This is a genomic window from Methanobacteriaceae archaeon (assembly GCA_013403005.1).
Taxonomy (GTDB): domain Archaea; phylum Methanobacteriota; class Methanobacteria; order Methanobacteriales; family Methanobacteriaceae; genus Methanobacterium.
In genome coordinates this window covers 115343-173013 of record JACBOA010000007.1, presented here as the reverse complement: position 1 = coordinate 173013, position 57671 = coordinate 115343, and the positions used below count along the sequence as shown (strand labels likewise).

The 57671-nt window shown below is 36.7% G+C and carries 56 protein-coding genes (2 of these 56 running past the window's edge); 28 read left to right on the top strand and 28 right to left on the bottom strand.

What is annotated here, in order from left to right; all coding sequences use genetic code 11:
• Positions 1-528: the 5' portion of a hypothetical protein gene (locus HVN35_06765; GenBank protein ID NYB52241.1), read on the bottom strand. Its footprint begins 459 nt before the window's first position; only the first 528 of its 987 coding nucleotides appear in the window; it begins with the start codon at positions 526-528; its stop codon lies off the left edge, out of view.
• A gap of 14 nt (positions 529-542) precedes the next feature.
• Complete coding sequence (locus HVN35_06760) at positions 543-2018, bottom strand: radical SAM protein (GenBank protein ID NYB52240.1); 1476 nt, start codon at positions 2016-2018, stop codon at positions 543-545.
• A gap of 195 nt (positions 2019-2213) precedes the next feature.
• On the opposite strand from HVN35_06760, the gene HVN35_06755 reads away from it, so the two are divergent.
• A complete protein-coding gene (locus HVN35_06755; GenBank protein ID NYB52239.1) occupies positions 2214-2804 on the top strand; it encodes a CDP-2,3-bis-(O-geranylgeranyl)-sn-glycerol synthase in 591 nt (196 codons plus the stop codon).
• A 342-nt stretch (positions 2805-3146) separates the two neighbouring features.
• On the opposite strand, the gene HVN35_06750 is transcribed toward HVN35_06755, so the two are convergent.
• The 7 genes from HVN35_06750 to truA all read right to left on the bottom strand — a co-directional run bounded on the left by HVN35_06750 (position 3147) and on the right by truA (position 11692).
• Positions 3147-3833 carry a hypothetical protein gene (locus HVN35_06750; GenBank protein ID NYB52238.1) on the bottom strand — a complete coding sequence of 229 codons (687 nt, stop codon included), beginning with the start codon at positions 3831-3833 and terminating at the stop codon, positions 3147-3149.
• A 177-nt stretch (positions 3834-4010) separates the two neighbouring features.
• A complete protein-coding gene (locus HVN35_06745; GenBank protein NYB52237.1) occupies positions 4011-5039 on the bottom strand; it encodes a H4MPT-linked C1 transfer pathway protein in 1029 nt (342 codons plus the stop codon).
• The gene (locus tag HVN35_06740; GenBank protein ID NYB52236.1) at positions 5040-6044 is read right to left on the bottom strand and encodes an ATP-grasp domain-containing protein; all 1005 of its coding nucleotides are present in this window, start codon (positions 6042-6044) and stop codon (positions 5040-5042) included.
• The gene (locus tag HVN35_06735; GenBank protein ID NYB52235.1) at positions 6041-7342 is read right to left on the bottom strand and encodes a nucleotide sugar dehydrogenase; all 1302 of its coding nucleotides are present in this window, start codon (positions 7340-7342) and stop codon (positions 6041-6043) included. Before HVN35_06735 ends, HVN35_06740 begins: the two co-directional genes overlap by 4 nt.
• A 286-nt stretch (positions 7343-7628) precedes the next feature.
• The gene (gene wecB, locus HVN35_06730; protein NYB52234.1) at positions 7629-8936 is read right to left on the bottom strand and encodes a UDP-N-acetylglucosamine 2-epimerase (non-hydrolyzing); all 1308 of its coding nucleotides are present in this window, start codon (positions 8934-8936) and stop codon (positions 7629-7631) included.
• 364 nt (positions 8937-9300) lie between these two features.
• A complete protein-coding gene (locus HVN35_06725) occupies positions 9301-10722 on the bottom strand; it encodes a DUF460 domain-containing protein (GenBank protein NYB52233.1) in 1422 nt (473 codons plus the stop codon).
• A 154-nt stretch (positions 10723-10876) separates the two neighbouring features.
• The gene (gene truA / locus HVN35_06720; GenBank protein NYB52232.1) at positions 10877-11692 is read right to left on the bottom strand and encodes a tRNA pseudouridine(38-40) synthase TruA; all 816 of its coding nucleotides are present in this window, start codon (positions 11690-11692) and stop codon (positions 10877-10879) included.
• 541 nt (positions 11693-12233) lie between these two features.
• Between truA and HVN35_06715 the strand changes: the two genes are divergently transcribed.
• Complete coding sequence (locus tag HVN35_06715) at positions 12234-12950, top strand: 1-(5-phosphoribosyl)-5-[(5-phosphoribosylamino)methylideneamino]imidazole-4-carboxamide isomerase (protein ID NYB52231.1); 717 nt, start codon at positions 12234-12236, stop codon at positions 12948-12950.
• Between the two features lie 88 nt (positions 12951-13038).
• Here the strand turns inward: HVN35_06715 and HVN35_06710 are convergent, their stop codons facing one another.
• Complete coding sequence (locus HVN35_06710; GenBank protein NYB52230.1) at positions 13039-14277, bottom strand: phosphoenolpyruvate synthase; 1239 nt, start codon at positions 14275-14277, stop codon at positions 13039-13041.
• Between the two features lie 192 nt (positions 14278-14469).
• Positions 14470-16041, bottom strand: a complete 1572-nt coding sequence (locus HVN35_06705) for a flippase (protein ID NYB52229.1) — start codon at positions 16039-16041, stop codon at positions 14470-14472.
• Between the two features lie 411 nt (positions 16042-16452).
• On the opposite strand from HVN35_06705, the gene HVN35_06700 reads away from it, so the two are divergent.
• Both HVN35_06700 and HVN35_06695 read left to right on the top strand, forming a co-directional pair.
• Positions 16453-16896, top strand: a complete 444-nt coding sequence (locus tag HVN35_06700; GenBank protein ID NYB52228.1) for an FAD synthase — start codon at positions 16453-16455, stop codon at positions 16894-16896.
• Positions 16897-17088: 192 nt separating this feature from the next.
• Complete coding sequence (locus HVN35_06695; protein NYB52227.1) at positions 17089-18042, top strand: transposase; 954 nt, start codon at positions 17089-17091, stop codon at positions 18040-18042.
• A 340-nt stretch (positions 18043-18382) separates the two neighbouring features.
• Here the strand turns inward: HVN35_06695 and HVN35_06690 are convergent, their stop codons facing one another.
• Positions 18383-20707, bottom strand: a complete 2325-nt coding sequence (locus HVN35_06690) for a hypothetical protein (protein NYB52226.1) — start codon at positions 20705-20707, stop codon at positions 18383-18385.
• Positions 20708-21374: 667 nt separating this feature from the next.
• Between HVN35_06690 and HVN35_06685 the strand changes: the two genes are divergently transcribed.
• Positions 21375-21947: a thiamine-phosphate synthase gene (locus tag HVN35_06685; GenBank protein NYB52225.1), complete on the top strand. Its 573-nt coding sequence runs from the start codon at positions 21375-21377 to the stop codon at positions 21945-21947.
• A gap of 129 nt (positions 21948-22076) precedes the next feature.
• Positions 22077-23081, top strand: a complete 1005-nt coding sequence (locus HVN35_06680; protein NYB52224.1) for an SIS domain-containing protein — start codon at positions 22077-22079, stop codon at positions 23079-23081.
• A 278-nt stretch (positions 23082-23359) separates the two neighbouring features.
• Here HVN35_06680 and HVN35_06675 read toward each other — a convergent pair whose 3' ends face one another.
• From HVN35_06675 to HVN35_06660, 4 genes are all read right to left on the bottom strand, one after another.
• Complete coding sequence (locus HVN35_06675) at positions 23360-23971, bottom strand: Hsp20 family protein (protein NYB52223.1); 612 nt, start codon at positions 23969-23971, stop codon at positions 23360-23362.
• A gap of 140 nt (positions 23972-24111) precedes the next feature.
• Positions 24112-25125, bottom strand: coding sequence for an NOG1 family protein (locus HVN35_06670; protein ID NYB52222.1), 1014 nt, complete (start codon positions 25123-25125; stop codon positions 24112-24114).
• Between the two features lie 306 nt (positions 25126-25431).
• Entirely contained in the window at positions 25432-25992 is a 561-nt protein-coding gene (locus tag HVN35_06665; GenBank protein ID NYB52221.1) for a TIGR00296 family protein, read from the bottom strand.
• Positions 25989-27365, bottom strand: coding sequence for a TldD/PmbA family protein (locus HVN35_06660; protein NYB52220.1), 1377 nt, complete (start codon positions 27363-27365; stop codon positions 25989-25991). Before HVN35_06660 ends, HVN35_06665 begins: the two co-directional genes overlap by 4 nt.
• Positions 27366-28076: 711 nt before the next feature.
• Here HVN35_06660 and HVN35_06655 point away from each other — a divergent pair.
• The 3 genes from HVN35_06655 (at position 28077) to HVN35_06645 (ending at position 30609) form a co-directional block, all read left to right on the top strand.
• Positions 28077-29627: a homocysteine biosynthesis protein gene (locus HVN35_06655; GenBank protein NYB52219.1), complete on the top strand. Its 1551-nt coding sequence runs from the start codon at positions 28077-28079 to the stop codon at positions 29625-29627.
• Positions 29624-30010 carry a 4Fe-4S binding protein gene (locus tag HVN35_06650; protein NYB52218.1) on the top strand — a complete coding sequence of 129 codons (387 nt, stop codon included), beginning with the start codon at positions 29624-29626 and terminating at the stop codon, positions 30008-30010. The genes HVN35_06655 and HVN35_06650 overlap by 4 nt, the downstream gene beginning before the upstream one ends.
• Before the next feature lie 92 nt (positions 30011-30102).
• Entirely contained in the window at positions 30103-30609 is a 507-nt protein-coding gene (locus tag HVN35_06645; protein ID NYB52217.1) for a hypothetical protein, read from the top strand.
• A gap of 135 nt (positions 30610-30744) precedes the next feature.
• Here the strand turns inward: HVN35_06645 and HVN35_06640 are convergent, their stop codons facing one another.
• From HVN35_06640 to HVN35_06615, 6 genes are all read right to left on the bottom strand, one after another.
• Positions 30745-31596, bottom strand: a complete 852-nt coding sequence (locus tag HVN35_06640; protein ID NYB52216.1) for an ATP-binding cassette domain-containing protein — start codon at positions 31594-31596, stop codon at positions 30745-30747.
• Between the two features lie 150 nt (positions 31597-31746).
• Entirely contained in the window at positions 31747-32535 is a 789-nt protein-coding gene (gene cbiQ, locus HVN35_06635) for a cobalt ECF transporter T component CbiQ (GenBank protein ID NYB52215.1), read from the bottom strand.
• Between the two features lie 89 nt (positions 32536-32624).
• The gene (locus tag HVN35_06630) at positions 32625-32975 is read right to left on the bottom strand and encodes an energy-coupling factor ABC transporter substrate-binding protein (protein NYB52214.1); all 351 of its coding nucleotides are present in this window, start codon (positions 32973-32975) and stop codon (positions 32625-32627) included.
• Positions 32976-33662, bottom strand: a complete 687-nt coding sequence (locus HVN35_06625; GenBank protein NYB52213.1) for an energy-coupling factor ABC transporter permease — start codon at positions 33660-33662, stop codon at positions 32976-32978.
• Positions 33663-34772: 1110 nt separating this feature from the next.
• Positions 34773-35000: a TRAM domain-containing protein gene (locus HVN35_06620; GenBank protein NYB52212.1), complete on the bottom strand. Its 228-nt coding sequence runs from the start codon at positions 34998-35000 to the stop codon at positions 34773-34775.
• 118 nt (positions 35001-35118) lie between these two features.
• The gene (locus HVN35_06615) at positions 35119-35343 is read right to left on the bottom strand and encodes a TRAM domain-containing protein (GenBank protein NYB52211.1); all 225 of its coding nucleotides are present in this window, start codon (positions 35341-35343) and stop codon (positions 35119-35121) included.
• Positions 35344-35770: 427 nt separating this feature from the next.
• Between HVN35_06615 and pyrF the strand changes: the two genes are divergently transcribed.
• Positions 35771-36421 (top strand): orotidine-5'-phosphate decarboxylase, encoded by a 651-nt coding sequence (pyrF, locus tag HVN35_06610; GenBank protein NYB52210.1) that lies wholly within the window; start codon positions 35771-35773, stop codon positions 36419-36421.
• Here the strand turns inward: pyrF and HVN35_06605 are convergent.
• From HVN35_06605 to HVN35_06595, 3 genes are all read right to left on the bottom strand, one after another.
• On the bottom strand, positions 36365-36958 hold the full coding sequence (locus HVN35_06605) for a hypothetical protein (GenBank protein ID NYB52209.1): 594 nt from the start codon (positions 36956-36958) through the stop codon (positions 36365-36367). The two genes, pyrF and HVN35_06605, sit on opposite strands and share 57 nt — an antisense overlap.
• Before the next feature lie 143 nt (positions 36959-37101).
• Positions 37102-38007, bottom strand: a complete 906-nt coding sequence (locus tag HVN35_06600; GenBank protein NYB52208.1) for a deoxyhypusine synthase — start codon at positions 38005-38007, stop codon at positions 37102-37104.
• A gap of 240 nt (positions 38008-38247) precedes the next feature.
• The gene (locus HVN35_06595; protein ID NYB52207.1) at positions 38248-39129 is read right to left on the bottom strand and encodes a CBS domain-containing protein; all 882 of its coding nucleotides are present in this window, start codon (positions 39127-39129) and stop codon (positions 38248-38250) included.
• A gap of 356 nt (positions 39130-39485) precedes the next feature.
• Here HVN35_06595 and HVN35_06590 point away from each other — a divergent pair, with 356 nt between their 5' ends.
• The 3 genes from HVN35_06590 (at position 39486) to nikR (ending at position 42087) form a co-directional block, all read left to right on the top strand.
• A complete protein-coding gene (locus HVN35_06590) occupies positions 39486-39989 on the top strand; it encodes a hypothetical protein (GenBank protein NYB52206.1) in 504 nt (167 codons plus the stop codon).
• Between the two features lie 700 nt (positions 39990-40689).
• Complete coding sequence (locus tag HVN35_06585; protein NYB52205.1) at positions 40690-41472, top strand: CPBP family intramembrane metalloprotease; 783 nt, start codon at positions 40690-40692, stop codon at positions 41470-41472.
• 210 nt (positions 41473-41682) lie between these two features.
• Positions 41683-42087 carry a nickel-responsive transcriptional regulator NikR gene (gene nikR / locus HVN35_06580; protein NYB52204.1) on the top strand — a complete coding sequence of 135 codons (405 nt, stop codon included), beginning with the start codon at positions 41683-41685 and terminating at the stop codon, positions 42085-42087.
• A gap of 254 nt (positions 42088-42341) precedes the next feature.
• Here the strand turns inward: nikR and HVN35_06575 are convergent, their stop codons facing one another.
• The gene (locus HVN35_06575; protein NYB52203.1) at positions 42342-44246 is read right to left on the bottom strand and encodes a YhgE/Pip domain-containing protein; all 1905 of its coding nucleotides are present in this window, start codon (positions 44244-44246) and stop codon (positions 42342-42344) included.
• Between the two features lie 263 nt (positions 44247-44509).
• Between HVN35_06575 and HVN35_06570 the strand changes: the two genes are divergently transcribed.
• The 10 genes from HVN35_06570 to HVN35_06525 all read left to right on the top strand — a co-directional run bounded on the left by HVN35_06570 (position 44510) and on the right by HVN35_06525 (position 50546).
• Positions 44510-44689 (top strand): hypothetical protein, encoded by a 180-nt coding sequence (locus tag HVN35_06570; GenBank protein ID NYB52202.1) that lies wholly within the window; start codon positions 44510-44512, stop codon positions 44687-44689.
• 21 nt (positions 44690-44710) lie between these two features.
• On the top strand, positions 44711-44890 hold the full coding sequence (locus HVN35_06565; protein NYB52201.1) for a hypothetical protein: 180 nt from the start codon (positions 44711-44713) through the stop codon (positions 44888-44890).
• Between the two features lie 112 nt (positions 44891-45002).
• A complete protein-coding gene (locus HVN35_06560; GenBank protein ID NYB52200.1) occupies positions 45003-45554 on the top strand; it encodes a sensor histidine kinase in 552 nt (183 codons plus the stop codon).
• Between the two features lie 147 nt (positions 45555-45701).
• Complete coding sequence (locus HVN35_06555; GenBank protein NYB52199.1) at positions 45702-46853, top strand: TIGR04083 family peptide-modifying radical SAM enzyme; 1152 nt, start codon at positions 45702-45704, stop codon at positions 46851-46853.
• Positions 46854-47027: 174 nt separating this feature from the next.
• On the top strand, positions 47028-47306 hold the full coding sequence (locus HVN35_06550; protein ID NYB52198.1) for a hypothetical protein: 279 nt from the start codon (positions 47028-47030) through the stop codon (positions 47304-47306).
• Between the two features lie 81 nt (positions 47307-47387).
• Positions 47388-47570, top strand: a complete 183-nt coding sequence (locus HVN35_06545) for a TIGR04165 family Cys-rich peptide (protein ID NYB52197.1) — start codon at positions 47388-47390, stop codon at positions 47568-47570.
• 542 nt (positions 47571-48112) lie between these two features.
• Positions 48113-48427 carry a DUF2769 domain-containing protein gene (locus HVN35_06540; GenBank protein NYB52196.1) on the top strand — a complete coding sequence of 105 codons (315 nt, stop codon included), beginning with the start codon at positions 48113-48115 and terminating at the stop codon, positions 48425-48427.
• A gap of 157 nt (positions 48428-48584) precedes the next feature.
• Positions 48585-48908 (top strand): hypothetical protein, encoded by a 324-nt coding sequence (locus HVN35_06535; protein ID NYB52195.1) that lies wholly within the window; start codon positions 48585-48587, stop codon positions 48906-48908.
• Between the two features lie 285 nt (positions 48909-49193).
• The gene (locus tag HVN35_06530; protein NYB52194.1) at positions 49194-49364 is read left to right on the top strand and encodes a 4Fe-4S binding protein; all 171 of its coding nucleotides are present in this window, start codon (positions 49194-49196) and stop codon (positions 49362-49364) included.
• Positions 49365-50546, top strand: coding sequence for an NAD(P)/FAD-dependent oxidoreductase (locus HVN35_06525; GenBank protein NYB52193.1), 1182 nt, complete (start codon positions 49365-49367; stop codon positions 50544-50546).
• Positions 50547-50748: 202 nt separating this feature from the next.
• Here HVN35_06525 and HVN35_06520 read toward each other — a convergent pair whose 3' ends face one another.
• Together HVN35_06520 and HVN35_06515 are read right to left on the bottom strand one after the other, a co-directional pair.
• Complete coding sequence (locus HVN35_06520; protein ID NYB52192.1) at positions 50749-51546, bottom strand: prenyltransferase; 798 nt, start codon at positions 51544-51546, stop codon at positions 50749-50751.
• 59 nt (positions 51547-51605) lie between these two features.
• A complete protein-coding gene (locus HVN35_06515) occupies positions 51606-52367 on the bottom strand; it encodes a hypothetical protein (protein ID NYB52191.1) in 762 nt (253 codons plus the stop codon).
• A gap of 216 nt (positions 52368-52583) precedes the next feature.
• Here HVN35_06515 and HVN35_06510 point away from each other — a divergent pair, with 216 nt between their 5' ends.
• From HVN35_06510 to HVN35_06490, 5 genes are all read left to right on the top strand, one after another.
• Complete coding sequence (locus tag HVN35_06510) at positions 52584-54077, top strand: DUF2769 domain-containing protein (GenBank protein NYB52190.1); 1494 nt, start codon at positions 52584-52586, stop codon at positions 54075-54077.
• 199 nt (positions 54078-54276) lie between these two features.
• Complete coding sequence (locus HVN35_06505; GenBank protein NYB52189.1) at positions 54277-55188, top strand: DUF5591 domain-containing protein; 912 nt, start codon at positions 54277-54279, stop codon at positions 55186-55188.
• A gap of 161 nt (positions 55189-55349) precedes the next feature.
• A complete protein-coding gene (locus tag HVN35_06500) occupies positions 55350-55640 on the top strand; it encodes a metal-sulfur cluster assembly factor (protein ID NYB52188.1) in 291 nt (96 codons plus the stop codon).
• Positions 55641-55729: 89 nt separating this feature from the next.
• Positions 55730-56278, top strand: coding sequence for an AAA family ATPase (locus HVN35_06495; GenBank protein NYB52187.1), 549 nt, complete (start codon positions 55730-55732; stop codon positions 56276-56278).
• A gap of 286 nt (positions 56279-56564) precedes the next feature.
• A protein-coding gene (locus HVN35_06490; GenBank protein NYB52186.1) for a hypothetical protein crosses the window boundary here: on the top strand, positions 56565-57671 show its 5' portion. 15 nt of this gene lie beyond the right edge of the window; only the first 1107 of its 1122 coding nucleotides appear in the window; the start codon lies at positions 56565-56567; its stop codon lies beyond the right edge, outside the window.

Sequence of the window (57671 nt, the reverse complement as noted above, 5' to 3'; positions counted from 1 at the left end):
CACGGGTGGAGGTGATGCTTTTGCAGCTGATGATGGTAAGAATTCTCCTTTTTCATCCTGATGATGGCCACCATCAATAATGAAACCACCATTTTCAAAGGATGCTACTCCTATCCCTGAAGTACCTCCACGCCCTACTATACTGGCTATTTGCTGAGAATCCATTTTATGATCATTGAAATCAGCCAGAAGTTTGCCCACTGCAAGTGATAGTTGAGTGCCAGAACCCAACCCAGAATGAGCTGGGAAAGTTTTATGAACTGTGAAAGTATATCCCTCACCCAGTTGCAAGTTCATCATCATCCTACGGGCGGAGTTTCTGATTTTTTCCTCATAATCATTCATAGTTTTAAGGGATATGTTTTCTGGATTTTTAAAATTAACCTGGATTTGTTTACCTTTTTGTTCCATTTCCAGAACCAGTTTAGGTTCTTTCAATGTAAGTCCAACTCCACCGTCTATTCTACCTAAAGATCCATTAAGATCTATTAAGGTCAGATGAAGTCTTGAAGGTGTTTCAATTATCAATTAGAAAACCGGTTTTATTTTTTAAGTGGTTTAGCGAATTTTCGCTCAACTTCCAAACGGTAAATTGCATTCATGGAACAGAAGGGTATTATACGACCGTCAGGAGTAGCATAATGAATAACACACCGTTTTACCCTGTCCTGGTCAAAGTTCCAGGGATCCATGAAATGCATGCAGGAAATGAGTAAGGTTTTATGATGGAAATCTCCCAGTGCACTGTATGATCTCTCTTTGAAGACCTTGGTGAGTATACCAGTTATGTCCAGTGAATCCGGTTTCTTATCCCGGTCAATAGTTCTGGGAAGTTCCATAGTGGCCCTTCTAATAACTTTGGCCTTACCCATTATACCTCCATTTTTTATATCCTCACTGCTACGAGAGAGAAGGTTGAAAAATCTATCCACATCCACAAACTTTGTTATAGGTATAATTTCATGGTTATCAACGAATACATAGGTAGCAGCACCGCAATGAGGATGGCAGGTGAATGAGACCTGATCTTCGCCTTCTATAGCCTCCACAAAATCAGTGATAGGTATGACAGAAGATGCAGGATAAAAGTCATCACGACCTATATTGCCATCAGTCTGTTCATCCACCAGTTTCTGGAATTCAGGGATGGTTATTCTCTGCTTTTCCACCTCATCGGCTGGTGTTCGACCTGCAAATGAAACTGGTTGGAAGTTCACCCCACGTATGATGTCCAGATTTTCTATGGCAAATTTTATGATTTTACCAACCTGATCATCATTGATTCCTTTAACCAGGGTAGGCACCAGAACTATTCCCAAATCTGCCTTACGACAGTTTTCAATAGCTTCTAATTTTAAGGGTAGTAAGTTACGGCCTCTTGATTTGATGTAGGGTTCTTCAGTGACCCCATCAAATTGAAGATAAATAGTGTTTAATGTGGCATCTTTAAGTTTCTGAGCTAGTTCTGGATCTGTAGCCAGTTTAATCCCATTCGTGGCAATTTGTGTGTGACTGAATCCTTCTTCCCTTGCTAATTTAACCAGCTCCACTATGTCTTTTCTAATGGTGGGTTCACCACCAGCGTACTGAATGGCAGGAGTGGGTACTGGCTCATTTGAACGGAGATTTCTAAGCATCTCCCGGATTTCCTCATATGTTGGCTCATATAAATATTTAGATACTGCCGCATTAGCAAAACAAATAGGACAACGAAGATTACAGCGATTGGTAACATCAATAAGACCAAGTATAGTTTGGCTCTGGTGTTCAGGGCAAAGCCCACAATTTTCAGGACATTCCCCTTCTATGGAAGTTTGGGGGTTATCTATACCATCACCTTTATAATCATAATCAGCAGCGTAATGATAAGCTTCAGAACTTTGCCAGTAAGTATTGTCGAATTCACCGTGCTCGGGACACGTTTTTTTAATCTTTATTTTTTCCTGGTCTTCAAAGACTTCTGCATCCACCACACGAAGACATTCAGGACACAGGCTTTTTGTTTTCTTTATGACCATTATCTCACCTATTAATTCTATCATTACTACTCAGCCATAATATATAGGGATATATACAAAGCAACACTATTATTAGTTGATTCTATAAACATAAAAACTATATTTTGATTGGAACATGTTATTGGATCATGTTTGATCAACTAGTATTTATGGTTGAGTACATAACTATTATCCTGTTTTAATCGGAGGTAAACTATGGACCCTAGTGTTTTCAGTGTTTTGATTTTATCAGCTTATGCTATATACTTTATGTTACCCGCTTACCTAGCAAATGCCAGTGCCCTTACCTTTGGAGGGGGAACACCTCTGGATATGGGCCGATCCCTAAAAGACGGCCGCAGATTACTGGGAGATGGTGTGACATGGAAGGGTACAGTTATAGGAATTTTCATCGGGACTGTGATCGGCCTGGTTCAAGGAATTTTAACTGGTGATATGGTCCAGAATCTTCTAATGTTAGGAGATCCCGCGACCGGAGTCTTATTGCAAGGAACCATTAGCAGTAACGCATTGGCTGGTGCATTACTAGGGCTGGCTTTGGGTAGTGGAGCTATAATTGGTGATGCATGCGGTAGTTTCCTAAAAAGAAGATTCAAAGTGGAAAGAGGACGACCAGTACCCCTAATGGATCAGTTGGACTTTGTGGTAGGTGCTCTGGTATTCGCATCTCTGATAATAACCATTCCCTTTAACCTGATTATCTTTATAATTATCATAAGTCTGTTCTTGCATCTGGGAGCTAATATTATTGCATATTTATTGGGTATGAAGAATGTTTGGTACTGAATAAGACATCAATTCGATTAGGTTTGAATCAGTATATTTGATAAATCATGGCTTTTTGATAAATTATGGCTTAAAATTGTTAAAATCATGGAAAAAGTCTGTTTATTAATCATGGTTACAGTAATTGTGTAAGGTTTATGCAAAATATGCTCATAAGCATGTAAAAATGAATAATCCATTTAATAATGCTAGTCAAACTCGAATCAGATCAAACCCATATCTCTAACCTTTTCATATCCAACCTAAACTTCACTTTATTCACTTTATTTTTTTTATAGGATTTTTTTTAGTTATTGTAGGTTGAATATTTATTTGGGAAAAAATCTCCTTAAAAAAATTTTTTCATAAATTGGAGGCCCTTAAAACTTTAAAACTGCCACTGAATAATTGGTAAGTCATTTGAATGGCTTCTAGTTGGTTTTTCCATTCAGGGATCTCATAAACAAATACAGGATATCCTGCATTGGTAATTGGGCGGTCCACTTGGGATATGGAACTGCTTTTTTCACGAGTATTTGATGATCCAGGATAGTAATTGAACTCAGGGAGTAGCTGGTGAACTGCTTCACCCAGTCTCATTGATTTGGAGTCATGGGTAGGTGTTGCAATGTAATATCCTTCTCCATAGCCCTGTTCATGGTCATGGGCAATTATTACCAGTTGATAATCTGATTTTTTAATATCAGGAATCACATACTGGGCAACCAGGGCCTGACCATTTTCTCGTCCAGCATCGAAGACTTGTGGCTGGTCAGTTACTGTTACATGGTAGTCAACCATCTCCACATTGTTCAGTAATGCAAAGATTTTCACCACCTGAGGTACGGTGTAAGTGGCCAGATCTTCCCGAGGATGCATTCCAGTCACCACTGCCATCTTTACCTGCGGATGACCATAGTGTGAATAAACATCTTTAGTAACATAACCTAACTGGTTAGAACCCAAAATTGAATGCTGACTGTGATTAGCAAACAGGTAAACTGCTGCAACTGTGATTAGTAAAATCAACAACCATGTGCTTGTTTTCATGTTAAATATCCCTTAATTTTTCCCAGGATAGATAAATTATCCTATATTGATTTTCCTGAGTAGATAAACTATATCCTAATATTAGTTAACATTAGAAGTTAACCAGACCGAATAACAGTTAATTTAATATTCGAGGCTAAAAAACCTTAATTTGTTAATTTAGGCATTATATAAAATTTATTGGCACTGATCTAGAAAACTTTCCATTAGGAGTGCTGTGCCCACTGCAGGTGCCACCACGCAGTCTTCAGTGGTGATAATTTCATCCATAGTTTTTACCGGCAAACCGAGGAGTCGGGCGGCTTCAGATCCTATAATATTCATTCCCAAACCTGTGGCAACTACCAATTCTAGATTTTCCCTGTCTGTAACCTCTTTAAGGGCTTCGGCTACTTGGGCCACTTGTCTTTTGTAGATATACTGGGCTATTTCTAAAACTTCTTCAACATTTAATAGCTGAAGATCGCCACATACCACCCTAGAAAGTCTTAAGAGGCAATCTTCAACCTGGGTTCCACAGCCATCAGGGGTTTCTGAGGTGTAATCTTTCATGGTGATGTTTCCCAGGGCCATGTGAACATCAGCAGTTACTGCAAACAATTCAGATGCCACTCTCACCCATTGATCTTTCAGGGGAACTTTGTCCACAATGGTGGCCACGTTGGTGCGCAGAGTCCCAGTGTATACTAGTTCACCAGTGGCCAGTCTCTCCAGGTCCGATCTTCCCCGTGCACATTCCCTTCCATTTTTGATGGGAATAATATCAGTAGTAGTGCTTCCTGTATCGATTAAAACACAATCAGGAGCCATGTAGGCTGCCAGTGGGGCGGTGGCGATCCAGTTAGCTGCAGCCAGGTCCAGAGGGTTTTTTTGAACTTCGTCATAACTCAGCATGCCGTTTAAGCCTACAAAACCAACAGGGCAATGGAATGTTTCCATGACCCTGCCTGCAATATCCAGAACTCCTTGGCTTTTATTCTGGTAGCTGTCTGCAAGTTCTGCTGTCATGGATACTCCAACTGCATCTATTTCCTTAAGGTCTTGGCCCAATAATTCGATTAATGTGGTTGGCAGTTCATCTTTTTTTATCCACATGGGCAGGTAAGAAAAATCAGTCCTTATGTCAAGGATCTCCCTCTTTTCATTGAATTCAACCACAGCTAGGTCTGTGTTTGCCCCGCCAATATCAAAACCAGCAATTTTCATTTACATCACCTTTAAATCGAGATGATTATTTTCCTTTCTAAATTTAATCTCTCCTTCAAGTTCTACTTTTCCTGGAAGTTCACCTTGAACTGATTTGAGGATAGCTTCACCTAAATTGAACTTTAGCATGTTCCTCAGGGCAACGTAGGGTGTGGTGAGTCTGGAGTTAATTTCCACCAGATAAACCTCTTCACCCAGGATCAGGTCCACCCCCACATAACCTTTCAAGCCACTGATGGACTCAACTGCTTTTTTGGCTATTTTTTTAGCCTCATACTCTTTAGAATGATAAAATGGAACTTTACCCCCATTGTAGTCGAAATGACCATTTTTTTCAGTGATATTCTGGTGGTTCAAACTCAGAGGAATGGCTTTTTCTCCATTACTAAGCAGACTCACACTAGCACTATCTCCTTCCACAAATTTCTGGAGTAAACAGTAGGGTAGGTTGCTACTTTTTTTAACTTTCCAGGTTGCGTTTTTTAGTGATTCTGTAGAATTTACTATCTGTACATCTGAACAGGAAACTCCGTCAGCAGGTTTGATCACCTTTTTCCCGGGAATTGCCTCAGCATGTTCATCAACCTCTTCCCAGTATAATTTCTGGGTGGGAATTACAGGAATTTTATTTTTCAGTGCCTGGTAGGTTAAATATTTATCTGAACATATGCAAACAGCATCAGAAGAGGATCCAACAACTTCAACACCTTTTTCTTCAATCAATCGGGTTAATTTGTATAAAATAAAGTCTTCTTCCGGAGCAACGGGTAAACAAAAGTCGTAATTATGAATATTGTCGTTAATCCAATCATCCAAATCCTCTGCAATTTCCAATCGGTTGCATTTACCCCCAAAAACTGGATCAGAATTTCTTGAGGTTAAAAAACTGGCATCATATCCTTCTAGATCCCTGATGAGGCCTTCTAGCATGGCCTGGCCCTCTGCAGTTAATGAGGGATCTTTAACTCCCATTGCAGTGGCATATTCAAAAATAAGTAAATTCAAGACCTTCCAACTCCCTTAAAAGTCACACCACCCTTTTCGAATGTTTCCTTGTCCAGTACAGGGCGTGTGCAGACTATCAGGCCATTTTTTATCATAGATGGTTTGATTTTTCCATAAAGATCATGATCTGTTACCAGAACCACACAATCAGCAGATAGTGCCCTTTCCAAGCCCACCATCAGAGCACCCCATGGTTTTACGATCTCAGGAGGCACATAAGGGTCGTTAACCACAACATTTGCTCCTTTATGGTTTAAAATTTTTATTAAAGGTTCGGCTGGCGTTTCCCTGGCATCAGCCACATTTCCTTTGTAAGCCACTCCCAATATCCCTATTTCAGATCCTTCAATGGTTTTACCAAGCTCTTTTAAAGATTTTTCCACTATTTTAGCAACCTGGCCCGGCATTCCCTCGTTAACTTCCCTTGAAGTTCTTATAAGGGGTGTTTCCACCCCATTTTTTCGGGCTGTTTCCACAATAAAGTAGGGATCAATAGAGAGACAGTGCCCTCCCACTCCAGGTCCAGGTGTATGGATATTAACTCTGGGATGGTGATTAGCTGCATTGATAGCCTCTATGGCATCCACCCCTAAAGAATCACACACTAAAGCCATTTCATTGGCCAGGGCGATGTTGGTGTCGCGGTAGGTGTTTTCCATTAGTTTAACCATTTCTGCAGTAACCAGGTTCTGCACCATTATTATTTCGCCCTCTGTAATCCGCTGGTATAATGAAGCGGCTATTTTAGTACTTTGAGGGTCTATTCCACCTATTACTCGGGCGTTATGGGTCATTTCATATAGAGTATTATTGGGAAGGGCCCTTTCCGGTGTGTAAGCAACCTTGAAGTCTTCACCTGCCACTAAATTACTTTCTTCCAGTAAAGGAATTACCAAATTTTCACATGTGCCTGGAGGAACTGTACTTTCAACAATAACCAGATCATCCTTCTTTAACCCGGTAGCGATGGATTTAGCAGCAGATATAACTGCAGAAAGGTCTGATTTTTTGTTTTCATCTACAGGGGTGGGTACTATAATCATGATTATCTGGGATTTTTCCACTGCTAGTTTAGGATTACTGGTTGCAGAAAGTAGCCCATCATTTACCGTTTTTTTAACCAGTTCATCCAGACCAGGCTCCATTATGGGAGATTGGCCCGAGTTAACCATTTTAACAGTTTGCTTGTTAATATCAACCCCCAGCACCTTCAGGCCACTTTTGGCCAGTAAGGCTGCAGTTGGCAGCCCCATATGACCCAAACCGAATATTGCTATAGATGAATTTTCATTGATCATTGATGTTTATCTCCTAAACTGGTAGTTTCGATTTTTACAGTGATAAGTGATTTAAATAGATTTAAACAGTATTTATTAGGATTATTTGAAAAAAATTCAATGGATATTAATTATGAAATAAAAATTTTTATCTATCTTTAATTTCTTTAACATGGGAGCTTAATTATTTTTTTGTTTTTTATTGTATTTATCAAACAGCGAATTTTAAACAAGTGGAGGTTTTCAAACTGGTGAAGGAAAAAAATTGTTGACTTTAAGATTTTTATCTTAAAGATTCATTGCATTATCAATTAGTAACAACTAATATGGTTTTATCTTCCAGTGAGAGGTCAGGATAGGGGTAGCGAGGCTTATCATCCTCAAAAACAAGATTCACTGTACTTTTTGGATTTTTAGTTTCAAATTCTGCCACTGTGACCTGTTCATTTATTGATAATAATTTTTTGGTGTGTTCCCCTTCTATCTCTTCAGGTGGTTTTATTTCTAGCTTACCCTTATGATATGAATCTAAAATAGCATCGAGTATTTTTTGAGAGGCATTGCCATCACCATAGGGGTTGGGTGCTTCTTTCATTCTAGAGTAGATTTCTTCATCTTCAAGTATCTCTCTTACAGTTTTGGTTATTTTACCAGTATCTGCCCCCACCAGTATGTTCCCCCCTGCATGAACCGTTTCTGGCCTTTCTGTATTGTATCTCAGGGTTAAACACGGGATATTAAGGGTTATTGCTTCTTCCTGAACTCCTCCAGAATCCGTCATCATAAGCTTAGAATGTGATTGGAGAATGAGGAAATCCAGATAACCAACTGGTTTTGTCATCTTAATATGGGGTGCTTGATCAAGCTCTGTATAGAACCCAAATTTCTTAAGGGTTTTTACAGTACGGGGATGTACTGGGAAAACTATATTGATGTTTTCAATCTTTAATAAAGCCTGGATGATGCTCTCCAGTCTCTCACGGTCATCAACATTCTCAGCACGGTGTAGAGTTAAGGACATAATATCCCCTGTCAAGTTCAGCTGGGACATTATGTTCGAACTTTTTCTGGCGATTTTCAGGTTTCTGTAACAAGCATCCACCACTGTATTGCCAGTTATGAATATATCTTTGGGGGATATTCCCTCAAATAGAAGATTTACTGCAGTTTCTTCTGTGGGTACGAAAAAGAGGTTGGTGCATACATCAGCCACCATACGGTTAATCTCTTCAGGCATGGTCTTGTCATAGGAGCGAAGACCAGCTTCCACATGTCCCACAGCTATATGTAGTTTGGCTGCAACTAGGGCTCCGGCTAAAACTGCATTGGTATCTCCCTGAACCAAGACAATGTCTGGCTTTTCATTAACTAAAACATCTTCAATACCTTCCATCATTGTGGCAGTCTGTTTAGCATGGGAATCAGACCCCACACCTATATTATAATCGGGTTCCTTAAGTTCAAGGTCCATGAAAAACTGCTGGGACATTTCAAAGTCATAATGTTGACCTGTGTGTATTAATATGTATTCTATTCCCCTTTTATCAACTTCATCTATTAAAGGGGACATTTTTATAATCTCAGGCCTGGTACCTATTATAAATGCTATTTTCATCTATTACACCTAAATTTAGTCTGATGACCATTAGTTTATTTAGTTTATAATGATCTGGGAGTTTAATGCTTCACAACAATACAAATCAGATTATTTATTAAATAAAGATTATTAATCTATCTTTTAATATTTACTCTTTAAAAACAAATTGCATAAATCCAATACTTGTTCAACAGACATACTTACCCAATAAGTCCAATTAATACTCTATATATTTAATATGTGTTCAATAAACCCTAATACATCTTAAACTACATTAATAAATGTCCATTAGATAAAAAGTAGTTGAATAACAATGATAATGAAATTTTAAACCACTGAATAAATGATGTGAATACTGGAATCTGTACCTGGCAAGCAATGATCAATGAAAATTATTATTTGATCTTTTCCTTTGGGCCTTATAGTCATCCATTATCTTAAGAAGCCTGTTTCTTTCTTCTTTTTTCAATTTTTCTTTCTGATGGTTATTCCATTTTTCAATTTCCCTTTCAAGATCCCGGGATAAAATAATAGCAAATTCATCTGCCATCTTTAAATCAACTTCTCCTTCTTCCAGTAAGGGGATCATGTGTTTTTCAAATTCCTCTTTTGCCTGATGAGACATTTTGTCAGTGGTTATAACTGCCTTAACACCTAATTTAACAATTAATGATGCAGTGTGGGAACCACCACCTTCTGAACTTTTCAAAAGAACTACATCCCCCCTTTTTATGTTTCTGGAACTGGCAGCCTCTCTTATCCCATCTTTTGAAAACGTGTCAATGATTTTAACAGGTACTGCTTCTCTGGAAAGCTCCATGGCTCTCATTCGTTTTATGGATTCCAGCTGCTCTTCAAGAGTTTTTCTTAATTCCTTTTCATGGTAATATTTCTCCTGAATCCCTTTGATGATTGAATTTTTAGTGGCAATTTCCTTCTGCTGTAAGATGTTCTGAGAGTACTGGTACTGTAATTTTTGGATTTTATTTTCCAAAAGGGATATTTCATCTTGGTATTCATTAACCTTATATTCCAGAATGCTGTTTTTACTTTTCAAATTTTTAATCTGCTTTTCCTGAGATTTTACTTTACTCTGTAATCTATGAATTATTTCATGAGAATCTTCAGACATTAAATCAGGGACCATGTCATCATTTGAACTTTTTTCATTATTAGAATGACCCTGGTGAATGAACTTATTTATAGTGGAATTGATTGCCTTGGTAATTGGAATTTCATTAATCACTGAAACTTTTATTTCATCCACCATTTGAGGTGTTAATTCAGTTTCTTGGGTTTTTCTTTCTATTTGTTCCAGTTTTTTCTGATATTTCTTATAACCCTGTATTGCAGCTGCCAGTGCATCTCTTTCATGGGCATTTTGAGGAATTGATTCACTAGCGTCTTTTGATCTGGTTGTTTGCGGGTTATGATCATGGGAATAAATGTAGTCATCCACTAATTCGTTTTTAGCACTGACAGCCATATCCCTGTAGGGAAAATAAATTTTGGAATTAAGAGAAGCAGCCATTTTTTTAACCATTTTAGGAGGATTATGGACATCAGTAGCCACTAAAACTGTTTTACCATAGCTGATAATGTGACGAGTTATATCTGCCCGTGAAGCTTCCTTAAAACTTTTAACATTAAGTATTTCCCCTGAAAGATTAAGAATGGCCACTCCAACTGTCATGCCAGGGTCAAGACCTACAATAATACCTCTCTGGTTTTTAGATGACGATTTCTGGTCTTTAAAATTTAAAAAAAGTTTTTCTTTAAAATTTTGATGGTAGCGGTGAACCAGACTATTTCCTCCTTTTGGATACTAGTTCTAATTCTTAGTTTTACTTTTAATTCTTTGTTTGTGTTGTTATTTATTGTTTTGTTAACCAGCACTTAATTAATTAGTTCCAAAAAATTGAAAAACTATAAAAAAGGATCACATTCAGGAGATCTTTTCAATCCCCAGTTAAAGAATTGATCATTTCTTCTGTTGCAGCAACTATTCTCCAGTGGTTATGGCAAACTTCACGTAAGGCCCTAGAAAATCGATGCCTTGCATATTCATCTGCTTTAAAATGGACACCTTCATAGCAAACATCCATCAGTATCAGGCTCTCAGGGGGCAGGGGAGTTATTGCTGCAGTATTCTGAGGGTTCATCATTTTTCGAACATCATCAATTGAAAGATCACCCTTGCCCACACTTAAAAGTACTCCTACCATCTTTCTAACCATGTTCCACAAAAAACTCTCACCAATTACATCCACTGTACATAAATGTTTTTGGGGCGTTATAATTATACTTTCCACGTTACGAATGGGGTTCCTCCTACTTCTCTTGGAAAAATTAATAAAATTATGAGTCCCCTCCATTAAATGTGCTGCTTGCTGCATTTTGTGAGTTTCCCACTCCTCCCCCCTTCGGTTTTTACATAAAACGTAGCGATAATGTCTCCTATGGGCATATCTGGTTTTGAATCCCATTGGAACCCTGGCAGAACCTAAGATCCTTACATCCTTGGGTAGAAGATCATTGATCTGATTTATAATGGGCATTTTTTTCGTGCGGAAGGATACCACATTTCCCAGGGCATGAACACCACGATCAGTGCGTCCGGCAATGGAATAATTGGATTGTGCAAGGTCAGTTATTATTCCTGCTTCTTTAAGTGCCTTTAACAGTTCTCCTTCAACTGTACGCAGGTGCGGCTGTCTTTGGAATCCGTAAAAATCAGTTCCAATGTATGCCAGCTTCAAAGCCACTCTAATCATATTAACATCCTTTAATTTGAATATAGAATACTTATTTTATGATCGATATTAGGTGATATATTAGGTGATAATATAAACCAAACTCTTTCAAATCACAGAGTTTGGATAATGAATTGGAATAAATCCTGATTTAAATGGAAATTCTCATTAGATTTCTTATTTTCATTAATAATTGGTTTAAATCTATACTTCAACTATTGATTAATTAATATAGGATGATTAATATTCATCTTTTACTATAACTCCTATTGTAATATTCATTAGAATTGGAGTTATAAATTTAAAATGAAACTTATTCATTTAAAAAAAAAAAGATTCTTTAAATTTGTTAGATTTCAATTTGTTAGAGTTTTGTCATCAAATTGTAGATAATAAAATGGCTAATAAAGATTTAAAAATTGAAATAAAAAAATTTGATTTATCAATACATGATGTAGAAAAAACTCATCCAATTATAATATTCATCTAACCATAAAATAATTCATTTAAAATCATAAAATACATAAAATAACTTGTGTTACAATATCAGAGAGGCAATTAAATGTTTATAATTCCTGCAGTTGATATTAAAAATGGTAAATGTGTTCAGTTAGTACAGGGAAGGCCTGGAACAGAACAGATTGTGCTTGATAACCCTGCAAAAGTTGCCCTTGCATGGGAAGAACAGGGAGCCAGTATTTTACATGTGATTGATCTGGGAGGTGCCTTAGAAGAGGGAGGGAACCTGCAGGTGGTCAGGGAAATCCTTAAACATGTTTCCATACCAGTTCAAATGGGTGGAGGTATCCGAACTATTAAGGATGCAGCTAATTTACTGGACAGTGGTATTGATAGGATAATACTTGGCACTCTAGCCATAAAGAACCCTGATGCAGTAGAGACTCTTTCCAGTGAATTTGGAAGTGAGAGGATAATAGTAGCACTGGATAGTAGGGATTCCAAAGTGGTTGTCAGGGGATGGACTGAAAAAACTAACCAGAATGCACCAGAACTGGGAAAAATTATGGAAGAAAGAGGAGCTGGAGGGATTTTGTTCACTAATGTTGATCACGAAGGGCTTTTGGGTGGTTTTAAGGTTGAACCCCTCCTTGAACTTCTTGAAAATGTGAATATACCAGTTATTTATTCTGGAGGTGTGAGTACTCTGGAAGACATATCTCTACTTAGTAAAACAGATGTCTACGGAGTTGTGATAGGATCGGCACTTTATAAAGGCACTATAAACTTTGAAGATGCCCTCAAATACCAGAAAGAGTGATCATTCCTTAAATCTCATTTTTTTATAAATTATTATTTTTAATTCCAATTTAATTTTTTTATTCCAATTTATCTCCTCTATCTAAAAATTAATTTGTAAATCCCTTCTGGATAATGGTTTTTTCAGTTATATTAACCACTTTACGTATATTAAGAATCTGATCAGGATTGGTGGATACGGAACTTATGCCTTTCTCTACCAGCCAGCGCACAATAGCCGGATCAGATCCTGCATGACCACATATACAGCTTTCAATACCCTTATCTTTGCATTTTTCTATTACCATTTCCATTATCTTCAAGACCGATGGATGGGTTAGATCAAAGTGTTTAGAAACCTTAACTCCTCTTCTATCCACTGCCAAGGAGCTCATGGCCATGTCACTCATACCCAGAGTCACAAAGTCCATTCCTTCCTTTACTAATTCATCCATGGTTAAAGCTGCTGATGGTGTTTCTATGGAGGCCCCCAGAGGCAAGTCCTGATGGGGTTTGATTCCCACCTCGCCCATAACTGCCTTGGCTCGCCTGTACTCAGAAACATCCCTCACTAATGGTATTTTAACCCCCAAATTATCGTACCCATCATCCATAAGTTGGGATACGGCCTCAAACTCTGCTTTCAGAATTTCAGGATTTTTAAGATCCTTATGAATACCTCTAAGGCCCAGTAACGGGTTATCTTCATCGGGCTCAACACTTCCACCCTGTAAACGTTTCAGTTCATCAGTGGGAATGTCAAAGGTGCGAAACCATACTGGTTTAGGATAAAATGAATCTGCAATAATCCTTACAGAATCCACAATAACCCTGGTGAGTTTTCCTTCTTCCAAAAGTACATAGGGATGTTTTCCCGTGCGAATTATGCTGTTTTCAATGCGGATGGAACCCACACCATCAGCACAGGATGCTACTTTTCCTGCAATTTCAGGGACATTGAGGTTGACCTTTATGAAAGTTGAAGGATAATGGAGTTCAAAAGAATCATGTTTACCATCTCTTTCAATGAAACCTTGATAGATATTACCTGTTCTCCCATCCACGGTTACAATGGTTCCTTCTTCAAGTTTTTTAGTACCCTGGGCAGTTCCCACCACACAGGGGATCTTCATCTCCCGAAGTACGATGGCCACATGACTGGTGATACCCCCATAATCAGTAACAACTCCCCCAGCCCTGTGAAGATGGGATAACATGTCCCTTGAAGCTTTAGATAGAACTACTATCTCCCCTCCTTCCAGTTTCAGGAGGTCTTCATCATCCTCTATTTTCTTCACGCGGCCTACTCCCACATAAGAACCCGTTCCTATTCCCCTGATTACTATCATGTACTTACTTATTATGTAAATTATTGTGGAAATAATTTAGTAAAAATTTTAATTATGGCTTTTTAGGTATTCTAAAAAAAGTTTGAATTGAAAGATTTCAAACAGTTCGAATCTTTGGCACCCTAACAATCTAACAATCTAAAAAAAAAGAAAACTTAAAGAGCTTTTTATATTCTTTGTGAATAAAAATATTTAGTGAGCAAATCTTTCTAAAAATGAAGCTATTTTATTCAATGTGGTTTTGAAAGGACCTGATTTATTACCTAACTTACTGATAGCATTAACATCGCTCTTTTTAAGACCACCAACAAGTATTAAAGCCCCCACATATACAATAAGCGCCAAAATCATAACTCCTGCAAATACAGTGTAATTCCAGGGAATGGGTAAAAATAGGATGTTCTCTGGAATAAGAAGAAGTAAAACTCCCATTATCCCTGTTGCAATACTTATTCTAACTAAATTTAAAATTTCCAATTTTACCTCAGCTATCTGAAGAGTTTTCCAGACAATAGATGTCATTATAAGAAAAGCGGTGATAGTAAGGGCCATTGCAGCACCTGTAATTCCATAAAGAGGTACTAAAAAAATACTCATAGCCACATCACAGATCACTCCCAAAACTAAAATAGTCATTGGAAGGTAAGGTTTTCCCAATCCCTGAGCAATACTGGAAGAAACTGTGTAAATAGTGAAAAATAACATGCCGAGCGCCATGATCTGGAGTGCTGTTGCTCCGTTCATGTAGACTGGGTTTATGTAAAGTAATTTCATGATGGGAGCAGCCAGAAGCATAGTTCCCACAGACATGGGGAACACAACCAGGGCCACATAGCGGTAGGATTGATTCACATAGTTTTGAAGTACATTTCTATTATCCAAACCCACTGCTTCGGCTGTGGCTGGTAAAACTGCCGTTGCAACTGCCATGGAAATTATGAGGGGTAAACGGGCTACAGGAGTGGCTGCACCAAAAAATCCTAGTTGCTCGCTGGTCATAAAAGCTCCGACAACATAATTTCCAATCATGTCAAATAATAAAATCTCAGCAAGCCCAGTTATGAGAACTGGGAATGCAAAAATAAGAAGTACCTTGGCTAAGGCTAATTCTTCCTTGGTAGAGAAGGATAATTTCACATTCTTAAGCCGTTTCCCCAATCCTCTGCGATATAAATAGTATCCTGACAGTGCTGAAAACACAAAACCTATTGCAGTTCCAATTACTGCCCCTGCCACATAAAAGCCCAGTAAAATCAGAATTATAGCACTGCTGATCATGAAAACCTGTTCAAAAGCTTTGGTTATCACAATGTTCCCCATCTGGAAAACACCCTGAAAAGCACCTCTAAAAACACCAACTAAAACACTGAAAGGAGTTATTAATGCCACAAGCTTTAAGGGCAGTATTGCTTCTGGTTTATGAAATAGTCCTAAAGCTAATGGTTCTGCCAGGAGATATATGACTATGCTCATTAACAATCCCAGAACAATGACGATTTTTATTGAAGTATGAACTACTTGTTTGACCATCTCTTCTTCATTTTTTGCCGTGTATTCTGAAACGTGCTTGGCAATAGCAGGTGGCATGCCCCCAGATGCTATTTGAATCAATATACTCTGTGTAGGAAGGGCCAGATTAAGTATACCGAAACCTGCTGGACCTAATAGATATGCAGTGGCAAAACGGTAAAGATAACCACCTATACGAAAAATGAAATACCCAATCAGCATGATCAGGCTTCCTCTGGCTATTTTGGAACTCATGATAATTACCCATTAATTCAAGTCTAAATAAAAATTATTAACAAAATTCTGGTAAACTCTATTTTAATATTCTTAATATTCTAGAGATTCAATTCAATAATTCCTTATTTATAAAACTACTGTTAATAAACCCTACCATGAACTTATAACTATTTTAAGATTTTTCATTATGAATTTTTCATAAAAAAATTTACTAACCGAGATAAAATCAATATAAAAAAAGAATAAAGACACTTTAACAAATAGTTTTTATCAACAAACTAATAGTTTATAACAGACATAAATGAAGTAACTTCCCGAAGTAACAATTTCCCTTAAATTAATAATTCAATAAAATATTGCATTTAGAAAGGTTTCTAGAATAGGTTTCTAGAATAGTTTTTTAAAAGAGGTGTGATTATTAAAATTGTAATGGCAACTGGTACCTTTGATTTAATACACCCGGGTCATGGATATTACCTTGAAGAATCAAAAAAGCTCGGGGGGAAGGATGCCCGTCTGGTTGTGGTGGTGGCCAGGGAGTCCACAGTCAGGGCCAGGAAAAGAGTACCTATCGTCCCAGAAAAACAACGCCTAAAGGTAGTTAAGATGCTTAAACCCGTGGATAAAGCAGTTTTAGGAAGTGAAACTGACATGTTCAGCACAGTCCGTAAGATTAAGCCTGATATTATTACTATTGGTCCTGATCAGAACTTCGATCTTGAGTTGTTACGAGAAGAACTGAATAAAAGAGGTATTGATGCAGAAGTGGTTAAAATAAATGGTTATCATCACTCTTCACTGGACAGTTCCTGTAAAATCATCAAAAAGATTAAAGAATCTGATTTTCCCCCAGACAGTTTTAAACATTGCTAAAAATGAATTTTATAGGGTGTTAGATTTAATGTGAAAATCTGGGCAATTTTAACTGATTTTTTTGCTTAAATTTATGTGTATTATAGTTGGTTTATAAAAGTACATTTCCAAATCTTTTTATATTAATTTTAAAGGGTTTTTATATCGAAAAACTTAAATAATGGCTTTTACATAGTACTTTTGGTGAATAAAATGAAAATGCCATTAGTTCACGATATAAAAAACCCTAAATGTAACTTGTTGGACGTAATATTTATAGATATCGACTCTAGAGAAACTCGGCAGGAATTAAGTCGAAATGGTATGAAACCAGTTAATAAGGTGTTAAGTGCCATAAAAATTAGATTAATTGCCATGTTTTATGGAATTGATATTAAATATGTTGTAGATGAGTTAAATAACAGTGAAGAGTTGAGAAAAGCATTCAGGTTCAAATCGACTTTAGATTATTTAGAACTTTCAGAGGTTTTCTCACGCTTTGACGACTGCCAAGTACTTGAATTTGTTTTGAAACGTTTAAATAAAGAATTTAAAAAGGATGTGAGGGGAAATAGGAAGATAATCATTGATTCAACGGATATCCGTTTTAGAATAAATCTTGAAAAAAGGTATTATGATGATCGAACTTTAGAAGAAAATGGCTATGAATTTGGCTTTTCTAGCTCCAAAAAGAAATTTATTGGAGGAAAATTAACAATAGCCATGGATTACGACACTTGCCAACCATTAGCCATGCTATTCCACCCCGGTGCAGTTCACGACAGCCAAATTTATCTAGAAATCCTAGAAGACCTGAAAAGAAGAAGAATACTAAAAAAAGGAGACTTAGTGCTAGCTGATAAAGGCTATTTCAGCTTCAAAAACTATGGGTCTGGATTAATGGACTATAAAATCGTTCCTTTAATCCGACCAAAGAAAAATACACGAAAAGACAGAGTTTTCAGCCAATTTAACTACCCATTAGATTTATGCTGTGTGGAAACCCCATTAAAAACATTATACAGGCGCCTAGTGACTAAATTAAGTAAATTATACGACAAATGGGACTATTTAAAGTCCATACGAAGCAAAATCGAAGATTTTATCAAATTCTTCAAGAACGGAGTCGGTTATGAACAAGTACCATCTTATCATACAAATCAGTAGCAAAAACCACCTATTTAAGTGTACTTTTAGCAGCCTTAATAGTATCCAAACTAAAACCCGATAACAAGCAACTACAACGCCTCGCTGAAATGTAAAAATCTAACACCCTATGAATTTTAAATCAAATTTATTTTACAAGGCTTGTTTTTTAACCTCTTTTACAAGGTTAAGGTATTATTAAGGTATTATTAAGGTTAATTAATAAGGTTTAATTTAAGTTTAAGCAACTTTTTTATTATATTTTGAATTAATTAGCATTTAATGTTCTTATTTCAACTTATTTTGCAAATTAAACATACTAAAGCTATGAGACTTAAAAAAAAAGAAAAAAAGAAAGGATTTAAAAGGGCAGCTCTGCGTAGGTGCCTTTGTAAGTCCATGAGTTGGTGTTCCAGTTGCGAATTACACCCAATTCATTTCTGTAACTGGTTGCATCCGCATTGTACCATTGGCCATTGGCGTATATCTGCGCCCATACATGTCCATAAGTTCCACTACTGAAAGTACATACTCCATGCACATATCTGGCTGGTAATCCAACTGCTCTTGAAAGGGCCACGATTAGATGTGAATGGTCACAGCAATTGGCACTCCTGGATAAAAGAGCATTAACAGCTCCTTTCTGGGAGTCGTAGTAGTATGAATATTCTAAGTTGTCTCGCACCCAGTTAAAGATGCGAGTGGCCTTATCGTAGCTGGAAGTTGCGCCAGAGGTTATGCTCTGAGCCAGTGCAATTATACGGGGGTCGTTTACCTGACAGTTGGAAGTTGCTTGAAGATAGACCTGCAAGCTGCTGGGTATGGTTGGATCTACAGTGTTAGTTGTACTGCTGGAACCTGTTATAGAGCTCCAGGGTTTCATAACCGCATAGTTTGGTAGGTAGTGCTCAGTTCCGTAAAATGCCATAACCCTGCTATAGAGATAGATAAGTGATTCGTAACGAATTTTCCCTAGAGCAGTTGACCCGTAATTCGGTGCCACCCCATTTGTGTCCATGAAGGACTTTATACGGTTGGCCAGGTCAATATACCCGTTTTTGTCTAAGTTACCACTTGTCATCTCCTCAGAAGGATTTGAGGCTGCCGAAGCACTTTTTAACACTACGGGTGTGCTTATACCACTATACACTTGCAAGGTGCTAGTTGTGAGTAATCTCAAGAACTGAGGCATGGTGACCTGTAGGGACCCTATTGTCACGTAATTAGGTAGAGCTTTGTTGTTTTCTATAAACGCTTTAACTCTCCCTGCTGCGTCGATGATTTGTGCTATAGTAAACGTTGTCTGTGAATTGGTGTTGGTACTGGATGAGTTGGTGGTAGAGGTGCTAGTGCTGTTGTTAGTAGAAGGAATTGTTGATGCCTGGTTGAAGAAGGCTTTATCTACCAATCCATATCTAAACAGGACGTATCCAGATGATCCATTGGATATGGCAGATTTTATGTCTTGAATGACTTCGGTGGCTGATAATTTCTTTACGTTGCTGTCGCTTGCATAAACCTGTAAACCGGCAACCACGGGTTTTGTGGAATGGGTAGAGATCCATTTGGTGGTGGTTCCAATCCAGGATGTGTCTTGATTGTAGTTTCCCTTGTAAATCATAGGGACGAGGAAATCAAGGTAGGGTGACAGCGCAGCGTAGTCCTGCCCGTAATAATAACCATTTACACTGCACTCAGGCATGAGTGCTGCTGAAAGGGCTATTTTCGGGTTGATGGAATATAGCGTTTCATCCACTTTTTTTACAAAATTGGTGATAGCTTCTGTTCCACCAGGGTGCAGGTAGGCAGTTCCTGGATAACGCACATAATCCAGTTGAACTCCGTCAATTCGGTAGTTTTTAGCGATATCTGCAATATAACTTACCAGTGCATCATTGAAACTTGTGTCAGTTGTTGTTCGGGTCTCTTCTCTATAGGAAGTTTTAGTTACATAGTTGTAGGTTGTATAATACTTCCAAGTGTAGGTCCAGTAGTAGGTCCAGTAGGACTTCCAAGTGTATCTCCAGCTTCCTTTAGATTTGTACCAGCTTTTGTACCAAGCCTTATACCAAACTTTATACCAGTCTTTATACCAGTTTTGAGTGGCTACTTTCACTGTTTCGGTGTAGGGTACCTTTACGGTGTAGGTATAAATTTTCCCCAGAGGGTCCACCCAGTTTCCATTTTCATCAATGAAACAGGTGACCCATGCATGTACTCTTATTCCAGTTCCCTGGAACTTACTTATAATGCTTGTCAGGACGCTTTGGTAATTTGGAGAAGAAAAACGATTAGCCTTGACGAAGATGTCCGTTATTCCGGCTGTTAATATCTCTTCAAGGTTTACGTTTGATGCTTCATCCGCACTGATCCATAGTCCATGGACGTTTTGGTATCCGTCTGATGCTGCCGCTGTGTAATTCTGAATGTTATCTGTTCCGTTGCTGTAATCGGATGAACTATTTTGAGTGTTTTTGATAGTTTCCGCAGTCTGGTTTTCTTTTTGATTGGTTTCTGTATCGTTAACCACCTTAGTGGTTGTATTCTGAATGATTGTTGAATTTGTGGTGTTTTTTACTATTTCACTGCAATTTGTTGTGTTCGTGAAATTATCTGATGCATTCTGATTTGGGGTGGCATAGTTAATACTCGGGGCCAGTAATGCAACTCCAAGTAAGAGTAGCACAACTAGCAACCATTGTTGCTTCAGTATTATGCCCCCTCATTTTCTGCATGTCAGTTGAACAAGATAGATGTTCCTGACACAATAAGATCGTCCTTTTGAGCATATAAATCTTTTCATAGATTCTTTAGACAAAAAAGAATTTATTAACCTTTTTTAAGTCAAAAACCGTCAAAATTGAGACTTTTAAAGATGATTCAGAGTGTTGGTATTCCATTGATAATATCTATACCACCCCACCCATATTATGCTCTGGCCAGTATAGTTCAAGGCTGAGATGTGAATACAGTCACATTATAAAACTCCCTACTGATTTAATTGGAAGTTTTATTCCCATTTTTAAAAAAATAATGTCATTAATATTAGACGCTGAAAAAAAAAGTAAAATCATATTAAATTGATGTAAAAGACCCCATAATCCAAAATTGAACATTGTAGTTATGATAGTTAGTATCAATCACTTTTTTACTCTTTTTGTATTATCCATACAACAATAAATTGGTATGATGGTATGTATAAAATATTGCTAAAAAGTATGTAATTTCAAAAAAATTCATTGAACATCTCAAATCTTGGTAAACTTATTAATTGATTTTTATAGGCATTAATATTCTTATAGTCATTTCTTGGACCCAAAACTTATATTGCATTGCTTTTAAAATTTTCCTATATGATTATAGAAAAGCTTAAAATGGCAGTGCAGATACTGGAAGCATCCCCTGAATTTGCACAGATAATCCCTGAAGTAAGAAGCAACATTGTAATGGCACGGAAGAATGCAGGGACCATAGAAGATGTTGCTGGAATACCCGGACGCATAACAACTGTTAATAACCTCCCTAAAGCAGTTAGTCCACCCGATTACAATGCTTCATCCCATATGGCCAGGCTCATTTTAAGTGTTATGAAACATGACCCTGAAAAGCGCAGCGCCCTAAACGTCAAATATCACCCTAAACTGGTGGATTTATGTCAGAAATTGGGATTAAAGGTCTCGAGCTATAACCGCAACCAGGAACCAGAAGAGGTTATGAAAAAGGAAGGTGAAACCATATCCTGGGGGGTTGAAGTTGCCATAAAGAATTTAGGTTCTGTTCCCGATGTTATTTATCACACTGGTGCCTGGGGAAAAGAGCCCATGATTGTACTAATAGGAACCAGTCCTATAGAATTGGCTGAAATGGCAGTATGTCTGGCTAAACTTTACCTATCTCTGGAAGTTGCCCAAAAAATAAACAATTAAATTAATTTATATTAATGGTTACAATCAAATAATTATTAAAATTAATATTATGAAAATTAATAATGTCATTTGTAGATTTATAGACTCCTAAAAACTTATTTCACATTACACTAATTAGAGGTAACAGTTATGCATTACAAAATGTATGAAGAGATGATGGAGCAGCCACGCTCTTTAATGGACACCCTGGATGCTGAAATGTCTCACATGAAAGAGATCAGTGAGAAATTTGCAGAATTTGATAAAATATACTTGGTAGGCTGTGGAAGCTCCCTATCAACCTGTTATTCATCCATAGATGCCATGAAAATGGTTTCTAACAGGAACCTGGAAGTTTTCACGGGGTACGAATTTTTTTACCACAAAAAGATATCCGAGGAAAATGCAGGAGTTATCTTAACCTCTCAATCCGGAGAAACAGCAGATACCCTGGCTGCCATGAGAAAAGCACAGAAACATGGGATGTTCACCCTTTCCATTGTCAACGAAGGCGAAAGCACCATGATGAAGGAGTCAGATGATGCAGTTTTAACCCGCTGTGGCAGGGAAACAGCCATATTGGGCACCAAAACCTATATGACCCAACTAATGAGCCTTTACCAGATCCTTTTCTCCATGGAAGACTCCTCCCATGCACAGGATGTGCTGAAAGACTTAGTAAAAATCCCTTCTATAACTGAAGATCTTTTAAGGAAAACTGAGGAAGATAATAAAGTCCTGGCCCAGGAATACGCAGATTATGATATATTTTATGCTATGGGAAGCGGACCTAACTTTGGGCTGGCCTACAAACTGGCCATGACCATGTTCATGGAAGGTGCATTAAAACACGCCTGCCCCTTATATTCTGGAGAATTCCGTCATGGACTTATTGAAAGAGTGGATAAGAATATTCCAGTTGTCTTCCTGGATGCAGATTATCCTGGGGATGAATTAACCCGTAAATCAGTGGAATTCTCAGAAAAAATTGGTGCCAAAAATCTGGTATACAAGATGCAGGATTACGCTGATATAAACCCACTACTAGCACCATTCGTACTGGTTGTACCCCTGGAATGGTTTATTTATTACCTGGCCCACTACAATAATGAAGACCCAGGCAGCACCAGACACATTGGAAAAGTAAGGTATTAGAACAGTTTTTATTTATCCTTTAATTTCTTTTTCCAATTTCATAATTATAATAATAGCAATAATGATATAATCTAAAAAAATAAAAAAATAGGGGGAGATTTTCCCTTTAACTTTTAGTTTTTCTGCAGTCTAGTCAATCCAATCTTGATTCCTGCAAATTCAATTAATTTTAGTCCAATTACTACATCATTAAGTAAGTAATATCATTTGACTCTTTAGGTAATAAATTGAGTTCTTGATTACTGAATACTAAATTATTTGTCTAATATTACTAATTCTTATTTGATTTCCAGTTTTTTGGATTCTGCAATCTTTTTGGGGAGTTTAATGGTTAGTATTCCTTCTTCAAAATTGGCACTGGCCTCTTTTATCTTGATCTCATCAGTTAATTGCAGAGTCCTTGAAACTTCCCCGAAACCTCGTTCTCTTTTAATGTAATTGGCATCCTCAACATCTATTCCATCCGGGAAAGTGGCAGTTATAGTGACTGATTCATTAGTGACATCAACAGAAAGATTTTCTTTTTCAACTCCAGGTAGGTCTGCCATGATAATAAACTCAACAGGAGTGTCAATGATATCCACGTAAGGCGTAGTGGGTGCTGTGTATTCATTGATGGTTTTTCCCAGGTCTTCCTGTTTTTCACGTAATGTTTTTAGTACATCGTTTACTATTTTTTCTGCAGTGGAACGTATTTCTTCCCCTTTTTCTGATGCACTTTCCTTTAGTTCTTTACCTTTATCAGAAACTGAATCTTTAGCTTCAGAAGCTTTGATTTTAACTCCTTCGCCTTTTTCAGCGACAGATTCTTTCACTTCACCAGCTTTGGACATAATTTCTTCCTTGGTATCTTTATTTTTAGATTCTAGTCTAGTTCTCTTCAGAGCCATATAAATCCCTCACAGCCTTATTGAATATATTTAAATGGATATAAGTTAATATTTAGCCAGATTTAGTAGTTAGTACGTTTTAGCTTATATAATTTAAAGATTGATGATTTTAAGAGTAATAATTGAATTTTATATCTGGATCAATTCCCATTTAACTCATTTTTCCGGTTAAACTCCTCCAACGTATCAATTATCCTTAATATGCCACTACCTTCAGATGCAGCAACCATCAGGGGCTCAATCTCCGAATTAATATGATTTTCAATGTATTTAACATTTTCTTCGTCAACTACTAGATCCATTTTATTGAAAATTGGCTGGATTTTTGTATTTTTGAATATCTTTTTTATCTCCCAGTAAAGGTTCACCTGGTTTTCCACAGGAAATCCAGAGGTTTGGGATGGATCAAATATGAAAAGTATCAGGTCTGCCAGGTGTTCCAGTGCCACCATGGCATTTAGTTCTATCTGGTTCATGTCTTGCACTGGACGATCCAGAAGCCCTGGTGTGTCTATAATTTGATATTTCTGCCATCGCCGTTCGAAATTTCCTATTTGAATTCCTTTAGTGGTGAAAGGGTAATCTGCTACTTCTGGTTCGGCATTGGTTATTTGCCTTAGAAGGGTGGACTTTCCAACATTGGGAAATCCCGCAATTACCACAGTGGTGGCTTCAGTGTCCACGGTGGGTATGTTGCGTAACTTCTGCCGGGTGTAGTTTAAAAAGTCCAGTTCATCTTTTATACGTTTAACCACCGAGGATATTCTTCCAAATGCAGCTCTTCTTACCTGTGCGGCATTTTCTGGAGGTGATCTTCTTATTTTATGAACGTACTGGTTCTGTAATTTTTCCAGTACTCCGTTAGCCCAGTTCAGTGCTCCCAGAGATTTTTTAAGCTGATCAACTCCCACTGCCACGTCAATATAGTCCTGGTAGAACATGGGAAGTTCCTCAATGTGAGGAGTTTCTTCCAGTATCTTCTCGAAGGTTTCCCTGATGATCTGGCAGGCAGTTTGAACTCTTACTTCTTCTATTCTTTTTGATTTATGCTGACGGTGGATCTTACTTGTTCGGACCGTGGCCGCAGCCTTCTTAGCCCGGCGGAATGCCTTGTCGAGTAGTTCCTCTGAGGTAGGGATGTTAGGTAAAAACATTAAATCACATTTTTTTAAAAATTTAGCTTTTCTTATAATTTTCTTAATTATTGCTTGGTATTTCCTTAATTGTTGCCTGATAAGTCAATAGTTCTAAGATAAAATGGATTTGAAAACTAATTAAGTTTCTATGTAAATACTTTAAGGTATTAAGTATATTAATTTTCTTGAAAATTCAGAAAATTCAAATATTTGCAAGATAAATTTGAACTAAATAAATTTTTTATCTATTATGGATATAAAATCTGTTCATTCAATACTGATACATATTTCCAAGATGTACAGCCACTTTGTTGAACTTTGCACCTATTCTTCAAATATCTGAGCCTGGAAACGATATAATTTCACCCCTTCCTGCAGCCAACAGTCTGGTGACATCCCTGCTTTCATACAAGTGTTCGCTAAAAATTCTTCAACATCCCAGTTCCATTCCATTGGAACCTGGGGGAGGAGTAAACCGCGATATATTCCCCTTTCAACTATGAGACCATCTCTTCCCACTTCCACTTTTTCCAGATATTCTGTTGGACTTTTAACCAGGATAAGTTCAGGTTTGGTAAGCACACTCACTTCCACTTGGATCTTTTCCATTTCTGAAGGGGTGACTCTGGGGAAGCGTGGGTCGCCAGTTGCCGCGCTAATAGCAACTTCAATAACTGCCTGGGCCAATGGTTTTACAGGTTCAGGATAGCCTATACAACCCCTTAAATTGCCATTAAGGTGTAGAGTGACAAATGCTCCCCTTTCTTCTTTCATAATGGGGGGAAGATCATCCGGGAGTGGGATGATTTTTCCATCTTTCAAGTATGATTCAATTGCTTTTCTGGCCAGTTTTACCAGAAATTCACCTTCTTCATCACTTATCATACATCTGCACCACCTACTGTTGCTTCAGTAACTCGAGTATGAGGTCCTCCATCACCCACTGGAGCTGTCTGGCCTGCTTTACCGCAGAAACCCACACCCATATGGAAATCAGAACCCACAGCATCCACTTTCTGCAGTATTTCCAGGATGTTCCCTGAGAGGGATACATCTCTAAGGGGGTCTTTAACCTCACCATCTTGTATTAAGAACGATTCAGCAGCGTTGAACTGGAAAACACCTTTACCAGTATCAACCTGACCACCCCTTGATCCTTTAAGGTAAATTCCATGATCTATATCTTCAATTAGCTCTTCAAAAATCATCTCTCCAGGTTCAAGATAGGTGTTGCTCATACGGACTATGGGCTGATCACCGACTCCAGATCGGGCGTTTCCACTGGATGAAATATTCAATTTGGCAGCTGTTTCTCTGGAGCTTAAAAGTGATATAAGAATTCCATCTTTCACTAAAACGTTCTTACCGGTTTTTACTCCCTCCGCATCATATGCATAGTAACCAAAGGCATCCATACTGGGATCATCTACTATATTAACTAAGGAAGATCCGATTTGAGTCCCCGTTTTTCCTTTAAGTATGGAGTCATTCTGTAGTATGAGATCAGCTTCAGATGCATGACCTAATGCTTCATGAATGAATACTCCGGTAAGTTCAGAGTCCATGATTATGGGAAAACGCCCAGAAGGTGGTGAACTGGCATCGAGCAATCTAACTGCCTTTTTTGCTGCAGTTCTACCCATGAGTTCCAGATCTTCTTTTTCAATAACCTCAAAACCTTTAGCTCCCCCTGTACTTTTATGTCCGAATTGGATTCCGGTTTCTGACGCTGCTACTGCATTTAAAAATAAGGCAACTCGATTTTCTTCCATGGTAATTGATGATCCCTCTGAATTAAGGAAAAATGTGGTGCCCTCGGCATCTACATAGTTTACTGTGGTACTTACCACTTTTTCAAGGTTAGCTGCTTGTTCAACATCTTTCATGGCTATTTTTTTATCTTCCAAAGAAACATCAGATAATTTTATCCGAGCATTGGATTTTACCTTATCAGATCGTGTTTCTGCAATTGCCAGTTCCACATCACTTTTAAGATTACTTGCCAGTTTAACAGCAGCTTCAGCCACCCGATCCAGGCGCTCTAACTGATTAGTATATGAAAATCCCCATGCTCCCCCCTTTAAAACCCTGATACACGCCCCCAGATCTGATCCTGATCTGATTTCCTGGATTTTCCCATCCTTCATAACAATAACTGTATTTTCACTTTCACTAATCCTCATATCAGCGTAATCAACTTTTTTTCCCACTGATTCCAGTGCCTTTTCCATTAAGTCCAGATCTAACTCCTCTTTCATGGTATCTCCAATTTAAATGTAATCTTTATGACATATTAATTTATTAAGATTATGATTAGTTAAAGATTAATTAATTTGGGATTTGAATATGAATAAAACCTAAAGTCATAAGTAAAGGGTATGAAAATTGATCAGAATAAAAAAAAAAAAGGAAACTAGTAATAAAAGAAACTAGTAATAAACTAGTAATATTTCCTTAGAGACTTAAACTACTGCCAAAAAAAAAGTTCTTCTAAGCGTTATATTCTATTTTGCAAGATATTATCTCTTTTATGTTGATTAACACCATTACATGTTTTTTTGGACATTTCAATAGTGCAATTCTTTCTAAATTTCTATTAGAACATGAACAACCAAAACCTTAAAACAGCTATAGGGATAAAGTTCGAAATATTGAGGAATCATCAGCTGAGACCCGGAAAGGAGAACATGCAAGAACTTGTAAGGTTTCGTTTGATGATAAGTCATTCAGAATAAATCATTGCTTCATCTAGATGTATCATGGCCAGTAAATAAACAGCTTATTCTATAATGATAGTATAAACTGTAACTGTAGAAATTTCGGAATAGTTCTAGGAGCAATAGATTAAGGATAATTTCATGGGGAAAATAAATATATTATGTGAGGGTTAAATAACTTAGAAATTATCAATATTCATTCTTTCCCATGAAAACTGATCTAATATTATTGAAGCACCGGATGTGAAAAAATTGAAGACCATCGAGGAAATTAACCAGAAAATAAAAGACGGTGATGCAGTAGTGGTCACTGCTAGCGAGATGACCCGTATAGTTAAGGAGAATGGTGCAGGAGAAGCTGCTAAAGAGGTTGATGTCGTTACTACCGGTACATTTGGTGCTATGTGTTCTTCCGGTGCATTCTTCAACTTCGGACACTCTGATCCACCTATAAAGATGAGTAGAACCTACCTGAACGGTGTTGAAGCTTATTCTGGTCTGGCTGCTGTTGATGCTTACCTGGGTGCTACTCAACCACATCGTAACCCAGATATAGGTTTGGATTATGGTGGAGCCCATTTACTTGAGGATTTGGTGAGGGGAAAAGAAGTTGAATTGGTTGCAGAGGCCTATGGAACTGATTGTTACCCACGAAGTGATGTTCACACCTTCGTCAGTCTGGAAACTCTGAATCAGGCTGTCATGGTCAATCCCCGAAACTGTTACCAGAACTATGCTGTGGCCACTAACTCCACTGAGGAAACTCTTTACACTTACATGGGTACTTTACTCCCCCAGATGGGTAATGTGAGTTATTCCAGTGCCGGGGAACTCAGTCCCCTGCTAAACGATCCCTATTTCCAGACCATAGGTACCGGTACACAGATATTCCTCTGCGGAGGAACTGGCTATATCATAGGTGAAGGAACCCAACATGCCACTGAAGGAGAAAGAAAAAATGGTGTTCCTGTGGGCTCTTCAGGAACTTTAATGCTTCAGGGTGACCTGAAACAGATGGATGCAGATTACCTCCGTGGAGCAACCATGCCCCAATATGGTCCCACCCTTTATGTGGGTGCAGGCATACCCATACCCATCCTAAATGAGGAAATAGCCCAACGCACCGGTATCAGTGATGCAGATATATACTGTAATATCTACGATTACGGTGTTCCACGAAGAAACAGACCAGTGATTCAGGAAACTAATTATGAGGAGCTTCGCACTGGGAAGATTGAAATCAATGGAAGGGAAGTTCAAACTTCACCTTTATCTTCATTTAAAAAGGCAATTGAAATTGCTGAAGAACTTAAAAAATGGATTGATAGGGGTGAATTCCTCTTAACCAATCCCGTGAAGAGTATACCTTCTTCAGGTTGCATTGTTAAGCCCCTGGAGATCAGGAGACCTTCCATAATGGTTAAGGATTTAAATATTAAGCCAGTGATCACTGCCCGGGCAGAAGAAGCTATTTCCGGTGTTGCCAGGAAAATGGTGGATAACAATATCAACCATCTGCCTGTGGTGGATCATGCTGGTCGGCTTATGGGTATTGTTACCTCCTGGGATATTGCCCATGCAGTGGCTAAGGGCAGTTTAAAGCTCACTGAAGTGATGACCCGTAAAGTGATAGTGGCCATGGAGGATGACCCAGTGGAGGTTGTTGCACGGCGTATTGATAAATATGAGATATCTGGTGTGCCCATTGTTGACCGAAATAATCTGGTCAAAGGTATGATCACTGCTGAGGACATTTCAAGACTTATATGCGCCCAGAACAATAAGGAAGGTGGTTCCCAATGAAAGCCTGGCTAAAATTCTCTCCCAGCATTGTGAATAAACCAGTAATTTCTGATTTAATCAAAAACTATGATGTGAGCTTCAACATCCTCCGGGCTGACATCACCCCCAAGGGTGGGAAAATGCTCATTGAGATCAGTGGTAGTGAAGCAGAGGAAGGAATCCATTACATGGAGAAAGAAGGAATCAGACTTAACCCCATAAAAAAGGTGGTTAAAAAGGATGAAGAGAAATGTGTGGATTGTGGTGAATGTATCAGTCTCTGCCCAGTGGAAGCCATAAGCATGGACTCTCTCTGGACCGTGCAACTGGATGACCAGAAATGTATTGGATGCGGATTCTGCACATCCTCCTGCCCTACCCGAGCTATTAAAATTGCTGATTAAAAAAAACCTATCATTTCCTTTTTATTCCTTACTAATCCTGGATATATTTTAAAAAACCCTGAATCATCCCATAAAATGCGGAGACATATCTTATGATTAGATGTAATCACTGCAACACAGAAAATGAAGAAAATACCACTCATTGTAAGAATTGTGGGAAAATGATCCTGCCTGAGAAAAATAATAAGGGAAATAAAAAAATCGCTCTAATTGCAATTGGAATACTAATTTTCCTAGGCTTGATTGGGACTATACTTATTTCAACCACCAGCTCTGAAGTTTCTGAATTTGACCAGTCATTGATTAAGGCAGTTAAGAATGGTGAGCCCAGTGAAACCATTATAGGACAGATTAAAGAACATTCTGAGGCTAATAGGCAGGGTTCTAAAAAAAATTATGATAATATTGTTTCTAAAAATCAATTAGATAATGATTCTACCTTCCTAAATGATGTTAAAATAAATTATGATAAAGAATTGGAGTATATCCAGAAAATAGAAGACTTACAAATACGCTTTGCAAAAAGAGAGATAAATGAAGAAACATTTATAAGAGAACTTAAAGAGTTGTATGGGCAACAACCGGAGTTAGACTACTGAAACATCCATTTTGAGTGAATAAGTAAATTGGATATTCTTGGTACTTGATTAAAAAAAATGAGATTTGATTAGTTAATATGAAAGGGAGTTCTAATATTTCTTAAAGAGTTCTATTTAGTCCTTATAAAATGAAAATTATTCTTTTTCTTTATCTTTCATCCTTTCACTGATACTTCTTTTGGCTTCATTCACCGTAAGGGGGTAGGTTTCTCCAAAAGAAATCTGATCTTCCTTATGGAGTCTTTCAAAAAGGTGAGCCACGTGGGGGAGTCTTAAATTGGCTTTGCGGATGGTTTCAGCATCCTCAAATATTTCCCTGGGTATTCCTTCCCGGATTATTTCTCCGTGATTTATGGCATATACCTTATGGGCGTAGATGGGGACAATATCCACATCATGGGTGGCAATTATTATGCTCATTCCCTCCCTGTTGAGTTCAATAAGTAATTTCATTATTCTGAAAGCTCCTTTGGGATCCAGACCACTGGTGGGCTCGTCTAAAACCATTACCTCCGGTCGCATGGCCAGTATACCAGCAATAGCCACCCGTTTCTTCTGACCTCCGCTTAAATTGTGTGGTGGTTTTTTCTCATATCCTTCCATTCCCACTTTCCTCAGAGCTTCGGCTACTCTTTTTTTAACCTCATCGGGATGAATATCTATGTTTAAGGGTCCGAACGCCACATCATCAAATACAGTTGGGGCGAATAGCTGGTCATCCGGGTTCTGAAAGACTATTCCTACTTTCTGACGCACTTTTAACAAACTTTTTTTATCATATTTAAGGGGTTCACCATCAATGAGAACCTGGCCTGAGGAGGGTTTTAGTATTCCATTTAAATGTAGGAAAAGAGTGGATTTACCCGCCCCATTAGGTCCCATGAGGGCGACAATTTTACCTCTGGGTGCCTGGAAATTCACATGCTTAAGGGCCGCCGTGCCATCAGGATAGATATAACTGAGATCTTTGGTTTCAAGAACGTTCATTAAAATTCCCTCTTCTAAATATTCATCATCAAGATAAAGATATAAAATTGTTGATAAAAAATTTGTCAATGATTATTTTTTTTATAAAATTTATTTATAAAGATGGATTAAGCAAAATAAGATAAAAAAATGAATAAATCCCTGCCTGGATTAAAATAGTCTGAAGTTACTGGTAAGGAACACTCCCCACAGCAGAAACCCCTCAAATAGTACTAAAAGACCTAATTTAGGCATTCCTACACTTTGAAGGCTTTCAGATCCTCTCAGTGTTCTCATAGAACCTTTATAACACCTGGATTCCATTGCAATGTATGACTGTTCTCCTTTTATCCAAGTTCTTATAAAAAGGTTGCTTCCCAGCATTCCTAACGATTTAAAAGATTTTTTAAGAGAATAGTAACCCATACGTGTCTCCTGGGCGTGATACATGTTTAAGGCTTCATCAAGAAATAGGAATATGTAACGGTACATTAACATGGCTATTTCCACTACTATCTGAGGGATTCTAAGGCATTCCAGCCCAGAAAAAAGTTCCGTCATGGGTATGGTCAGTGCTAAAAATGCCAGACAGGTGAAACCACCCATTACCCTGGAAAATACTAAAAATCCCAGATTGAAGCCATCCTGAGTCACTGCTAGGTTAAATATTCCCAGTTCCAGGATGTGTGCTCCCACACCGAAAAAAAAGGCCATAAAAACAAAAGTTATCATAGCAAATAGAAAGGGTATGGTTAAAAATTTCAAATAAAACTTCCAGGGAATTCTAGCCATGAAAATAATAACAAAAGACATCACTAAAGTTATAAGGAGAGGTATAACTGGTGATGTGGATATTAGGCTCATTATCATGGTTGAAATTGCGAATATAACCTTATATATGGTGTTTGTATCTTTAAGGTTGTTGGAATGAGCGTAGTTATCCAGTGTGTTTTCAAACATATTGGTCATCACCAGTTATCTCTACAACTTATCTAATAGCTCTTATAGCTTACTTTCTATATTTTCAAATTTACTTGATATTGGTTGAATTAGTTTTCAACAGCTTCTTCTGTAGTTATTTTTGTCTTTTCTCCCATCTCCTGCTCTATTTTCTTCCTCTCCTTGGCCTGTCCATTTAGATATCCCAGAACATAACCAATTATTATGGCACCTATAGCTGCTTGAAGAGCAAACAGTAGACTTTCAATTTCACCACTTGGGGGTTCCCATATAGAACTGAACCAGGGTTGGTAACCAGTTTCTTCCACGACTGTTCCTGCTGCATCATCAGCCCCACCAAAGAAACCCTGATCTTCACCCATCCCACTGTATATGGCCAGTGGTAATATGGCAATGATAGCTACCAGTGCCAGTAAGATAATGTAATATTTGCTTTCCATTTACACCACCGCATGAACTTTTTCCTTCACTTTAGGTCCGATAACCTTCAAGTTCTCTAGGATGTCTGGTCTCAGTTTCATAATATAATCAAATATCACCACTGTTAGGATTCCTTCAGCAATAGCCAGAGGTACCTGGGTAACGGCAAAGATTAGCATGAAATTGTTAAAGGCTACTGCAAAGCTAGGTACTGGGAATGCCAGGGACAGTTGGGTTGCTGTGGTCACGTAGGTCATAAGATCAGCCAGAGCCGCGGCTAGGAAAACACCCAGAAGTGTGGGTCCATTTACCTTCTTGACACCTTTATAAACCAACCAGGCCACCACAGGACCTACTATCCCCATGGAGAATATGTTAGCACCCAGAGTAGTCAGACCACCGTGAGCCAGTAGAATAGCCTGAAAAAGCAGAACTATAGCACCCAGTACACTGGCCACTGCCGGTCCAAAAAGCACTGCACCTAAACCAGTACCAGTAGGATGAGAGCAACTACCTGTTACTGAAGGTAGTTTTAAGGATGATAAAACAAAAACAAATGCACCTGAAACAGCCAGTAACGGTTTAGATTCAGGGTTTTCGTCTGTAATCTTTTTAATCTGTATAACACCGTAAGCCACCACTGGGAGAGATATTATAAACCAAAAAAGACACCATTCCCATGGTAGAAAACCTTCCATAATATGCATTTTAATCCTCCTATTTTTTACAAATCCGTATATTGCAAAGAATTATTTACCAATCAATTCGCCTATCAAAATTTTTTTCTAATGGAACTATTTTTAATTCAGTACTGATGCCTTGTGATTATAAGCATCCACTACTGAAAATCCCCCACCCCCACATGATTCATTTTAGAAGAAGGAGTTTATAAAGTTTTCACTTTTACTTTAAAAAATATCAGTATTAATTGATGGGTGGAAGGTGTTAAATTAAAATTGAAAAATCTTCAATTGCCATATTATTAAAAAATGAATCCCCTATCTCCTAAAAATCCCATAATTTTCAATCTATTAAAATATTAAAACTCTTTCGACGATCTAAAACATTTCAGAATACGAAATGACTTAAAATAATTTGAGAAGAATAAGATGCCATCTCTCAATTCATAAATTTTGGAAAGAAATACGAGATTTAAATTAGAAAATTTGCTAAATTAGGCCAGAATTTTTATTAAAATACGTATTGTGTAAAAAAAATGAGGTGATTAAATAATATGAAGGGGGGGGGGCGTGTAGTGTATAGCACACTACACATAATATAACTTTGAAGTGATCACTTAAATCTATTTGCCCAAATCTATACCAATTTAAACCAAATTCTTTTAGAAATGAAGACAATTTTGATAAAAATGCACAATAAGAACTAAATACCTATTTGAGGAGATATATCAAAAAATAAATTTTAGAAAAAAATTGAAAGGGACGGTTCCCTAATTAAAATCAAAAAAACCAAGAATAAATTTGTCTTTAAATAATGAATGAAATACCAATATTTCTGGAGCCAAAATTAATTAGGGGACAGCTTCATTGATGATATTTTATTAGAACCTATGAGCTACCATTTTCCATTATAAAAAAATTTTTTAAGATAAAAATAACGAATTCTCTTGAAATAATTATTGTTAAGGATTTTATAAGAATTATTAAGAAATTCTTATATGATATCAGAATTAACTCCAAAAAGTCGTAAAAGATGGAATAAAAAAACAAAAAAGAGAAATTAATTGAAAAGATTGAAAAAGGGAATAAAAACTGATTTTATTCCCGGTTATAGTTTCTTGAAGATTCGAATAAAATTTATTCTATCACTTCAGCAAAACCAAAGTTTCTTCTCACAGAATTTACTCTGATTTTTACTTCATCGCCTACTTTAGCGCCAGAAACGAAAACTACAAAACCTTCAATACGGGTAATGCCGTCACCATCCCTACCTAAATCTTCAATTTTAACATCATATTCTTCCCCTTCACTAATAGGAGCGTTTCCGCCTCTATTGTCATCTCTTCCGTAATTACTTCCAAACATTTAATTCACTTCCAAAATTTGCTATTAATATAGCTTGAATTTAAGAATTCTAAAAGAAATCAACCAATAAAAAATTAATTCAGTTATATTTCGTTTCAAGAATTACTCAATACATCATTTATTCTACTATCTCTGCAAAACCAAAGTTTCTCCTAACGGAGTTGACACGAATTTTTACTTCATCGCCTACTTTAGCGCCTGAAACGAAAACTACAAAACCTTCAATACGGGTAATGCCGTCACCATCTCTACCTAAATCTTCAATTTTAACATCGTATTCTTCCCCTTCATTAATAGGGGCGGAATTTTCTCTTTCATCTCTTCCGTAACTATTTCCGAACATTTATTCACTTCCAAATTTGCCATTAAAAATGGCTGAGTTTAATATTGATTTGGTGGCTTATAAAGGTATGTTAAATTTTTAGCCCTTTTTCAATAAATTTTAGCAAAAAATTTGAAAAATGATTGTACTGTATACTAACACTCAAGAATAATAATATTCTTTTAATTTTGAGATTTTAATAAAACAGATATTCTTAAAAATTAGATATTTGGGACTTCCATAAATTTAGAGGTGAGTTTCAAAAAAACAGAGAAAAAATTCCAATTACTAAAACAAGACTTTAATCAAAAAAAAGTCAGGAATATTTTTAGATAATAATAGGCTCATGAAATTTACAAAAAGACCTTAAAAACTTATTTGTGGTTTTAAATGACTTGAAAATCACTTAATAAAAAATCATTTAAAGATGAAAAACCTAACTAGATTTATGGAGGTTAAAAATAACATCATTCTGGCTTTGGATGTTCCCAGTATGGATGAGGCCATGGAATTAATGGATGAAGTTTCTGATTACCTGAACACTGTTAAAATAGGTTATCCCCTAGTTTTGGCCGAAGGATTGGATTCTGTTACTGGGATTAAGGAAGAATATGGTTTCAATGTTATCTGTGACTTTAAGGTGGCGGATATACCTGCAACTAATCAGAAGATTGCTGGTGAAACATTTCATTCTGGTGCAGATGCCCTTATTGTGCACGGCTTTGTAGGAGGTGACAGTGCTGCTGCCTGTCTTGAAACAGCCAGAGAATTTGGTAAGGAAATATTTCTCCTGACTGAAATGTCCCACCCCGGTGCAGAACAGTTCCTGCAACCAGTTTCCATGGATATAGCTCGTATGGGAGTGGATATGGGTATTAAAAATTATGTTGGTCCCTCCACCCGACTGGATCGGTTAAAGATGATCAGGAAGATAGTTGGTGAAGATTCTTTTATTATATCTCCAGGTGTGGGTGTGCAGGGTGGAGATGCAAAAGCTACCCTCCAATTTGCAGATGCCCTTATTGTTGGTAGGAGTATTTACCTATCCAGCAACCCTGTAAATGCTCTGGAGTCCATTATAGATTCTATTAAACTTTAAACCAGCTATCTCATAGGCCAGGTCAAATATTATAAAATAGATGATTGTTACTGGCTGGAAAAAAGCCATTCCATAAATTTGAAGCTGATAGATAGATTGAAGGATCCCTAATAGGGAAAGGATTAGGACTGCTATTTTCATGGTGCAACGGTAGTTGAAGAATGTTTCCACTATTTTTTTCCCTTTTAAACTTTCCCGATCGTTTCCTACTTCATCCAACCAGGCAGCTACAGTGCACATGGCCAGGGCCACGAATCCTATGGGAGGGAGCCCCCATATAAAAATGATAGTTAGGAATACGATTAAGGTGACCATGTGTCCTATTTTATCTACTTTAGCCGATAAAAGGGTTCCCATGAGTATAGCCAGGAAGATGGTGGCTGCGTCTTGGAAATTCACTGAAAGATATCCTATTCCTGCAACACTGAGCAGTCCACAGGCCACGCCCAGGGCGGAATTGTCCTCCACATCCAGTGCATCATCAGAGAATTTCATGAAGAATCCCGATGAAGCGTATAATACTACCTCTAAAAACATAAATTTTAATGCTCCTTCAACTTAATCTAAAACCATCAATTTAAAAACTTTAATCTCAATATTAACGGATGGATTCATCCATCGATCTTCATAAATATATTCCTACTCCCCACATAGATTAGTTCCATCTTCCTATTAATGTTCTAACCTTCAATTAATTCTCTAACACCTGCAACCATTAAGGGGAATATTATGGTGGCATCTCCAATTACGGTTACCAAACGGGATCCGCATTTGGCTTTAGCCCAGGATTTTGCTTCCTCTAATGGTGCACCACTTAAACTACCTGCTTCACTGCGATCTAATGTCACCTGAATGGCAGCATCCACTCCTCCAGTGAGTATGTTGGAAGCTAGGGCATAGTGTTTTGGTAGTCCTCCTCCCAGGATTAGGGTGGCAACCTTCTTTGAGTCGAAGACAATATCGGATAGTTCGTGCATATCTCCAGCTGCATCCAGGGTTAGCTGGTTTTCCTGGGTGAACATCCACAGTTGCAATCCCATCATACTGTCCACTATTCCCGGAGAGTATATGGGGACTCCTTTTTGGGCTGCAGTGCGTATGATTGATTCTTCATCATCTATCAGGTGCCCTATCTGAGTTAAAAATTCCCTGATATTGATGCTGTTGTTTTTTCCAGCAATTTCACCTAGTATTGAATTGATTTTTGACTCAAAAACCTCGAAGTCTTCTGATTTAGTATAAATATCCCCTATACGGCCCATTCCCATCTTGCATAGTTCTTCATCATCTTTAGCCTGGTCACGGTAGTGCGAACCTCCGAATGCCTCTAAAAGGTCGTGTGTGAGGTTGGCTCCACTGCTTATAAGGACATCCACGTGTCCATCGGCAATTAAATCACGGATGACTTTTCTAAGGCCTCCTGGAACCATGGGCCCGGCTAGACTGAGGAATACTGTGGTTTCATCATCAGTGAAAACTTCTTCCAGGAGTTTGGTGGCCCGGTGAAGTCTTCCTGCTCCCAGAACTCCACTTTTCCCCATTTCCTCGATCAATTGAAGTGTGGTCATCTGGGAACCGATTTTCATCTGCTCAATTTTCAGTTTCTCATGCTTCCTTTGGTTATATTGTAAAATATTAGGTAATTATAGAATTTAACCTATTTAAACTAAAAAAGTGTAAGTGAAATATTTATAAAAATATGGTGATTTTTTTATGTAATAGATTTATTTAAAATTAGTTTTTTTAAGTAATAAATTCTTGGGATAAATTTCATTAAAAACAAGATCTTGGGGTTTTTATTTATAATAAAAAAGGTTTAGATTCATTTATTTTAGCCCGGCGATTTTATCCAGGAGGTCTGTACGGGTTACAATGCCCTTGGCGTTTCCTTCCTGGTCCACTACTATGAGACGCCCGATATGTTTTTTGTTCATGAGTTCGATGGCATCTGAGATCATCACATCTTCCTTGACTGTGATGATATTTTTAGTCATGATGTCCACCACCTTCATGTCTTCCCGGGCTTCTGCCAGAGCTCTGCTGATGTCAGATAGAGTTACCATTCCCATGATTTCATCATCATCCATGACTGGTGCACCTTCGATTTCTTTTGAGGATAGTACACGGGCTGCATCTCTAATAGTGGTCAGTCCATCCAAGGTTATTAGTTCTGAGGTGGCTACTTCCATTACTCTTTTTTTTGGTATGCTGCGGATTGCTGTAGTGTCCAGGAGTAGGATGTTGTCCATGTCATCCCTGCCTACAACTACTCCGTCTACTACCAGTTTGTTAACGGGAGTAGGGCCTACGCGTATTTTATCTCCCAGATCCAGGGTTTTGATGTTTCCCACTGCTTTGATGGCTGCTTCACATTCTCCCGGATGTGGTATGCTGGTGAATTCTATCTTGGCTACATTGATATCTTTTACCAGTTTTCCCTTCTTATAGACTGGTACCATGGTTTCTTTATCCGTATCCTGAATATTTAATGTATGATAAGCTTCAATAGTCGGTTTGTAACCTCCACGGGGTCCTGGAACCCCTTTAACAAGACCTAGACTGCGCAGGGATTGCATTTGATTGCGAATGGTTCCGGGGTTGCGGTTCATTAGTTCCGCTATTTCCTCCCCCTTAATGGACATACCATCAGCGTTGCGGTATAAGTTTATCAGACTCTGGAGTATTTCTTTCTGGACCGATGTGAGCATGGAAATCACCCTAAATTAACATAATACATTATATGATATTAGTTTGAATTCACCATTATAAATAATTATCATTATTTGTCACTTATGATAATATATAAATTTTTCGTATTACTCTTTGTTTTTTTTTTCTTTCCCTAATAAATAAATTACTCAGAGAAAAAAATAGTCAATTTTATGTATTATTTTTTAAGAAGAATGAATAAATTGTTAAGGAAGCGCTGAGTTTTTATTTATAATTTTTGGGAATTATGATGTGATTATAAGGAGTTTTGGATTTTAATGGAAAATTTAATATAAATATTTATTAACAACTTGATAAAAAATAGGATAGAGAAAAATAGGATAGAGGTTTGCTAATGGAAAAACTGAGTAAAATTCTTCTTATAACCTTAATAATTGTGTTGGCCTTATTTGCTTATGTTATATTTTCCGGTTCAATATTATTTAGTCCATCTGGATTGGCTTTTGAAGGAAGTGAAAGTGATTTCTATGTAAATGCAGTGACAGGAGATGAAAATATCTCCACATATAAAAATTCATGCTCTGAAATTAACTTAACAAATCTATCAAAAGATTATAAATCTTTAAATGACCAAATGGTAAAAATAACAGGTCAAATATCTGAAAAAGATGAATTTATTCAATTCGATAAAACACGAACTCATATTTTACTTAAGGTTAAAGGCCTTGAACCAGAACCTTACATCGTAATTTCATACACCGGAACCATACCTTACAATAATAACGACACTATAAGAGTTTATGGAAAATACATGTTCCCCGTTGGCATTGATTCACCGCCAGAACTATCTAACAAATATTTAGCAGAAATAAAAGCAGGATACATAGAAAAAATATAACAGCAACATTTTAAAATATCACAAAAAACAAGAGATGAATTTATGGCAATAAACCGTGCAGTTTATCATTTTGCTGGTATTTGTAGGTTTATCAGTGATAGGTAATTCCATTTCCTATTTAGGAAACAGATCAATCTATAATGTTCTAATAATGTTCTATTTTCATTATTTTTTTATAATGCTTTATTAGCTTTTGGTTAATAATTGGTTTGTTTTTCTTTTTTAATGTTATTTTCCTTATTTATGCAAAAAAGAAAGATTTAATCCCTAAACTAAAATAACTTCAAATTTTTTTTATATCGGGAAATTGCTTTTGATTTTTTTTTATCACCAAAAAATGATTTCTAAAAGCCATTATTCAAGTTTTATATAAAAACCCTATAAAATTAATATAACCAAACATGAAAAAATACTTAAAAAAGGCTACCCTGCACACGAAAATCAGTAAAACAATCAGTTAAATTGCCCAGATTTTCACATTAAATCTAACACCCATAGTAATATTCCTATAGCAATGTTTAAAAGAGAGTCATCACTAAAGTAGTACTAGAAGCAATATTGTTACTATAAGAAGAGGATTTTTTAAAAAAAATTGATATTCCTCTCGAGTAGGTTAAAAGAGTATTTAAATAGGATTTAGGAGGTTATTTAATGATTTAATTACTCTTTACCTGCTTAAATTGAATTAGGAGCATGAAACATGAAAAAAGCTTATAAATATGGTTTAATTGGATATGTTCTGGTTATGATCTGCAGTACACTGGCCCCGGTAATATTCAATAATGAACAACTCCAGGCACTGGTAATATTCCCCCTAATCATAATTTTAGCCTACTGGACTAAAATGAATGGTAAAGAGTTGGGTTTGGAGTTTGGAAGTTTAAGGGATTACGTGTGGGCTATTCTGTATCCTTTAAGCATTTGTCTTATCCTTATCATTATTGCCCTTTTAACTGGCAACATAGGCCAAATTAAATACCCTAACGAAATGACAGGGAAAATCGCCTACCTCTTTTTCTATACACTTATACTAGCATTTGCTACTGAAGAAGGTTTCTTCAGAGGATGGCTTTATGGAATACTGGAACGGGACAAAATTGATCCTAAATTAATTCTCCTGCTCACTGCGGTGGCATTTTCCTCCTGGCATTTACCCCTCTTCTTCCTTAATCCATCCTTCACCTGGAGTATGCTTCCCATATACATCACAGGAGGGATTATAGGAGGCCTAATCTTCGGGTTACTACGGTACATTTCCGGTTCCATAATTGTATCGTCATTCTCCCATGCCCTCTGGAATACCATAGTTTATAGTCTATTTGGTTTCGGCACTACCATTGGTATTTTAGGGATTAAAATGACCAACATCTTTAATCCCGAAAGCGGCTTGTTAGGATTGGTCCTTGGTATACTGTTCATGGCCGTTTTATGGTTCTGGACTTCTAAAAAAGTAGGTTTCAAGTATCCGACCAAACAACAATAGATTTAAAAATAATTCATTATTTTTTCTTAGGACTGGCAACATCACTTGCCATCTTTCATCCCCTAATTGATGATTTTAATCTGTGATTATTTATTAATTCAAACCATTTCATTACCTTTTTTTAATAATATTGTTGCCCTCTAATGGAAATATTTATTACTTAATAAATTAATAATAGTTATAACACACATATTACAGGTGGGATCTATGATGAGAATAAGCATGTCATTGCCAAAAAAGTTGTTAAGTGAATTTGATGATGTTTTAAAAGATCGTGGATATAATTCAAGATCTAAAGGTATTCGAGACGCACTTAAAGATTATATTGTGCGTTATCAGTGGATGAAAGACATTGAAGGGGACAGAGTGGGAATTGTGGCTGTTATATATGACCACCACTACACTGGAGTAATGGAAGATATCACCGAAATCCAGCATCAATACCGGAGTCACATCAATGCCACCATGCACCTCCACATTTCTGATCGTAACTGTCTAGAAGTAATAATAGTCAAAGGAGATGCACAAGAAATTCGAAACCTAACCGAGAAAATTATGAGACTTAAAGGAGTAGAACACGTCAAATTAACCACCACTGCCAGTTCAAAAGAATGAAAAACCCGCATCAAATCCAATTTACACCATAAGAAATGATTATAAATTTTTAATCTGAAAATTAACCTCCTAAATAGTTTATGATTAATTAAACACCATAAATTAATCCCATAATGTTGGGAGATAATTTAAGCCAATAAAAACTTAAAATTTAATATAGGCTTGAATTTTCTCCCAAAGATGTCCCTATTTCATGTTTTACATCACTAGTACTCTGCGCTTTTAAAAAAAATGCTAATAATTATAGCATAAATTTAGAACAAACCGCTTTCTTTTAACTTATCCTCAGTCCATTGGGCTCTTTTATCCATTTTTTCTTTAATCAGCAGGGTGAATACAAAAGTCACTAATGGAAATACTGCTAATATTCCGATACAATACCAGAAATTATTCCATAAAACTCCAGCAACCACTTCGCGTAGTGCTCCAATTGCATAAGTCAATGGTAAGTAAGGATGAATGTTCTGGAAAAAAGGTGGTAGGAGTTCAACAGGGAATGTTCCCCCGGTTGCGGTTATCTGTAAAACCAGTAATATAATTGACAGGGCTTTTCCAGCATTTCCAAAGGCAGATGTTAAAGAGTAAACCACAATCATGGCACACAGACCTATATACACCGTAGTCATTGTAAAAAGTAGGGCGGATGAAACCTGTATCTTCAGCATCAATGCACCCCCTGCAACTACCAGAGCTTGTAATAAACTTATAATAAAAAATAATCCCATTCTACCCAGATAAACAGTTTCAGCACTGTATTTTTTCCCGGTTTTAACCCGCATACTAATCATGGCCACTGCAATAATGCAACCTATCCATAAAGATATGGCAATATAAAATGGTGAAAGAGCAGACCCATAATTATCAACTGAATAAACATGTTTTTTATCCAGTTGAACCGGGCTTTTAAAATAGTTTCTCACACCATCCTGATCAACATCTGAAAAGGCAATCAACCTATCCAGATCTGCCTCATCCACTGCATTGAGTTTGACTGCGGCATTTGCAATAGCACTCCTAAATTCAGGCCATTTTGAATTAACTAAACCTAATTTAGATGAAGCTTGATTAATGGTGTTATTTATCTTTTCCCGGTTATTTGCCAGTGTATTAATGGCAGAGTCCATCTCGTCAATGGAATTTTTAAGTTCATTTAACTTACTAGAAGGATCTTTACTATTTTTTAGATCCACTTCCACCTCTTTTAGAATAGCTAAAACGTTATTCGCCTTTACAATATCGTATTCAACTTGTGCAATGATTGGTTTTAGCTGTTCATCACCAGTGGCATTGAAAAGTGTGGTTAAAATGGCATCCAGATATTTCAAAGACTTTATTATGGTGTTAACCACTGTTTCCATATCCTGTACAGTGATGAGTGCCTTTGCAGGGTCACTTTGAATGTAATTATAGAGTAAAGAAAATTTCTCTTTAACATAATTGGATTTACTCTGTATCTGTGGTAACTCTTCACTGAATCTTGGCCAGATACTATTTACTGTACTCATAATGGAATTTCCCTGGTCCAGAGATGCATCAATTTCCCCTAACTTTCCATTTAACTCGTTAATCATTGATCTGGTTTTCAAAAAATACGCCTTATTTTCCTGGGCCATATGACCCACATCACTGAGTTTGCCAAATATGATGCCATCGATGGTCTTGATAATTTCAGAATTGATCTGGTTTTGTATGGTATCTGCACCCGCATTGGTCATCCGGGGTGCAATAGCATTCAATTTATCATTAACCAAATATTCCATCTTGGCTGAATGAGGATTTGCCGTGTCTATTGATAAAATCTCTTGACTGAAATCCCTTGGAATTATGACAGCAGCATAATAATCTCCATTTTTAACTCCATCTACAGCTGTTTTTTCATCAACAAACTGCCAGCTGAACTTATCATTATTTTTTAACTCATTCACTAACAAGTCTCCAACATTATAATGAGTCCCCTTAAATTCATACCCTAAATCCTCATTAGCCACTGCTACTTTTAGATTACTGGTTAATGAGTATGGATCCCATGTAGCCTGTATATTGAGCAGCGCATAAAGTGAAGGTATACAAATAATAACTATTAAAACAAAAAAAACTACAGGACTATTTTTAATAACCTTAATATCGTTTTTAAATATTTCACTTACTCCTTTTATCATTTAAACCGTTCCTAAACATTGACTAATAATTTGATAAAAATAATTATAAATTAAGAAATAGTAATGTGCATTCTTATAATATAAATATATTTCCCCGATTATTAATCATGTAAAATACAATCTAGATGTAAATATCATTGATTTCCTTAAGAAAACAATTTTGCCAGCAGGAAAAAAAGAAATTCATTAATTGGCAAGGCCAATGCATAATTACCAATCTTTAATAATGTCAAATTGTTGTTAAAAAAATACTAATAACTCATATGAAAATCGCCAAAATACTGATAATTGATAATTCTCCCCGAGAAGCAGGTTTGATTGGGAGTGAGCTCTCGAAAGAAGGGCTTAATTTATCATGGAAATTAGTTAAAAACAGGGAAGAATTTATCAAAGAACTGGGTGGTTTTAAACCTGATCTGATTTTATCAGATTTTGAACTTTAAGATTTCAGTGGTCTTTCTGCAATGGAGATTAGAAATAATAACAGCCCTCAAACACCTTTTATTCTATTAACCAGAACTTTTAATGATGAATCAGCAATCAAATCTCTGGGGAGAGGTGCAACTGATTATATTCCCAAAGATAGTTTTTCCAGACTTGCCTATGTAGTTCGAAGGGCCCTGGATGAAATCAAAACCGTCTAAAACACGAGAAAATTCTAAAAGAATTAATAAAAAATGAAAATGAAGAGAAGATGCGGAAAATTTTTGATTCATCCCAGGAGGCAATTATGGTTACTGATTTAGAAGTGGGCATATGCAAATTATATCCAGCCTTATAAGCCTGCAGTCAAGACTCTTACACGATGAGAGAGATAAAATACTTTTGGACAATACTAGAGACAGGGTTCGGACCATGGGCATCGTGCACGAACTATTATATAAATCTGTAGACATCTCTTCAGTTAACTTTACAGAATATGTTGACACTCTAATTTCTGAAATCTTATCCCACCAGAATTATCCCCACGTGAAAAATGAAACAAAGATGGATGATGTTAAGTTGAATATTGAAACTGCCCTCACATGCGAACTAATTATAAATGAAATAATCACAAACTCATTACATGCTTTTCCCCCTGATGAAAAAGGTAGAGTGAACCTAACCTTTAAGAATAACCGGGATTATTTGACCCTGAACCTGAGTGATAATGGGGTGGGAATGAAGGATGCAGACATGGAAAATGCGAGAACTCTGGGACTGCGCCTGGTAAAAATGCTTATTAAACAACTTAAAGCAGAGTTAACGTTAAATCATAATAATGGAACTCGATTTATAATCAAATTCAAAGAATTAGACTACAATTAGTTTTTATTCATTCTGATATTCCTGATTAAACTTGGACTTATTTTAGAGGGGAATATTTAAAAAACATAAAAACTCAAATTAATTATTCAACACAATTAAATATTTATAGATCAGATGTTTTTCTAACACATTCTCTAATGGTGAATTATGGCTTTTCATGTAATGCTGGTTCCCACTTTGGGTTGCCCTTCTAACTGTAAGTATTGCTGGAGTTCTGAGGAAAGTTCCCCAGTAATGACTGTGGATATAGTTAAAGAAGTTGTGGAATGGCTTAAGGACTTTCGAGAGGAACCAGTTACCTTTACTTTCCATGGAGGAGAACCACTCCTGGCCGGCTATGACTTTTTCAAACAAGCACTGCCCTTGATTGCAGAAGGTTTAGCCCAGCTTAAACCTGCCTTTGCCCTTCAGACCAATCTCTGGAATCTTACAGATGAACTGGCAGAATTGTTTAAGGAATATGAAATTCCCATTGGCTCAAGTTTAGATGGTCCGGAGGAGCTGAACGATCTGCAGAGGGGAGATGGATATTTTAAGAAGACTATGCGGGGCTATGAAATTGCCAAAGCCCATGATCTGCAAGTTAGCTTCATTTCCACTTTTACTTCTTACTCTATCCAGTACAAAGAGGATATCTTCAATTTCTTCCTGGAAAATGGTTTTAACCTCAAATTACACCCTGCTTTACCATCATTAAGGGATGAGAACCCTGAAAAGTGGGCTTTATCCCCCGAAGAATATGGGGAACTTTTAATCTACCTCCTGGACCAGTATCTGGAAAACATGGACAGAATTGAGGTGAAAAACATTGACCATCTCGCTAAATGCGTTTTTATCCGAAGGGGAGTTGTTTGCACCTTTGTAGATTGTATGGGTGATACCTTCGCAGTTGGACCAGATGGTAGCATTTATCCCTGTTATCGTTTCGTTGGAATGCCAGAGTACGTTATGGGAAATGTTCGGGATCATCCCAGTATGGAAGATCTCTCTAAATCGGATTCATGGAAGCTTCTTCATCAATTCAAGGATTATGTGGATGAGGAGTGTAAGAAATGCACTTATATCAAATTCTGTCGGGGTGGATGTCCCTACAATGCTCTTAAGATTAATGAAAAGACAGGTAAAGCAGAGATAAGTGGCGTGGACCCCCACTGCACTGCCTATAAAAAGATCTTCAAAGAGATAACCATGCGGGCCACCAAAGAAATGTTAGGTTCCAGTATGGGTATGGTTCAAAATACAGACAGAGATAGAAAATCTAAAAAGGGAATAATGTCTATAATGCTTAAGCCTTCTTAGGAACTTTGAACCTCGAATAAAAACATGAAATATCGCATTAAATCCCTGTAAAAATTCTTTAACAATTAAAAAACCAATAAAAACTGTATAAAATGGATGAAAACAGGTATAATCAATTAAATTGATAATTAATTTGATAAAATTAGAAAAAAAATTGTTATAAGAGATGAGATGATGAAAAAAAGCACGCCAGTAATCATGGGTGTTCTATTGATATTGGGAGTAGTTGCACTTGGTTACTTTGCTGATCTTGAGAATTCTACCAACAATACCAACAATACTACTCATTATTCACTTTTCAAACACAACAATCTAACGGGTCAAGCAGCAAACAGTGCACAGGATCAGGCCCAGCAAACACCTGATACAACATCCAGTGATAGTGGTGATGGCACTCGTAATTCCACCGGTAACACAACCATGCAAAATGTTACGGCAAGCTCCACTGGATGAAATTAAGATTTTTTGGATGCAACCTGCAATTCATTTATTAAAAATGTGTTTTATTGAGACAATTTTTTGGAGATAATAATAATGAATCTTGGAAAATTAAACGAAAAATGTCCTGAGTGTGGTTCTAAGGATAAAACTCTTAACAGGAGATTAGATCCAGAACACCGTGCTTTTGGAACAAGCCAGTCCCTCGTATGCAGTGATTGTGGTCATGTATTTAAATCCATTGAAGATGAAAAAGAAAAAAATAGAAAAACTGAATGAATACTCCTTGCAACATTCATTCTTATATATTTTATAAATAAATTAATAGATAAACTAGGAACTCTTAAATTCATTATCTTTCGATGAATTTCTAAATTGGACTCCTCTAATCCTCTAATGATACTTCTTTCGATTTAAATTCTTTTTGAATATTTTAAATTTTTAATCTACTTAAATATCCCTTGGCCAGTACATTTTATAATAACCCCAATTTATAATAACTCCCATGAGGGCAACATTTACCCCTAAAAGGTCACATCTATCTGTAGTAAACTTGTCAATCCAGCCCATAACAGCGCCATGGTAATAAAAACGTCACCATAAGCTGCTTATAGTCTTCCATACTTTGTTTTTAGTTCTTATTGATTCATAAAAAATTATCCTCCCTTATCAAAATCTCTTAATGGTTAAGATTTATCAATGTCAAACCACTTTTTTCAACGAATGATTTATTTTTTTAATGAATGATTTAATTATGTCAAAAATCATAGTAATAGTTAATATAATCCGTAATATGAAACATAATGGGAGGAGGGTGTTCATTGGAAGTTGAATTCAACCTGGAAAACTTGAAAGAATGTCTTTGTGATTGCTGTCCTGTGCAGAATAAATCTCAATGTGTTCTGGATAAGATGAAAATAATGCGGGAGATTGCACAGGAGGATTTAGACTCCAGGATGATGATAGAAGAAGAGAGAATCCCTGCACTTTACTGTGCTCATGGAAAAGCAAAAACGAAGGATCTGGATTCCAGTCAAGATTGTCAGTGCGATAAATGTTTAGTATGGAAAGAAAACAACCTGTTCAGTGGAGAACCTCCAGGATATTTCTGCAAAAACGGCCAGGCAAGGGAATGATTGAGGATAATAGTTAAAAAAAAACTTCATGAGTTATCTTTATATCTGCTTTTAAACTTAAATTCTTCATGTAACGGGATAATGCCGCTCAGATCCCTGAAAATCTGCAAAATTATAAATATAATGATTACCTAGATGATCACAAAAGGGGATTTTGATGATTAGTAAAGATCTGATTATTATACCCATACTCCTGGTGGGAGTGATAGCTGGATCAGTAGTGGGAATGGGTTACAGTCCTGCTGAGTCACCAGACAAAAATCTAACTATTAACACCACCAACCTGACTAACCTCACTAAAAATACATCCACCAATACCACCCTCCAAAACCATCAAAACACCACAGAAACATTAAAATCCCAAAAAAGTACCAGCACCAGCAGCAAACGAAAAGTTACATCAAGGAGTTCTTCAAATTCGCAAAAATCAACTACCCCAACAGAAAGTGAATCAGAAACTCGTTCAAATATCACGAATTAATAGCTCGAATATTTAATGCAATTTTATTACAAATTTTATTAATAATTGATTTTTATTTCAAAATAGCTATCATTAATATCAATTCTAGATATTTTTAAAAATATATTATTTAAGAAATTTATTCTGAACTAAACACTAAAAGGTTTTTAAAAAGTAAAACTAATATGTATGAAAGAAAAATCATTGATAATATTTGATTTAATACTTTATTGGTAGTATTATTAGTTTGATTTTGATAATACATCAATCATTTGATTGACTAAAAAACGACTAAGGATTGATAATATGATTGTTAAGGAATGGTGTATGTACTGTGGGGAATGCGCTGGTGTATGCCCCCGTAATCTCATTGAAGTACGTGAAATCAGCTTGAATTTTAACGAAGAAGAATGTAAAGATTGTAAGATTTGTGTAAAGGTGTGTCCAGTTAATGCATTAGAAAAGAGGGATGATTGAATGATTGAAACTGATATTCTAGTCATTGGCGCTGGTCCAGCTGGCTCAACTGCAGCTAAACACGCTGCAATAGCAGGCTCCAGTGTGATATTAATAGACAAAAAATCAGAGATAGGAAGCCCCAAAAGATGTGCTGAAGGTGTTTCTAAAGAAGGTTTGAAAAAGTTAGGAATAGAACCCTCCCCACGATGGGTAACCAAAGAAGCTACAGGAGTTCGAATGGTATCTCCTAATGGTACTGCAGTCAATTTAACTGAGGAGAAAGTAAAGCTCCCTGAAGCAGGATATATACTGGAACGTAAAGTTTTCGACAAGTACCTGGCCATGGACGCGGGCAGAGCAGGTGCCACAATCATGGTGAAAACCTTAGCTACGGGTATGAGAAGGGAAGAGGATCAGTTAGTTGTTACTGTGGAGAGTATGGGTGAGGAAACAGAGATTAAAACTAAAATTGTAATTGCTGCTGACGGCCCGGAATCCCGGGTTGGTAGATGGGCTGGACTTAAAACTAGCCTTAAACCTAAGAATATGGAATCTTGTGCTCAATTTGAAATGGCAAATGTTCAAATGGAAGAACCAGACTGCATAGAATTCCATTTTGGAAGTGTTGCCCCCGGAGGTTACGCCTGGATTTTCCCTAAAGGAGATGACATAGCAAATGTGGGTTTGGGTATTCTAACCACTGTAACAGATAAAACAGCCTACCAACATCTTCTTGAATTTGTGAAAAACAATCCAGCCACCAAAAATGCCCAACCAGTTGAAATCAATATAGGTGGAGATCCAGTGGGTGGATTACTCAAAAAGAAGGTTACAGATAACGTTCTGGTGACAGGAGACGCTGCAGGAATGGTTAACCCACTAACAGGTGGAGGTATTATCAGCGGCATGTTAGGAGGCCGATTAGCTGGTCAGGTGGCTGCTCAGGCAGTAGCTGACGGAGATTACTCTAAGAAGAATCTGGAGATATACGAGAAACTCTGTGAAGAGGAATTGGGAGAATCATTCAAGAAATACCTCAAAGCCAAGGATTATCTTTTAAGCCTTTCTGATGAAGAATTAGATACCATTGCTGAGGCTTTCAGGGACAGCGACTTTGAAACTATTAACACCGCCGAAATGGTGAGAAAACTGGTTAAAATCTCTCCAAAAGCCCTTTTAAAGCTGGGTAAACTATTCTAAGATTCTAAGAGATTTTTAACTTTTTTCTCTTTTTTATATTAATTTTTTAAAAAACTTTCATTGCTTGAAAATATTTAAAACCATTTTCTGTAGTTATAATGTTAGCGTGATTTAAACAGCTTTTTAATGCATTTAATTATTTTAAATCCGGATCTAATTAGTTTTAGCTTAATTTAGACCTAATCAAATTTTAGGAAGGGCATTAAAAAATAATCACCAGTATACAGAGGATGAAAAAAACCATGGCTACTTGATGGTATAATATATCTGCTAAACGGAACATAGAATCTTTATTGGTGAAAAGAGAAAGATATAATGGAATGGCAGCCAAGAATGAGGGTAAAATAGCCACTGAAAATTGTATGAGATTCATCTCACCAGTGATGAGTGTGTAAAGAAGCACAGATGCCCCGATTATTCCAACCAGACTGGCATCTTTTGAACGTGATTTGTACATCATATAGGTACCCATGCCTGCCAGGTACATGAACAAGTATACACTAACTGGAATGAAAAATACATTGCCCAGCAGCACGGCACAGGAAGCTAATCGCAACACAGAATTAGTTGCAGTGCTAAAGAAAGGGGCTAAATTCGTTTCTTTTAGTCTGATAGGTGGAAGAGTGTAAAGCAGTTGATTGATGAGCATCAAAGAAAGTATCAATGTGAAGGATGCAGGGAGAGTTGTTAATGAGATCAAAAAAACTGCTGAGACAATTATGGCAAAGAAAAGTAGAATAAACTTTTTATCCACCGTATTTTCAATGAAAGCACGGTTTTGTTTCATTCTATCCCTGCGGTCCACCTCCAGATCCGTGAGATCATTGAGTGTGTATAGAGCACCCCATAGGACGGATACAAGTATAAGTCCTTCCATAATTGCCAATGGATTATTAATAGGTATTCCTAAAAAGTAAGCATAAGTCAGTGCCAGAAGGTACATATTGGCATTTTTCGAAGCCCAGGTTATCCGGGTGGACTTAATCAGTGTTTTGATCATTTAAACTCCAATAAAGACTTAATTATTGATACGTAGTAAATAATCCTATTCTTAATCCCTTAATCCATTTTTAAATCCTTTTTAATATTCTGACAAATAAAACGAGGTCTATTCCCATATTTTTTTATGTAATGTTTTATTTCATCAGAGTTAACATCACTAATATGACTTTTTACTATGCTTATGGTTTCTTCTTCCGAATATGATATCTTCACTACCTCAAAGGGAACTCTCAATATATTTACAGCCAGTGCTGATAAGCATCCCACATCAGTGAAGAGATCTTTCTTCTCACCACCCAAATGAATTCGCCAGGCAGTCTGTAATATGATATTTATATTCTTAAAGTCTCTTCGATGTTTAAAATATTCATATATGCATATTAAGTAAAATTTTAGCGATTTCAATCCCATGTGATTCGTCCACTGACTGAAACCCACCTTGTCCCGGTGAATCTGGTGGATATCGTGGAACTGATCTGCGAATAAAACCGCATCAAATTTTTCTAGATATCTGCCGACAGGTTCAGATGATTTTATTTGAAGATCCTTTCTAACACATTCCAGCATGAAATTATAAACCTCCCTCGAACTCATATTCATTGAAGGAAGAGGTAATTTAGCTTCATAAACATTTAAATCAAGTTCTTGTATTGATTTATATATATTAGTGGATTTTCCTGTTCCTGGAGCTGCAATTACATGAATTATATGTCCTTTGCCTTCTTTAAGTTTGCTAAATCGTTCAAGGAGCCGATTATAAGATTTGGTATACACGAAATTCGTGATTTCTTCCATTTGATTAATCTTATATTTCTCCATGAAAATTATATTGAACTCAAGAAGATATAAACTGAAAACCAGGGCCATGTACACAAATGGCTAGATAAAATTATTTCAAAAATATCCAGGATATTGAGGGTATTCAAGGAAAATTTAACATATAATGGAATTATAAATTTAAATGTAGAATTTTAAGGAATGAAGGTTTTGAAGCTATGATAGATAGAGTGGTATAAATAAAAAAAGGTGTTGAACATGAAAACCTATTTATATAAGGTTAATGACATCAAAAACACTCCAGAAAACAGAGATAAATGTCATTGTACTTACTGTCCCAGTTACCCCCAAAATTCTGATGATGAAGTTCTCTACTGTAGTACTGGGTCCAGTAAATGTGAAATTTCAGTGGGAGGTTGTATTTGCAACACCTGCCCCCTATATTATGAATATGATCTCAAGGACATCTATTATTGTGATGTGAATGCAGTGGGGGAAAGTAAAACCATCATGCGAAAAATTTCCAATGATGAAAGCCCGGATTCATACAGGAAAATGGTTGAAATCAAGGATAAATCTAAGGGAATCAGTTTGATAAAGGCTATGGGCTCAGAGAAGAAACTTCCCCACACACTAGATGACCTTCATTTTCTACCTGCTCAAGTAAAACGAATACCCCTAAATAGAGATGTTCCAGTAGATACCTCGACTGTAATTGGCCCAAATTCTAAAAAACCTTTAAGAGTTTCTTCACCTATCCTAATTTCTGGAATGAGTTTTGGAGCTGTTTCGCGTAATGTTCGTTTAGTTATCTCTAAAACAGCTTCTAAACTGAATATAGGGTTTAATACAGGTGAAGGTGGAGTTTTAAATGAGGAGAGGGAAATTTCTCCCGAATTGATGATAGTACAATATTCCACTGGGCGGTATGGTTTAGATGAGGATCTCTTAAAGTCTGCTGCCGGTGTGGAGATACGCTTTGGACAGGGAGCATATCCTGGTAAAGGAAGTTTCCTGCCAGCTGATAAAATCACACCTGAAGTGGCACAGATCCGGGGTCTTGAGAAGGGACAATCAGCTTATTCCCCTGCACATCACCCGGATATTAATAATCCTGAAGAATTAGCTCAAAAAGTAAACCACTTAAGGGAAATCACAGATGGAGTTCCAATAGGTGCAAAAATAGGTTGTGGGCATGTTGAAGATGATATAAATATCCTGGCAGAAGCAGGTGTTGATTTCATTGCACTGGATGGTTTTGGTGGTGGTACTGGAGCCACAGATAGCTATGTGAGAGATAATATGGGCATCCCTATACTGGCGGCTTTACCACGTGCCCATGAGAAACTGAAGTCAATGGGTATTCGTAGAAGAGTCAGTCTTATTGCAGGTGGTGGTTTGCGGGATTCAATGGATTTTGCTAAATGTCTGGCCCTGGGTGCTGATGCAGTTTACATAGGTACTGCAGCTCTAATTGCTATTAACTGCCAACAGTACCGGGTCTGCAATACTGGACTTTGTCCCACTGGAGTGGCCACCGAGAATCCTCAATTAGTAAAACAGTTGGACGTGGAAGAGGGCGTAGACAAATTATCAAACTTTCTGAAAATTTCTACAGAAGAAATTGCAAACATTGCCCGTATGGTGGGTAAAGATGATACTAAATTGATGGATAAAGATGATTTAGTGAGTTTAACCCTTGAAATGTCTAAAATAACCGGAGTCAAATGGTTAGATGGACGAAAACCATAAATGACTCTTTAAATGGCTTTTTAAAATTAATATTTTTGATCTAAGAGATTTTAAAAGATTATAGAAATGAAAAATAAGCTTTTACTAAAACTTTAAAACATCAATTCTAACTAGAACGTAGATTTGAATTTTATTTAATAATACAACCCTTAAACTGATAAATTATCTGAATTAATGGAAAAACTGGAGATAAAGTATGATTAAAGTCCTTTGCACCACTGAAACTTCACTTAATCGTCCTGAAGCCCGTCGCTGGAGGGATAGGATGAAACTATTAGAACCATTAGGGGATGTGGTGGTGGTTTTACCCTGCAGTATGCGTAAGCCTTATTCATCAAGTAAATCACACCGTGTCTTTACCCAAGCCACCAAAGGTTTCCAGGAGGCGATTTTAACATCACCCTTTGGTGTTTGCCCTAGAGAAATGGAAAAAACATACCCCATACAATCTTACGATGTTTCAACTGTTGGTGACTGGTCAAAGGAAGAAATAAACCTCACTGGAGAATGTTTAAGAGAATATGTTGGGGACAAAGATGTGATAGCCCATGTAGCTCATGGTTATCTTACAGTCTGCCAGGAATATCTACCCCACGCCACGTTCACCTGCCAAGATGGTAGAACCTTATCTGCAGAATCAATGCAAAATCTCAGACAGCAGGTTAAAAAATATGAAAAGCTTAAAAGTCATCCCCGGCAACTCCATATGCTCAGGTCTATCGCGCGTTACCAGTTTAACACCCGTGAAGCAGATAAACTAGTTCCTTCAGATTATAAGTTGCGCGGAAGGTTTGATCGGCGTCTAATGCAGAATGATGAACAAATAGCAGTTTTGCACCATGAAAACGGCCTTTACAGTTTGAATATTAAAGGTGGTGAGATAATAAATGAAATTGGTGTAAACTGGGTGGAAATTGATTTTAATCTTAAGACTAATACCCTTTTCGTGCCAGGAGTGGTTGATGCCTATGATGGAATACTTCCCAGGGATGAGGTAGTTATAGTGAGGAAGGGAGAAGTACTGGGAGTTGGAAAAGCTATTATGGCTGGTGGGGAAATGAAAAAAGGAGAAAAGGGTGTGGCTGTGAGAATTAGACATCGTGTTAAGTAGTTTTTCCACATTCACTTTTTATAAATAAATATAAATAGCATTAATATGGAAATAGATGAATACATTTATTTAATGTATATACACTTTTCAAGAATTTATTATACATTATAACCACAGCAAACAGTGGAAAATATATAGAAATGAATTTTGAGGTATTTATTATGAGTGAAGAATTAGTTGCTAAGGTTAGAGAAGCTCTTACCCAAGTGGCAGATCCCCACATGGGTATTAGCATTGTGGAAATGGGACTTGTTGCTGATATTCAGGTTAATGAGAATGATAAAACCGCTAAAATTGTGATTAAACCCACCAATCCAGGTTGCATGAGTGCGGCTAACATGGCTATGCAGGCTCGTGTAGCTGCCGAAAAAGTTGAAGGTATTGACAAGGCTGAAATCCAGATTGAAGGACATATGATGGCTGATGCTATCAGTGAAATGGTTAACAAATAACCTGATTATTGTGGATAGTATTAAATTTGTAGAATTAAGTTGTAGATATTTTAAAAGAATATTACACATTTTATACAAGTAGTGTTAAAATGTGTCCCTGGGAGCGGGTTGCTGTTGTTGGTGTCCCTGGAGTAGGTAAAACCTCACTATGCAGGGCTGCATCCCGCAATTCACATTATAAACATGTGAATTATGGAGAGTTAATGCTTGAAACCGCACAAAGAGATGGTTTGGCCACCAGTCTCCCTGAAATGTTCCATTTAAGCATCTCCATTCAGCATGAGATCTGGAAAAACGCTGCATTGCAGATAAAAGATAAAAAGAACATTCTTTTAGACCTTCACGGGGTTGATCAATCCCCAGAAGGGTTTTTAATTTCATTACCTTTTGAAATTCTACCCCCAGATATAATTATTATCATCGAAGCGTCCATTGATGATATTTTAAGAAGAAGGAATTTTGACTTGGTAAAAGAAAGATTAATGGAAAAAGAGCAAACCCTTAAAAATCACATGCAAATTCTGCGTTACACCATGAGCAGCATTTCCTCGATTTTAGGATGTAATCTGGTAATTTTGAATAACCAAGATTTTAAAACCTGCCAGAAAGAATTGGAATTAATAATAAAGGGGAATTAATAATAAATGATGAATAGATTTAAAAATAAAGATTTATTCAATAGACACTTAGAAAGTTCAATACACTTTTAAAGAACATATGACCGTTTAAACAAAGCAGTTGAATCATAGCCCCATACAAATTTAACAACTTAATTCAGCGAAAATTATCCCGGCTCTGTAAAATATTGGTGGGATTTGATTTTTATATTTTCTTGTTTTTATTTTTCATAAAGTTGCATATTGTGTTTATTCTGTAAAAATAAAGTCGTAAAGTTAATATAAAAGTGGGAGCAAATATTTTAACATGACAATCGTAAAATTAATTGCTCCCATAGGTTGTTTGAACTATAAACAATATAAACTTTCTGATTTTTTTGAAAGTTTTTCCAAATACGAATTTGAATTAAGTAAAAAGAGAAATGAAGTTAATAAATACGATAATTCGCTTGTTATGTATTTCAAAAAGGATTTTCTTTATATTGAAAACAGTTTTGGTGTTTGTCCTGAATGTTACTCTAAATCCGTTTCTCCCGATGGATATAACGATAGATTACTTTATTTTTATTATGAAGGCGCTGTAAATGCCAAAATAAAAAGATATACTTGCGATAACTGTGGTAATAACTTTATTACAGATTTGAATGAGGTTGTTGAGCCTGGTTGTAATTATACAAGGGGGTTTAAAGAAAAAGTATTAGAATTTGTGAGTTTATTCTTTGGATCAGTACGTAAAATAGCTTATAAAGTAAAAAAGGATACAGGAATTAATATTTCCCATACAACCATTGAAAACTGGATATTAGAAACACAAAACGAAAATAAAGATATTATAAGGGAATATTCTGGTTATTATGAATTTGACGTGGAGCATACTAAAATTAATGGTGAGTGGAATTACCGATACACTTTATTCGACAGCATACACAATATCAGCGTAGCCGATGAAATATACTCCGAAGAGACAAAAGACCAAATAAAAGACTTTTTAGACGTAAACACTCGTAACCAGAATAAAATATCGATAACAAGCGATCTTGACCATAAATACAAACCAATCATCGAAAAATTAGGCTTCAAACATCAATGGTGCCTAATTCACGCACGAAAAAACATGAAAAAGATTATCAAAGAATATTTAAAAGAAAACAGCATTGAAAAAGACGACAGGGAAAAAATAAAAGACCATGAAAACATAATATTCGATTTATTTGAATCTACATCTTATAAAAAAGTTAGAAAAGATTTTAATGACATATTAAATAAAGTTGAAGATTATCCTGAAATTATTAGACAAATAATCCTCAAACAAATCATGCCTCACTTTGAAACATACTTTTTATTTCTTAAAGACCCTAAAGTACCAAAGACAACTAACCAAATAGAAAACTACTTCCAGAAAACATTCCCAAAC

Bases quoted from the DNA above. Each gene is read 5' to 3' on its own strand.
- HVN35_06710 (NYB52230.1), bottom strand. From the start codon at position 14,277: ATGATAGTAATCAGGGGAATAGGAACGGGTTCTTATGTGGGAGTAGGC.
- HVN35_06595 (NYB52207.1), bottom strand. From the start codon at position 39,129: ATGCTCACATCGGTCCAGAAAGAAATACTCCAGAGTCTGATAAACTTA.
- HVN35_06620 (NYB52212.1), bottom strand. From the start codon at position 35,000: ATGTTTGGAAGTAATTACGGAAGAGATGACAATAGAGGCGGAAACGCT.
- HVN35_06570 (NYB52202.1), top strand. From the start codon at position 44,510: ATGAAAATCGCCAAAATACTGATAATTGATAATTCTCCCCGAGAAGCA.
- wecB (NYB52234.1), bottom strand. From the start codon at position 8,936: ATGAAAATAGCATTTATAATAGGTACCAGGCCTGAGATTATAAAAATG.
- HVN35_06525 (NYB52193.1), top strand. From the start codon at position 49,365: ATGATTGAAACTGATATTCTAGTCATTGGCGCTGGTCCAGCTGGCTCA.
- HVN35_06535 (NYB52195.1), top strand. From the start codon at position 48,585: ATGATTAGTAAAGATCTGATTATTATACCCATACTCCTGGTGGGAGTG.
- truA (NYB52232.1), bottom strand. From the start codon at position 11,692: ATGATTAGAGTGGCTTTGAAGCTGGCATACATTGGAACTGATTTTTAC.
- HVN35_06495 (NYB52187.1), top strand. From the start codon at position 55,730: ATGTGTCCCTGGGAGCGGGTTGCTGTTGTTGGTGTCCCTGGAGTAGGT.
- HVN35_06665 (NYB52221.1), bottom strand. From the start codon at position 25,992: ATGATAAGTGATGAAGAAGGTGAATTTCTGGTAAAACTGGCCAGAAAA.
- HVN35_06675 (NYB52223.1), bottom strand. From the start codon at position 23,971: ATGGCTCTGAAGAGAACTAGACTAGAATCTAAAAATAAAGATACCAAG.
- HVN35_06705 (NYB52229.1), bottom strand. From the start codon at position 16,041: ATGAGTTCCAAAATAGCCAGAGGAAGCCTGATCATGCTGATTGGGTAT.
- HVN35_06575 (NYB52203.1), bottom strand. From the start codon at position 44,246: ATGATAAAAGGAGTAAGTGAAATATTTAAAAACGATATTAAGGTTATT.
- HVN35_06715 (NYB52231.1), top strand. From the start codon at position 12,234: ATGTTTATAATTCCTGCAGTTGATATTAAAAATGGTAAATGTGTTCAG.
- HVN35_06600 (NYB52208.1), bottom strand. From the start codon at position 38,007: ATGAAAATCGGTTCCCAGATGACCACACTTCAATTGATCGAGGAAATG.
- HVN35_06685 (NYB52225.1), top strand. From the start codon at position 21,375: ATGATTATAGAAAAGCTTAAAATGGCAGTGCAGATACTGGAAGCATCC.
- HVN35_06530 (NYB52194.1), top strand. From the start codon at position 49,194: ATGATTGTTAAGGAATGGTGTATGTACTGTGGGGAATGCGCTGGTGTA.
- HVN35_06745 (NYB52237.1), bottom strand. From the start codon at position 5,039: ATGAAAATTGCTGGTTTTGATATTGGCGGGGCAAACACAGACCTAGCT.
- HVN35_06660 (NYB52220.1), bottom strand. From the start codon at position 27,365: ATGAAAGAGGAGTTAGATCTGGACTTAATGGAAAAGGCACTGGAATCA.
- HVN35_06645 (NYB52217.1), top strand. From the start codon at position 30,103: ATGATTAGATGTAATCACTGCAACACAGAAAATGAAGAAAATACCACT.
- HVN35_06735 (NYB52235.1), bottom strand. From the start codon at position 7,342: ATGATCAATGAAAATTCATCTATAGCAATATTCGGTTTGGGTCATATG.
- HVN35_06680 (NYB52224.1), top strand. From the start codon at position 22,077: ATGCATTACAAAATGTATGAAGAGATGATGGAGCAGCCACGCTCTTTA.
- HVN35_06500 (NYB52188.1), top strand. From the start codon at position 55,350: ATGAGTGAAGAATTAGTTGCTAAGGTTAGAGAAGCTCTTACCCAAGTG.
- HVN35_06605 (NYB52209.1), bottom strand. From the start codon at position 36,958: ATGTTTTTAGAGGTAGTATTATACGCTTCATCGGGATTCTTCATGAAA.
- HVN35_06555 (NYB52199.1), top strand. From the start codon at position 45,702: ATGGCTTTTCATGTAATGCTGGTTCCCACTTTGGGTTGCCCTTCTAAC.
- HVN35_06510 (NYB52190.1), top strand. From the start codon at position 52,584: ATGAAAACCTATTTATATAAGGTTAATGACATCAAAAACACTCCAGAA.
- HVN35_06550 (NYB52198.1), top strand. From the start codon at position 47,028: ATGAAAAAAAGCACGCCAGTAATCATGGGTGTTCTATTGATATTGGGA.
- HVN35_06565 (NYB52201.1), top strand. From the start codon at position 44,711: ATGGAGATTAGAAATAATAACAGCCCTCAAACACCTTTTATTCTATTA.
- HVN35_06560 (NYB52200.1), top strand. From the start codon at position 45,003: ATGCAAATTATATCCAGCCTTATAAGCCTGCAGTCAAGACTCTTACAC.
- HVN35_06760 (NYB52240.1), bottom strand. From the start codon at position 2,018: ATGGTCATAAAGAAAACAAAAAGCCTGTGTCCTGAATGTCTTCGTGTG.
- HVN35_06590 (NYB52206.1), top strand. From the start codon at position 39,486: ATGGAAAAACTGAGTAAAATTCTTCTTATAACCTTAATAATTGTGTTG.
- HVN35_06520 (NYB52192.1), bottom strand. From the start codon at position 51,546: ATGATCAAAACACTGATTAAGTCCACCCGGATAACCTGGGCTTCGAAA.
- HVN35_06695 (NYB52227.1), top strand. From the start codon at position 17,089: ATGAAAATGCCATTAGTTCACGATATAAAAAACCCTAAATGTAACTTG.
- HVN35_06670 (NYB52222.1), bottom strand. From the start codon at position 25,125: ATGTTTTTACCTAACATCCCTACCTCAGAGGAACTACTCGACAAGGCA.
- HVN35_06650 (NYB52218.1), top strand. From the start codon at position 29,624: ATGAAAGCCTGGCTAAAATTCTCTCCCAGCATTGTGAATAAACCAGTA.
- HVN35_06640 (NYB52216.1), bottom strand. From the start codon at position 31,596: ATGAACGTTCTTGAAACCAAAGATCTCAGTTATATCTATCCTGATGGC.
- HVN35_06615 (NYB52211.1), bottom strand. From the start codon at position 35,343: ATGTTCGGAAATAGTTACGGAAGAGATGAAAGAGAAAATTCCGCCCCT.
- HVN35_06515 (NYB52191.1), bottom strand. From the start codon at position 52,367: ATGGAGAAATATAAGATTAATCAAATGGAAGAAATCACGAATTTCGTG.
- HVN35_06630 (NYB52214.1), bottom strand. From the start codon at position 32,975: ATGGAAAGCAAATATTACATTATCTTACTGGCACTGGTAGCTATCATT.
- HVN35_06700 (NYB52228.1), top strand. From the start codon at position 16,453: ATGGCAACTGGTACCTTTGATTTAATACACCCGGGTCATGGATATTAC.
- HVN35_06625 (NYB52213.1), bottom strand. From the start codon at position 33,662: ATGCATATTATGGAAGGTTTTCTACCATGGGAATGGTGTCTTTTTTGG.
- HVN35_06585 (NYB52205.1), top strand. From the start codon at position 40,690: ATGAAAAAAGCTTATAAATATGGTTTAATTGGATATGTTCTGGTTATG.
- cbiQ (NYB52215.1), bottom strand. From the start codon at position 32,535: ATGTTTGAAAACACACTGGATAACTACGCTCATTCCAACAACCTTAAA.
- HVN35_06545 (NYB52197.1), top strand. From the start codon at position 47,388: ATGAATCTTGGAAAATTAAACGAAAAATGTCCTGAGTGTGGTTCTAAG.
- HVN35_06750 (NYB52238.1), bottom strand. From the start codon at position 3,833: ATGAAAACAAGCACATGGTTGTTGATTTTACTAATCACAGTTGCAGCA.
- nikR (NYB52204.1), top strand. From the start codon at position 41,683: ATGAGAATAAGCATGTCATTGCCAAAAAAGTTGTTAAGTGAATTTGAT.
- pyrF (NYB52210.1), top strand. From the start codon at position 35,771: ATGGAGGTTAAAAATAACATCATTCTGGCTTTGGATGTTCCCAGTATG.
- HVN35_06755 (NYB52239.1), top strand. From the start codon at position 2,214: ATGGACCCTAGTGTTTTCAGTGTTTTGATTTTATCAGCTTATGCTATA.